The sequence below is a fragment of the Mycobacterium sp. ENV421 genome, from assembly GCF_002887815.1.
GTDB lineage: Bacteria > Actinomycetota > Actinomycetes > Mycobacteriales > Mycobacteriaceae > Mycobacterium.
The window spans coordinates 399754-453716 of sequence record NZ_PDHO01000001.1 but is presented as its reverse complement, the minus strand read 5'-3'; the positions used below and the strand labels follow the sequence as shown (position 1 = coordinate 453716).

Below are 53963 nucleotides of genomic sequence, written 5' to 3'. Positions count from 1 at the left end.
CAGCGGACGGCGCCGGCCGGTCACCATGTCGGCGCCGGCCTCCAGCGCGGCGACCAGCCGCGGCAGATCGGCGGGGTCCAGCGAACCGTCACCGTCGAGCACCGCGACGATGGGCGTGGTGGCCGCCAGCACCCCGGCGTGAACCGCGGATCCGTAGCCCGGCCGGGCCTCGTGGACCACGTCCGCGCCGTGCTGCTCAGCGACCTGCGCCGTGCCGTCGGTGCTGTTGTTGTCCACGACCAGAGCGCGATAACCAGGCGGCATGGCGGCCAGCACGGTGGGCAGTGAATCCGCTTCGTTCAGGCAGGGCAGCACCACCGTGACCGGACAGTCGGGCATAGGAGCCAACCTAGGCGAGCATTGGCGAATCTGCGCGGGAGGGAATGACAAAATCGTGACGTTGGTGCAGGTGAAGGCTGCTGTTGGCTAACCTTTTCCTATGCCCGCACGTGTGCTCATCGCCGACGACGACACCGTCGTCCGTGACGTGGTGCGCCGATACCTCGAGCGCGACGGCCTGGAAGTGGCAGTGGCGGGCGATGGGAGCGAGGCGCTGCGGGTGCTGGGCACGCAGCGAATCGACGTCGCGGTGCTCGACGTGATGATGCCCGGACCCAACGGTCTGTCGCTGTGCCGAACCCTGCGCCAGCACGGCGACTTCAGCGTTCCGGTGATCCTGCTGACCGCGCTCGGCGAGGAAGAAGACCGCATTGCGGGGCTGGAGGCCGGCGCCGACGACTACCTGACCAAGCCGTTCAGCCCGCGCGAGCTCGCGCTGCGGGTGCGTTCGGTGTTGCGGCGGGCCCCGGCCCCCGCGGCCGCTCTCCCGCTGGAGATGACCGTCGGTGACCTGACGGTGTCGACGGCGGCGCGTGCCGTGCAGATCGACGGTAAGCCGGTGGGCTTGACCAACCGCGAATTCGATCTGCTGCTGTTCTTCCTGACGCACACCGACACCGTGTTCTCCCGCGAGGAGTTGCTGCAGCAGGTGTGGCATTGGGACTTCGGTGACCTGTCGACGGTCACCGTGCATGTCAAGCGCTTGCGGTCCAAGCTCGGCGATCATCACCGCGTACAAACGGTCTGGGGCCGTGGGTACCTGTGGCGCGGTGAAGCCGGCGGCGGTGACCGTGCCACCGCATGATCTCGCCCAGATCGCGGTACTTGCGCTGGCCTGCTCGCTGCCGGTAGTCCTGTTGGGCGCGTTGGTGATCCGGCTGGCCCGGTCCTGGTCGATGACGGTCACGATGGTCGCCCTGGTGTTGATCCCGACGCTGGCGACGCTGACCGGCGTGCTGGGCGCCAGCGGATTCATGATCACCAGCACGTTCGCGCCGATCGCCGTCGTGCTACTGATCGTGGCGATCGTGACACTGCCCGCGGCGGTGATGCTGGCCCGCTACCAGGCACGCCGGACGGTGTGGGAGAGAGAGATTCACGACGCCGAGCGGATGGCCGAACAGTCCAGACGCCGCTTGGTGGCGTTCGTCAGCCATGACCTGCGCACCCCGCTGGCCGGCATCCGCGCGCTGGCCGAGGCGATCGCCGACGGGGTGGTCAGCGACGACGAGGTGCGGGTGCAGGCCAAACACATTGAACACGAATCGGTTCGGCTCTCCGAGATGGTCGACGACCTGTTCGAGATGTCGAAGATCAACGCTGGAGCGGTCCACGCGCCATACGAGAAGGTGGCCCTCGACGAGGTCGTCGACGACGTGATCGCGGCCCACAAGATCGCCGCGGAGCGGGCCGGGGTGCACCTGACCGCGTCGGTACCGGCCGACCCGGTCCGGGTGATCGGCAGCGATCGCGCGCTGGTCCGGGTGTTGTCCAATCTGGTGGCGAACGCGATTGCGCACACCCCGTCCGGTGGGGCGGTGACGCTGGCGCTCGGCAGCGATGCCACCGGCGCGTGGGCGCGGGTGGACGACACCGGCGTCGGGATCGACGAGACGGACCTGCCGCGGGTGTTCGACGTGGCCTATCGCGGCTCGAACGGTCGTGTGCCGCGCGAGGATTCGTCGCTGCCCAGCGGCTCCGGCCTGGGGTTGGCGATCGCGGCCGGGCTGGTGCAGGCACACCACGGCACCCTGTCGGCGCACAACACCGCCCACGGGGCCCGGTTCGAGGTCCGGCTGCCGAAGTCGGAGTGAGCAGGTTCGCCGAGATCGACGTTCTGCAGCGATCTACTCGAGCTTCTCCGGCGAAACGTCGGTTTGGGCGTAGTAGCGTGGGCGAGATGTCCGTAGCCCAGCGTGAACGTGCCGCCCTCGTCGCCGCCCTGCGCGACGTCGGACCCGACGCACCGACCTTGTGTGAAGGCTGGACGGCCCGAGACCTGGCAGCACACTTGATGGTTCGCGAGTATCGCGTGGATGCCGCGCCCGGCATCCTCATTCCGCTGTTCGCCGGGCACACCGCCAAGGTGCAGGACGCGGTGGCCGGTCAGACGCAGTGGGACGACCTGCTGGACAAGGTGGCCGCCGGCCCACCGCTCTACTCGCCGCTGAAGCTGGTCGATTCGGTGGCCAACGTCGCCGAGATGTTCATCCACCATGAGGACGTCCGCCGCGCCCAGCCGGACTGGCAGCCGCGGGTGCTCGACGCGGAACTGACCGGAAAGTTGCGGCGCACTCTGGGAATGATGGCCCGGCTGACGCTGGCCAAAATGCCGGCCCGCGTGCAGCTGGTCACCCCCGACGGCAAGACCGTGCTGACCGCGGGCCACGGCCCGGCCGTGACGGTGACCGGCGCTCCCGAGGAGCTGTTGTTGTTCGCGACCGGACGGCCGGCCCACGTCGACTTCGACGGCGACCCCTCCGACGTGCAGGCCGTGAAGGCTGCGCCGAAGGGGCTGTAGGTCAGTCGTCGAGTGACCTACTGAGCCGCTCGGCGGCGGCGAGGTAATCCTCGATGAACTCCAGAACCACCTCGCGGGCCGGCTTGACCTTGTTCATCAGCCCGACGCCCTGGCCGACGAAGTAGGTCGCCAACGCCTGAGCACCGGGATGGCCGCCCTCGGCGAGCTTGTCGATCCGGCGCAACACCGGCTCGGCGATCATGTTCTGCAGCGGCAGGGGCAGCGGTTGGCGACCGCCCTCGTGCGGTGCCCACGCATCGGTCCAATCCGAAACCAGTTGGCGCGACGGCTTTCCCGTGCGGCCGGCCGACCGGACCGTGTCGCGCGACGTCGCGGCCAGGAACTTCTGCACCGTGTACGGTGCCGTCTCGGCCTCCTCGGTGGTCAACCACACCGAACCCGTCCAGGCGCCTGCTGCACCCAGGGCGACGGATGCGGCCATCTGCCGGCCCGTCACGATCCCGCCCGCCGCCAGCACCGGGACCTCGCGAATCGGCTTGATGGCTTCGATGACCTCGGGGATGAGCACCAGAGTGGTCACCTCACCGCAGTGACCGCCGGCCTCGGTGCCCTGCGCGACGATGAGGTCGACGCCGGCGTTGACCTGTTTGATCGCGTGCTCCTTGGCGCCGACGAGCGCCGCGACCGGGATGCCGGTCTGCTTGCCTGCCTCGATCATGTAGTCCGGCGGAACGCCGAGTGCGTTGGCCATCAACTTGATCGGATGACTCAGCGAGACGTCGAGCAGGCTCGCGCCGGTGTCCCCACTCAGCGACGACGCGGCCATCCGCGGCTGATCGCTGACGTCGATGTCGTGGGCGGCAAGGAGTTCGTTGATGAAGCCGCGGAAATCCTCGGGAATGCGGTCGGCGAGCTGACCGAACGAGAGGTTCTCGCCCTTGCCCTCGAATTTGGCGGGCACGATGATGTCCACGCCGTACGGCTTGCCCTTCACCTGCTCGTCGATCCAGGTGAGCTCCTGGTCGAGCTGATCGGGGGTGTAGGCGGTGCCGCCGAGCACGCCGAAGCCGCCCGCGTTGGTCACGGCGGCTACGACGTCGCGGCAGTGGCTGAAGGCGAACAAAGGGAACTCGATGCCGAACTGGTCGCAGATCTCAGTCTTCACCGGCCCAGTATGCGCTCGACCCCCTTCCCGACCAACCACCGGGTTGGGAAGGGGGTCGAGCTGCTGATCGATCAGGCGGGGGTGAGCGCCTGCGCCGTGAGCAGGGCTTGTGCAACCCCGGACACGATCGACGCCAGCCGGATCGCCTCGAAGATCACCGTCCGGGACACCTCGGCCTTACGTAGCTCGTCCTCGTGCGCGGTCAGGCATTGCGCACACCCGTTGATCGCCGACACGGCCAGCGACCACAGCTCGAAGTCCGCCTTGGCCACGCCCGGGTTGGCGATGATGTTCATCCGTAGACCGGCCCGCAGGTCGTCATACCGACCCTCGAGCTGATACTTGGTGCGGTAGAAGACGTTGTTCATCCCCATGATCGCGGCAGCGCCCAACGCGGCGTGATACGCCTCCTCGGACAGCACGTCCAAGGCGTCCTCGGTCACCTCGCGCAGCAGCCGCTCGGACTTGGTCGCCGCGGCGGTCGCCACGAGCGCGCCCCACAACTGCTGTTCGGTCAGCTCGGTCGAGCGGACGATGCTGCCCAGGTTGAGCTTGAGATCCTTGGCGTACTCCGGCAGAGCTTCCTTGACGTTATCGATGCTCATGCTCAGACCGCCTCGGCCAGCAACTCGCCGGCGTCGATGGTCGGGTCGCCCTTCTTCCAGTTGCAGGCACACAGCTCGTCGGACTGCAACGCGTCGAGCACCCGCAGCACCTCGTCGACGTTGCGGCCGACCGATCCCGCGGTCACCGAGACGAATTGGATCTCGTTGTTCGGGTCGACGATGAACGTGGCACGGTCGGCCACGCCGTCGGCGTTGAGCACGCCGGTGGCCAGGGCGAGCTCGCGCTTGAGGTCGGACACCATCGGGAACGGCAGCTTCTTGAGATCCTCGTGCTGCGCGCGCCACTGGAAGTGGACGAACTCGTTGTCCACCGACACCCCGATCACCTGGGCATCGCGGTCTTCGAACTCGTCGTTGAGCTTGCCGAACGCGGCGATCTCAGTGGGGCAGACGAACGTGAAGTCCTTGGGCCAGAAGAAGATAATGCGCCACTTGCCCGGGCTGTCCGAGCTCGTCACCTGAATGAAGTAATCGTCGGGCTGCTGGGCGTTGACCTTCGACAGGTCACCCCCGACAACCGCTTTGAGGTCATAGGCCGGGAACTGATCCCCGATTGTCAACAGAGCCATGATCGTCACCACTCCTTGTATAGCTAAATTGGAACCAATCCAGATTCTGCCATTGCGGTGCGGTTTAGTCAGCGCTCCCCGCGCCGAAGGTGACTATTGTCACCAGTTCCGGGGACCGCGGACATCATCCATGAAATGCCCACGGAGCGAAGGGATTTAAAGATGTGGCGCGGGTCACGCCCGCAAGGGCGCGAAGGCGAAGTCCCGCAGTCCCCGGTCCGGGTCGACCTCGGCCCGAAATCCCAGCCGCTCGGCAGCCAGGGCGGGATCGGCCACGATGTGGCGGACGTCACCGCTGCGGAACTGGCCGGTGACCACCGGCGCCGGGCCACCCCGAGCCTCGCAGATCCGGGTGGCGACCGTCATGATCGAGACCGGCCGCCCCGAGCACACGTTCGCCGCCAGAAATCCACCGGCTTCCGAATGCACGGCCGCGACGTTTGCCGCCGCGACGTCGTCAACGTGCACGAAATCTCGCATCTGGCCGCCGTCTTCGAAAACCCTTGGCGGCTCGCCCTTCTCGAGCGACGACCGGAATATCGCGGCCACTCCCGAGTACGGGGTGTCACGCGGCATGCCGGGGCCGTAGACATTGTGATAGCGCAGCGCGACCACCGACCCGCCGGTCGATTCAGCCCACGCCAGCGCGTAGTGCTCCTGAGCCGCCTTGCTGGCGGCGTACAGGCTGCGGGGGCGCAGCGGCGCGTCCTCACCGACCAGCTGCCACTGCAGTTCCTCACCCCCGAGGGGGCAACGATGTTCGAAGACGCCGGCATCGAGGTCGGCCCGGGTGCGCGGCAATGGTTCGACGGCACCGTGTTCGGGGCAGCGGTATCCGCCCTGGCCGTAGACCACCATCGACGACGCCAACACCAACCGCTGCACGCCGGCGGCGAACATCTGCGCCAGCAGAACTGCGGTCCCATAGTCGTTGTGACTGCCGTAGGACGGCGCGTCGGCGGCGTTGACACCCGCCCCCACCACAGCGGCCTGATGGCACACGGCGTCGACCCCGGACAGCAAGGGCGCCAAGGCATCCGCGTCGCGCACGTCGACCCGGTGGGTGTCGTCGGGCAGTTGGGCCCCGGGACCATGAGCCGCGTCGAGCATGACGTCTGCGGCCACCACCTCGTGCCCGTCAGCCAACAGCGCCGTGCGCACCCGGCTGCCGATGAACCCGGCCGCGCCGGTCAGCAGGATCCTCATGGCAGGTCGAACGGCAACTCGACACCTTCGTGCGCAAGGCAGTGCTCGCACACGCGGTCAGACGCCACCTGGTCGATGGCTTCCAGCACCAACTGCTTGAACGGCCCCATGTTCTTCTCGAACTCCGCGAAGACGTCAACCGCGCGAACACCCGCCCCGACATCCACGCCGGCATCCAGATCGGTCACCAAAGCAATTGCCGCATAACACATTTCCAACTCCCGGGCGAGCACCGCCTCGGGATATCCGGTCATGTTGATCAAGCTGAACCCTTCGCGCGCGAACCACTGACTCTCGGCTCGGGTGGAGAACCGTGGCCCCTGCACCACCACCATGGTGCCGCCGTCGACCACACCGGGCAGCCCCGTCACCGCCGAGCGCAACGTCGGGCAGTACGGATCGGCGAAGCCGACATGGATACCGCCGGAGTCGAAGTACGTGTCCAGCCTGCCCCGGGTCCGGTCGACCAATTGATCGGGGACGACGACGGCACCCGGTCCGAGCTCGGGAGTGAGGCTGCCGACTGCGCACGGCCCGAACACCCGCCGCACGCCGAGTGCACGCAGCGCCCACATGTTGGCCCGGTAGGGCACCTTGTGGGGCGAGAACTCATGGCTCAGGCCGTGCCGGGGCAGAAAGGCGACCTCGTGCTGTCCGACCCGGCCGACCGTGATCGGCGCACTCGGCTCCCCGTAGGGCGTATCCAGGTTGACGCTGCGCGCGTCGGCCCCGAAGAAGGTGTAGAAACCGCTGCCGCCGATGACTCCGAGCATTCGACCATTGTGCAGGCAGTTCCGATCTCGCCGATCACTGGCCGTCGGACGATCCCCCGGCCGAATCCGCTTCCTTCAACCGGGCGCTGATCCGCCGGCAGCCATCGCCGAGCGCGATCATCTGATTCCTGCTCAGCTCATCGAGGAAGTGGGCACGCACCACACCGGCGTAGGTCTCCAACGACGCGGCGGCCACCCGCAGCCCGTGGCGGGTGAGCGTCGCCAGCACTCGGCGGCCGTCATCGCTACTCGCCTCCCGGTCGACCAGTCGCCGCCGCTCGAGGCGCTGGATCTGCTGGGTCAGCGCACTCGGGGTGACCATCAGCATCTCGGCCAGAGCACCCATCGGACTGGGACCATGACTCTTCAGATGGGTCATCAATTGGACGTCGGCGAGACTCAGTTGGTGATGATGCTGCAGGGCGCGATTGACCAGGCCGTGCAGTGCGATGGCGACCGACTCGAACTGCACCCACGCATGGGCCTCGACATCGTCGAGGCCCAGTCTGTGGCGGCGTTGTTGAACCAATCGACGGCCCACGTCGCCCGGTCGACGTGTCGACACGCGTCCTCGCTTGACCTTTCGGAACGAAGGGTGGGCCCCCGGTCACCTGGACCGGGGGCCACCGCTCACTTCATGACGACCAGTGGACGCCGGTTAGTTACCTGCGGCATGCCGGGCGCTGTGACCCTTGGCACCGCTGCTGCCACCCGACTCCTTCTTCGCCCCAGCGGCACCCGCGGGCTTCGAGGAGCCGGCGGCCGCGGCACCACGCGCGCCCGCCGCACCTGAGCCAGTGACCTGGCCCGGCTCGACCTTGTTGCCGTCTTTGACCGTCGAATCAGAACCCGCGGCCGCTTCCGCACCCTCAGCCGCCGAATCGGCGGCCGGGCTGACCGCAGCAGTTGCTGTCTTGGATTGAGCCACACCGGATCCGCTCTCAACGGCAGCCGGCGCATCGGCCACCACGGCCTCAGCGCTGGGGGCGGCCTTCTTCGCCGCGGCGGTAGTAACCGGGGCCGGCGCGCCCAGAGCGACGGCGATCGCATTCGGGATATCGACCAGCAGAGCGTGGACCAAGCCCCCACCCAGAACGCCAGGCTCCGGCGGCAGGGAGAACAGCCCGGGATAGACGCCGTCCTGGTAGCCGTTGAGCACCGCTCCGACGACCGTCGGCAGGGTGTTGACGGCGTTGTTGAAAGCGGTGACATACTCGCCGGCCGCCGCCGCGTCGAGCACACTCTGCGCGCTGTCGCCGAACGCCTGGATCCCACCCTCGATCGGGCCGAGGATACCGAGGACCAGCGGCAGCGCGGTGTTGAGCCCGGCCAGCGTCTTGACCACTGCGCTGAGGTTGTCGGTGATCTTGCCGGGGATGTCCAGCACCGGGAACAGCGGAAGGCCGATCGAGAAGATGGCGCTGCCCAGCGCGTTGTTGATCGTCGATGCCGCCCCGGACAGGTCGCCGTCGGCGATCTGCTGGAGGGCCGTGTTGATCGATTCGGGCACGGTCTGGGTGAAGTAGGTCCAGGTGCCGGTGGCGACACCGCCCAGGGCAGTGCCGACGGTCTCGCCGTAACCGAGCCAGTTGGTGCCGAGCTGGCGTAGCGCGGGCGCCGGGTTGGCCAGCCACTCCTGACCGATCGCTGTCACGTTGCTGGCCGCGGCAGTCAGGACATCAACCCACGGGGTGACGGGGTCGAATCCACCGGCAGCTGTGAGCTGAATGCTCGCGGTCGAGAAGACGGCCGGGGCGTGGATGTTTGAGAGCGAGGAAGCGGCCGGTTGAATCGGAGCCAGCGCAATAGCGCCGGCTCCCAGCAGTGCTACCCCGGTGGCGACAGACGGCCGGACAGCAATGGGCATGGTTACTCCTGTCAGGGGACAAGTGCGGACCGGGCAAAAGTTACCTGAGGGAAACCTGAGAGCTGCCGCATTCCGGAAAGAACTTACTTGTCAGTCAGTTGCAGGCACACGACCGCAATGTCGGTCCACGCGCGGAAGCACTGGTGAACGCCATTCTCCGCTTCTCCAGCGAACAGATCTGACGCGTGAAATATTTTAGGAGGCAACTATCCGCGTCGGCATCGGAACCGCACTGACGGCTAGATCCCTATTAACCGAGAAGCCCTCAGGAGCAGCTGACACAAGTCGTGCGCCCTGGTTTCATTTGCTGGAGGCCGATCCCGTGAACAAACTGAGCCAGGTCGGCCTTGGTTTTACATCGCCTACCCCAGCTACCCCTGCAACCGCGTTTGCGGCAAAGCCGGGCGGCCGACTCGCGACCCTCCTGCGAACACAGATACCCAGATTGCCTCCCCTTGGCTAACTAATTTCAGTGCCGCCGCCCAGCTATTTAGTTAACAAACCTTTACTGGCGGGCGAGCAAACTCGGTGATCGATGGGTGGTCGAGCCAGCAGCGACGATCGCGCCAACATGCGACGATTGCGGGCGTGGCGAGCATCGCGCAGTGGGTCGAAGGGGCCAGACCCAGAACTCTGCCCAACGCGGTGGCGCCGGTGGTCGCGGGTACCGGCGCAGCGGCCTGGCTGGACGCCTTCGTGTGGTGGAAGGCGCTGCTGGCACTTGCCGTCTCACTCGCACTAATCGTCGGGGTCAACTTCGCCAACGACTACTCCGACGGCATCCGCGGAACCGACGACGAACGGGCCGGACCGCTGCGACTGGTCGGCTCGAAGCTGGCGTCACCGCGCGCGGTGCTGAGCGCTGCCGTCATCAGCATCGGTGTGGGCGCGGTCGCCGGGCTGGCGCTGGCCGTCGTCAGCGCGCCCTGGCTGATCGCGGTGGGTGTCGTCTGTATCGCGGGAGCGTGGCTGTACACCGGCGGCTCGCGACCCTACGGCTATGCCGGATTCGGCGAAGTCGCGGTGTTCGTGTTCTTCGGCCTCGTCGCCGTGCTGGGCACGCAGTACACCCAGGCGCTGCGGGTCGACTGGGTCGGCCTGGCGCTGGCCGTCGCGACCGGCGCGCTGTCGTCGGCCGTGCTGGTGGCCAACAACCTGCGTGACATCCCGACCGACCGGGTGGCGGGCAAGGTCACCTTGGCCGTCCGGCTGGGCGATGGCCGCACCCGAATCCTCTACCAGTCCATGCTGGCCGTGGCCGGCGTGCTGACCCTGGTCCTGATGCTCGCCACACCGTGGTGCGCGGTCGGCCTGCTCGCCGCACCGCTGGCCCTGCGTGCGGCCGGCCCGGTGCGCCGCGGCCTCGGTGGTCGCGAGCTCATCCCGGTGCTGCGCGATACCGGCCTGACGATGCTGGTCTGGTCGATCGCGGTGGCACTGGCGCTCGCGCTCGGCTAGTCGGTCGGCTCCTTGCCGCGCAGCCGGGCCTGCAGTTGCTCACGGTCACGGCGACGACGCTCATCGACCGCGGCGATGCTCGCGGTGGCCCGCTTGCGCAGTGGCGCCAACAGCCAGATCCCCAGCGGCAGAGCCAGCACGATCGCGAACAACAACGCCACGATGAGCGGGAACTCGGTGATCCCGATCAGCTTGCCGAGGTAGTAGATCGCCGCCGTCAGAACTACCACCAAGGCGATCCGCGCAAGGGTGTACACGAGGACGTCGAGCGCTAAGCGACCGCCCGCGCCCGGGGTCTTGTTGTCCGAATTGTCCGACACCGCGCCGAGCCTACCGACGCGCGTATATTCGGACAAAGGAGGTTTTCGTGCTGTACCTGCTGTTGATTCTGATCATCGCCGCCGCGGTCTACGTCGGCTGGCGCGCGGTTCGCGCCCAGGCGCAGCGGCCGAAGACCAGGGTCGTCGGCCCCGACGACGACCCCGACTTCCTGTGGCGACTCAGCCACGGCGACAACAACCCCCGCTAGCGCTCGCGCTCGCCGAACCGTTCGTTCGCCTCGACGGCGGGAAAGCCGTCGGCGACCACAGCGGCCAGCTGAACCAGCGCCTCACGAGTCTTCGGCTTCAGCCGCTCGAGATCGATCTCGGCGCCCTCTTCCAGATGCGGGTCGAACGGCACCACGCACACCGCGCGGCACCGCCGCGAGAAGTGGTCCACCACCTTCTGCATGTCGACCTTGCCCGACCGCGGCCGGACGGCGTTGATCACGCATACCGACCGCCGCACCAGGTCCTGATGACCGTGGGCGTCCAGCCAGTCCAGCGTCGCCGAGGCGCTGCGGGCGCCGTCCACCGACCCCGAACTCACCACGACCAGTGCGTCGGCCTGCGACAGCACCGACGACATCGCCGAGTGCAGCAGTCCGGTGCCACAGTCGGTGAGTACCAGGCTGTAGAACCGCTCGAGCACCGCCAGCGCCTTGTCGTAATCCGTTGCGCTGAACGCCTCGGACACCGCGGGGTCGCTTTCTGACGCCAGCACTTCCAGCCGGCTCGGGCCCTGCGAGGTGTAACCGCGGACATCGCTGTAGCGCTCGATCTTCTCGGCGTCGCGCAGCAGATGACGCACGGTGGCCGGGGTTTCCAGCGGCACCTTCTGGCTCAGGGTCCCGCGGTCGGGATTGGCGTCGACCGCGATCACCCGGTCGCCCCGAATCGTGGCGAACGTCCCGCCCAGAGTGGCGGTGATCGTCGTCTTGCCGACCCCACCCTTCAGCGACAGCAGCGCGATCTTGTAGCAGCCCTGCAGCGGACGGTTCACCTGTGCGACCAGGTTGGTGTGGTGCGCGGCGCGCTGGCCCTCGCCGACGTTGATCAGCTTGCCCGACGCCAAATACAGCCAGCGTCGCCAGCCACCGGACGGCGGCGGCTTCACCTGGCGCAGCAGCGCGCTCGTCGACAGGTCCGGATACGGCGTCGGCGGCACCGTCGGGCGGTAGGACGGCACCGGATGCTCGGCGACGTACTGGTTGAACAGCGGCGCGGCCGCGGTCAGCGACTCCATCGGGATGCCGATCGGCGGGGTGGGCGCCAGCCAGTCCGGTTCGGATTCGGGTGCCATGGTCGCCGGATCGGTGAACCGCTGTTCGGTGCGGAATACCGTTGTCGCATCAGTTAATTCATGGCCCTGGCGGGACCCATGAGGAGTGGACACGTGCACTTCCCCCTGACATATCGTTTCGGGTCGAGTGGTGGTTCGTGGGTCCTTTGAACCCTAGCGCACGCTCGTGTCAGCTCACTCCGGCGTAGGAGTGCAGGCCGACCGTCACCAGGTTGATGAAGAACAGATTGAAGACCATCGCGACGAAGCCAATGACGTTGATCCACGCGGCTTTTTTGTCGCGCCATCCCGCCGTCGAGCGGGCGTGCAGGTATGCGGCGTAGACCACCCACGCGATGAACGACACCGTCTCCTTGGGGTCCCAGCCCCAGTACCGGCCCCACGCCTCCTCGGCCCAGATGGCACCGAAGATGACGCCGAAGCCGAAGATCGGGAACGCGAAAATCGTGGTGCGGTAAGCGATTCGGTCGAGAGTCTGAGCATCGGGCAGCCGCTGCACGATCTGCGCCAGCCGTCCATCCCGGCCGGGATCGGCCAGTGAGGACATCTTCAGCAGGAACAGGATGCTGGCCACCCCGGCGACCAGGAAGACACCCGAGCCGAGGCTGACGACCGACACGTGGATCGGCAGCCAGTACGACTGCAGCGCGGGCATCACCGGTGCGGCGTTGGTGTACAGCCAACGGCCCGAGACGGTCAGGAGGATGAGTACAGGAACGAGTACGAAAACCCACAGCGCGCGGTACTGCGGTCTGCGCAGCACGATCGACGCCGCGATCAGCCCGCAGAAACAGGTCAGGTTGATGAACTCGTACATGTTGCCCCACGGCACGCGCGCGGTGGCCAGCCCGCGCAGCACGATGCAGACGAACAGCAAGGCGATGCCGAGGTACACCAGCGACAAGCCGGCGGTGCCGATGCGCTCGTCGGCGGAGCGCCCGGGTCGGTCGACGACGACGCCGGGGCGGTCGCTGTCGGCGGAGACGGCCCCGGCCGACACCAGCTCGCGGGCCTCGACCTTGCGGCCTCGGCTGTAGGCGAGTTCGACGGCCAGCAGCAGCAGCGCCAAGACCAGGACGACGACCGACGAGGTGAAAGCCCAATCGGAGTAGCGGGCCAGCCCGATGTCGATGTGCTCGGTATTCATGCTCAGACCTTCTCTTTCGACGGCTCCGGCGGGTCCGCCAACATCCGTTCGGTGAGCTTCTCGAACTCGTTGCCCCAGCCGGAGTTGTCGGTGCGGGCCAGACCGCCCAGCTCGACATTCACCGTACCGGGCGAACTGCCAGGGCCATCTCCCGAGTCGCTTCGCTCCTGCCCGCCGGTGGAAATCCTCGCCCACACCCGGCGGCGGCGCACGATCAGCGACACCAGCAGACCGCCCATCATCGACATCGCGAACACCAGCACCCACACCTGCCCGGGATCGTGGGAAACCTGCAGGTTGACGAACGGGGTGGCGCCGTCGAACCGGACCACGGTGCCGTCGTCGAGGCGCACCTCCTCGCCAAGGCGCAGGTTGGTGCGCTTGACCTTGGTCAGCCGCTTCTGCTCGATGAGGCGCGGGTCGAGGGTGAACAGTGACTGCGGTCGGCCGGTGTCCAGCCCGGTGTCGCCGCGGTAGATGTCGATGGCCACCGCCGGGTCGTTGGCCGCCGGATACTTCGACGACAGCAGGGTGCCGTCGAGTTCGGCGGTGGGCGCGAACAGCCCCATGATCGCCAGCTGATGCTTACGCCGCTCGGTGGGGTCGGGGTACATGCCGCCGGGCGGGTCGACGCGGATGACGCCCGAGGACAGCAGGGTGTGCTGATCGTCCGGACGCCATTGCAGGGTCTGGGTCCGCTTCTGCCCGTTCGGGAAGGTGACGGTGAACGTCGGCGCGTAGCCGTGGCCCTGCAGGTACACCCGGTCGCCGCCGATGCGCAGCGGATGGTTGACCTCGAGACGGTAGGGCTGCCAGGTGCCGGCGGCCAGATCGTCCCCGGCCTGGTAGTCGATGTTCGACGCGAACGACAGCGCCTGGCCGTTGGGCAGGTAGTGGGCTTGGAAGTCGTTGACTCGCACGCACATCGGGTACAGGGAGGTGCCGTCGACGCTGTTACCGGCCCGGAACGAGTCGAACGCCGCCGGTGAGGCCGAGCAGAAACCGGGGCCGCCGTTGGCGATGACGATGACGTTGCCCTCGTAACCGAACAGCTTGCCGACGGCGATCGCCACCAGCAGGCCGAGCAGCGAGAAGTGGAAAACGATATTTCCGAACTCGCGCAGGTAACCCTTCTCAGCGGAGATTTCGATGCCGTCGTCGGTGTGGCGGGTGACCCGACGCCAGCCCTTGAGCCGCTCGGATATGCCTGCCGCGACGGCCTCCTGCGTCCCGACCACCTCGGCAGTGGCGTACTTGGGCAACCGGGACAGGTTGCGCGGTGCCGGAACCGGCACAGCCCGCATGCTTTTGACGTGTTCGATCATCCGCGGGGTCAGGCAGCCCACCAGCGAGATGAACAGCAGCGCATAGATCGCGGTGAACCAGAAGCTGGAGAACACCTCGAAGAACTGCAGTCGGTTGAGCCAGGGCCCGATGATGTTGTGCTCGGCGATGTACTGCTCGACCTTGGCGTCGTTCAGGCTGCGTTGCGGCAACAGCGCACCGGGCACAGCCGCGAGGGCGAGCAGAAACAGCAGCACCAACGCGGTGCCCATGGAGGTCAGCGCCCGCCACAGAGCGCGGACTGACCTGCCGAGCAGACGCAAAATCGCCCCAAAACCCCCTGTTTTGGGCGATTTTGTGTCTGCTCGCGGCGGGGCGGTCGTCAAATCGGCAGCCTCACGTCGGAGACGAAAGCGTCGCGCACCCAGGAGATGAAGTCGTTCCATGCCCCGGTGACCAGGGCCAGCCCGACGGCGATCAACAGCACACCGCCGACGATCTGAATGGTCCGGGTATGCCTGCGCAGCCAGCCCAATCCGTTGGCCGCCCAACTGGATCCCAGCGCCAGCACCACGAACGGGATGCCCAGGCCCAGGCAGTAGGCGATCACCAGGACGACACCGCGGGCGACGCTGGCACCGTCGGTGGCCGAGGCGACGGTGATCACCCCGGTCAGCGTCGGACCCAGGCACGGTGTCCAGCCCAGCCCGAACACCGCGCCGAGCAGCGGTGCCCCCGCCACACCGGCGAACCGGCGCGGGGTGAACCGAGCCTGGCGCTGTAGGGCCGGGATGAAGCCGATGAACGCCAGACCCATGACGATGGTCAGCACCCCACCGACGCGTTGCAGCACAAGCTGATTGGTGATCAGGGTGGTGGTCATCCCCAGCACCGCCACCGTGCCGAGCACAAAGACCAGGGTGAAGCCGGCGACGAACAGCAGCGCCGACCCGGCCACCCGCAGGCGCTGAGTCCGCACGGCCACCGGGCCTGACGTATCGTCCACACCGACGACCGCCGCGAGGTAGGACAGATAGCCGGGAACCAGCGGAACCACACACGGCGAGGCGAACGACACCAAACCGGCAAGCACGCAGACACCCAGGGCCAGCAGCAGCGGGCCCGCGGCGGCGGTCTGCGCGAAACCGGTCATGGCGTGCCCGGTTTCGGCTCGGCGGCCAGCCGCTGAACCACCGGCAGCAGGTCCTCGGCCAGCAGTTCGCGAAGGAACACCGCGGCGACCCGGTGTTGCCGGTCGAGCACGACCGTCGACGGGATCACCGTGGCGGGGTACTTGCCGCCGAAGGCGATCATCGTGCGCATCGCTGGGTCGTAGATCGACGGGAACGTGACCTTGCGGTCGACGACGAAGTCCTGCGGCGCGCTGATGTCGTTGTCCCGCACATCGATCCCGAGGAACGCCACTCCCAGGTCACGGGTCTGGGCGTAAACCTGCTCCAACTGGGTGATTTCGGACCGGCACGGCCCGCACCATTGACCCCACACGTTGATCACGACGACTTTGCCCTCGAAGTCCTTCAGCGACAGGGTCTTCGAGGTGTCCATCAGCTCTGGACCGGACAGCGGTCCCGGGGTGCCGCGACTGCTCGGCGGGTCGTAGAAGATGTCGGTCTTGCCGCCCGGGGCGACGAACTCGAACGTGCCGCCCTGAGCGACAGCGTCGTCACCGGTGGAGCAGCCGACCAACACCGTCGCCGCCACCAGAAGGACCAACAGCCGCTTCACCGCCCGGCGAGCTCCGAGTATCCCCAGCCGACGTACTCATTCCCATCGAAGTAGAACGACGTCACCGATGCCAGGTTGCACAGCCGCCGGGTCGGAAAGTGGTGCAGCTTACTACCGGTCATGGACCGGCGCAGCGTCTCGACCGGCAGCTGATGGCTGACGCAGACCGCTTCGTGCCCGGCACCCCTGACCCTGGCCCGCTCCACCGCGCGGCGCATCCGCTCGGCGATCTCCCGGTAGGGCTCGCCCCAGGTGGGTGTGCGCGGGTTGCGAAGATGCCACCAGTTGCGCGGGTCGCGCAGCGCCCCGTCGCCCGGCGAGACCTTCTCACCCTGAAACACGTTGTGCGACTCGATGAGTTCGTCATCGGTATCGATGGCCAAGCCGTGGTGCGCAGCGATCGGCGCGGCCGTCTCCTGGGCGCGCTCCAGAGGCGACGCCACCACGTAGACGATGTCGCGGGTGGCCAGCCAGCCGGCCACCGCCTCGGCCTGGGCGCGGCCACGATCGGAGAGGTGGAAATCAGGCAGGCGCCCGTAGAGGATGCCCTCCGGGTTGTGGACTTCGCCGTGGCGCATGACGTGTACGACGGTTCGGCCGCTCACTGCTTGGCTCCTGCGGCAGCGCGAGCCGCCGCCGGCAATGCCCCGGCGATTCGGTCGAAGGCGGCGTCGTCGAGCGCGGCTGAGACGAACCAGGTTTCGAAGGCGCTCGGCGGCGCGTACACCCCGGCGTCGAGCAGGGCGTGGAAGAACGCCGGGAACCGCCACGTCTCGCTGGCCTTCGCCTCGGCGAAGTTGGTGACGGGCGACTCGGTGAAGAACACCGACAGGAAGTTGCCGGCCCGCGGAACCTGATGGGCCACACCGGCGTCGGTGAGCGCATTTGAGAGCAGCCCGGCCAGCCGGTCGGCGTTGGCGTCGAGGGCGGCGTAGACCGCGTCGTCGGCGTTGCGCAGGGTGGCCAGTCCGGCGGCCACCGCCACCGGGTTCCCGGACAGGGTGCCGGCTTGATACACCGGACCCAGCGGGGCCAGGCGTTCCATCACGTCTCTGCGACCGCCGAATGCCGCGGCGGGCAGCCCACCGCTCATCACCTTGCCGAAGGTGAACAGATCGGCATCGACGGGATCGAGCCCATACCAACCACTTCGACTCATCCGGAACCCGGTCATCACCTCGTCGATGATCAGCAGCGCGCCGTGCTCTGCGGTGATGCGTCGCAGCGCGGCGTTGTAGCCGGGCAGCGGCGGCACAGCGCCCATGTTGCCTGGGCACGCCTCGGTGATGACCGCGGCGATGGTGTCACCGAACTTGGCGAAGGACTCCTCCACGGCGGCGACATCGTTGTAGGGCAGCACGATCGTGTCGGCGGCCGTGGCGCCGGTGACTCCTGGCGACGACGGCAGACCCAGGGTCGCGACACCCGAACCGGCGTCGGCGAGCAGCGCGTCGACGTGGCCGTGATAGCAACCGGAGAACTTGATGACCTTGGAGCGGCCGGTGAAGCCGCGGGCCAGGCGCACCGCACTCATGGTGGCCTCGGTGCCGGAGTTGACCAGGCGCACCCGCTCGACCGGTTTCACCCGGGCGATGATCTCGGCGGCCAGTTCGGTTTCCCCGGGCGTCGGCGCCCCGAACGACAGGCCGTCGGCGGCGGCGCGCTGCACAGCCTCGACGACGGCCGGGTGCGCGTGCCCCAGGATCATCGGGCCCCACGAGCACACCAGGTCGATATAGCGGTTGTTGTCGGCGTCGGTCAGCCAGTAGCCCTTGGCGGAGGTGATGTAGCGAGGCGTGCCGCCGACGGAGTTGAAGGCCCGGACCGGCGAGTTCACTCCACCGGGGATGACTGCGCAGGCGTCGGCGAACAGCCCGGCCGATGCCGCCGTGGAGGCGGCCTGATCCGTACTGCTCATGGCCACCAGTGTCCCAGACCGAGAGCATGCTCAACTACAGGGTGTAGGAGTGGGTTCGTTCGTCCGCCTCGGAGCGACAAATGGCAGGCAGAAGCGGTCACAAGTCCGCCGAGATTGAACTCACGCCGCACGAGTGCGAGTGACCTGGTGCGTGGCTGCAATCTCACGCTGGAGCGCGTCGTCCGGCCACCACGTGGCCTTGAGGTACGCCCCGGTTAGGAGTTGGATCGGGTGATGCAACTGCCGCAATGGCTGGCCAGGTTCAACCGGTATGTCACCAATCCGGTGCAGCGGTTGTGGGCCGGCTTCGTTCCGACGATGGGGATCCTCGACCACGTCGGCCGCCGCTCCGGGCGGCCATACCGCACCCCGTTGATGGTGTTCACCACCGACGATGGCATCGCCATCCTGCTCACCTACGGGCCCAACCGGGATTGGCTCAAGAACATCACCGCGGCCGGCGGCGGGCAGCTCACCCGCTACGGACGAACCTTCACCGTCAGCAATCCGCGCGTGATGCCCAAAACCGAAGCTGTCCATCATATTTCGGCAGGTTGGCGTCCGCTGGTCAGGATGCTGCCGTTCGAGTCCGCAGTACTGCTGACCCGCTCCTGACTAACGACCAGGCGCACAGCCCCACGGTGACGGTCTCGGCCAGCACGCTGATCACCGCGTGCGGTGCCGGCTGCCAGCCATGTTCGACGAACCCCTGCAACCCGACCGTGCGCGACATCGCGAACGCACCCAACGAACCGAGCGCGGCCACCAACGCCACGGCACGCAACCACGCCGGCCCGCCGACCGCGATCAGGATGGCCAGCGCGAGGAACACGCTCGTCAGCACGAGGAACCCCCGACCGACGACCGGGACGGCGGAGTACCCGTGCAGATAGAGATAGCCGTGGCTGGCCGCGCTGACCAGCAGGCTCGCGGCGATGCCGAGGTTCACCAGACGGCTCATCGCAGGGTCTGCTCTTTCAGGGCGAGCACGTTCTGGCCGCGGGTGTAGCTGACCTCGCGGATGCCGAGGGCATCATGCAGCTGACCGGCGGGCAGCGTCAGCGGCTTGGGAGCGGGCCCGTCACCGGGATGGGGCAGCGGGTAGGCCGTGGTGGTGGCGCTGTAGAACGTGACGTTGCCCTCGGTCTTCGAAAACAGCTGGTGGACATGACCGTTGAGGCACGTCACCGACGAGAACCGGCGCAGGTAACTGAGCGCCTGGGTGGCGTCGTCGGTGCCCCAGCCCCAGTCGGGGTACATCGCGAACAGCGGGATGTGGCTGAACACGATGATGGGGGTGTCCGACGACAGCGACGCCACGTCCTTCTCGACGAACTCCAGCTGGTCCGCCCCGAGATGCCCCAGTTTCTTCAGGTTCAACGTGTTGACCAACCCGATGACGTGCACGCCCGCGATGTCGAAGCTGTACCAGCCGTCACCTCGGGTGTCTGCGCCGAACACCGACCGGTACTTCTGCCCGGCGTCGTCCACCGAGTCGTGCTCGCCCGGCACGGTGAAGACGTGCGGGGTGTTCAGGGCGCCCAGCATCTGGCTGACCTGGTCGAACTGGGCGGGGGTGGCCAGATGGGTGAGGTCACCGGTGTGGATGACGAAATCGGGCGTGTACCCGAGACTGTTGACCTGCCGGATGGCCCGCCCGAAGGATCCCGTGACGTCGGCATTGGCGGCGCCGGTGAACCCGATGTGGCTGTCGCTGATCTGAGCGAACCGCAGCGTGGGCCGGGCGTCGGTTGCGGCCGGGGCGCTCGCCACGTGGGACAGCACCTCGCCGCCGACGACAGCCAGCCCGACGGCCGCGCCGAACCAGGCGCCGTGCCGGATCAGCTGGCGCCTGCTCATCTGGTGCGGGTCGCCGGTCACGCGCTCACCACCACGGTGCCGTGCATGAACGGGTGGATGCTGCAGATGTAGTCGACACTGCCCGCCTTGGTGAACGTGAAGCTGTACGTGGCGTTGGCATCCAGGCCCGGCGAGTGGAACGAGCCGTCGTTTGCGACGACGGTGTGCGGCTCCTCGTCCTTGTTCGTCCAAGTGACGGTGTCGCCGACCTTGACGGTCAGGGTGGCCGGTGTGAACGCGAAATTGGTGATGTTGACCGCTGTTCCGGCGATGGGCGGGGCGGACACGGCTGTCGTGGCCTGTGGCATCGGCATACCGGGCATGTTCGACATCCCCGGCATGCCAACCGATGTGCCGCCGTTTGGCGCGAAATCGACGGTCGGCGGTGGGGCCTTCGCCGGTGTGGAGCACGCAGCGGCGCCGACGACGACCGCCAGGCATGCCAGCGCGGTACGGGTGTGATGCATGGAAGCTGCCTCCTCGGCTGAACCAAGTCCGCGGCGCGGACCGTCTCATCAAGAGGTAGGGCGGCGGTTACACGCCGACGGTCGGGTAACCCCGCCGCCTATCTCCTATCGATGAGTGGAAGGCAACCGATGATGGCGGCGGACGACGATCCACGCCCACGACCCGAGCTACGTCTGGTCGCCGACGCGCGCTATCCCGATTGGGAAGCCGTGTACGACGACAACGTCACGTGGGTCTACCGGCTGATCTTCGGCCGGGTGGGAAACCGCGCCGACGCCGAGGACCTGACCTCGGAGGTCTTCCTGGCCGCGATGCGGCCGCTGCGTCTGACCGCCAGCATCGCCGAAGTGCGTGCCTACCTGCGGGCCACCGCCCGCACCGTGCTGGCCGCGCACTGGCGGGCCACCCTGGGCGCCGAGATCACCGCCATCGAGGACGTGCCGGCCACCGTATTCGGTCCCGCCGCGCCGAGCACCGCCCCGCAGCGCGTCGCCACGCTTCTCGGCGCCCTGCCCGACAACTATCGCCGGATACTGGAACTGCGGTTCCTCCAAGGCTGTTCGGTGCGGGACGCGGCCGCTACGCTCGACATCAGCGTCGCGAACGCGAAAGTGTTGCAGCATAGAGCGTTGCGGCTGGCCGCACAGATCAGCGAGGGGGCCCTGCCATGACCCGCCGCGATCTTCGCCACTACATCGACGACATGCTCGCCGGCCGCCAGCCGAAAGGCTTCACCCCCGACGAGTTCGAGGCGACCCAGCTGCGCACCGCGATCGACCTCGCCGCCACCCGCGAGGACGCCGGCGAACCCCGACCGGAATTCGTCGACGGGCTCAAAGCCCGGCTGGCCGCCGACATGTCGTCGGATCCGACATCTTCGACGAGCACACCACCCGCCAAGCAAGCCATGTCAGCCACCCGCCGACAGGTGATCGTCGGCACCTCCGCGGCGGCAACGGCTGCGGTCGCCGGGGTTGCGGTCGACCGGATGGTGGTGCGCCCGCACACCGGCGACCAACCCGTCGCCGACGCGGAGTTGGTGCCCACCGACGGGGCGTGGCAGACCGTGTCGTCCAGCGCCGACCTCTCCGAAGGGGCAGTGCGCGCATTCGATCTGGGCTCGGTCAACGGATTCGTCCGCCGGGTCAACGGCCGGGTCGACGCCGTGTCCGGCGTGTGCACCCACCAGGGCTGCAAGCTGTGGTTCGACCAGGGCGATGACCGGCTGCGCTGCCCGTGCCATTCGACATCGTTCTCACCGGCCGGCGCCGTCGTCACGCATGCCCTGCCGATCACCCCGAAACCGTTGCCGCACTTCGAAGTCCGCGAGCGCAACGGCGTGGTGGAGGTGCTGGCTCCACCACCGCGGACGACCTGAGAGCTGTAACCTGCGCGCCTATCTACAAATATGTACAGCAACCTCATTGCAGCAGCACTCGTCGGCATCGCCCACGTCGTGTCCTCCGGAACCGGATCGGCACCCGATATCGTCAGCGAACTTCAGGCCCAGGGTTATCAGGTGCAATTCAACGGTCAGCCGAGCGATGGGCTGTCCCAGTGCACCGTCACCGGTGTCCACCAGGCAGCGCCGGTGGCGTATGTGGACTTGGACTGCCCGGCCGGTACTTAAACCGGTACCACGCGCAGCACTTCGGGCAGGCTGGGCAGGAAGTGCTTGGTGGCGAAAGCCCGTATATCTTCCGCGGTTTCGAGCGGTACCGGGCTGGGCAACAGCATCGCCATCAACGCGTAGCGCCAGATGTTGTCGGCCAGTTCATGGACGGCCTGAGGCCCGATCCGGTCGGCGAACCCGGGCGGGAAGATCACCTGCAGCGCCGCCTCGATTCGCTGGACCGCGGCGCCGTAATGCAACCGGGCCAGCTCCAACGTCAGCGCCGGCTCGTCGACGACCATGCGGTTGAGCACCCGGTGCCGTCGGGATCGCAGGATCGCCTGAGTGAACGCTTCGACGTAGTAATTCGACTGCGGGCGAGCGGTTTTCAGGTCTTCGGCGATGTCGTGGAACAACCGTAGGTTTTCCCGGTCCATCACCGCGGCCACCAGGTCGTCCTTGTTGGCGAAGCGCCGGTAGATCGTCGTCCGGCTCACCCCGGCCCGGCGGGCGACGTCATCGAGGGCGACCCGGCGAATGCCATGCTGATCGAACTCGACGAGCGCGGCGTCGAGTATCGCTTCGGTCGACTGGTCAGCCATGCCCTGCCTGCGCGAAACCCTTTGCGGCGTAGCGGTTATAGCGGACATTCATGGGAAGATGATCCCACAGCCAGTTCACCGGACGCGAGCGCCAGAACGCCGCGAAGCGCTGATAATTGCGCTCCTTGCGATCACTCCACGGCAGGCCGAGAATCTCGCGGGTGCGCGGCGGCATCCCGCCGGTGGTCAGAAACGCCGCGACGGGGTTGAAGACCGGTGCCACCAACCGCCAGACGATCGGGTTCACGGCTTTGGGTCGCGGGAATCCCTTGGTCACGTAGCCGACACCGTAGACGGCGGTCCGGTGCGCCACCAGCACCTCGTTGATCATCCGGTCCCAGTAGCGCTCGAACTCGGCGTAGTCGGCAGGCATCGGGCGATCACTGACGCCGTAGCGGCGATACCAGGTCTTGGACTCCAGATACATCTGCTCCTTCTCCTCGCGCGAAAGCCGCTTGACGAAGGTGTCGGCGAAGTACAGCGCCTGATCGAAGAAGGTGGCGTGCGCCCAGTAGTAGGTGTCCGGATCCAACGCGTGGTAGCGGCCGGCCTTTCCGGGCGGGCCAGGCATGTCGCCCTTGATGTTGTGGTGAAAGTCGCGGACGCTGGCGCCGGCGTTGTCGTCCTCGCTGCCGTAGACGGTCATGAAGATCGGCGGCAACGACCGTTTGATCCGGGCCGCGGTGTCGGCGAACCACACCGAATGGTCGAGCACACCCTGTCCGAGTTCGGCAAGCATGTTCTGCAGCACTGCCGGACGCGGGCCGATGAGGAACATCCGGTTGTCGCCGAAGTAGCGCCACACCAGTGACTGCGGGCCCAGCGGGAGGGCGTCGGTTGCGGAGTCAGATTCGGCGAGGTCCGTCATGTGCAACAGTGTTACAGATTTCGCACTTTGTACCAACCGCTTCGTGACGAGCGTCACCCCACCGCCGAGATCGACGAAATGCGGGGATCTACTCGCACTTTCCCGGCCAATCGTCGGTTTGGGCGGAGTCAGGAGAAGCGCTTGAGCCGCAGGCTGTTGGTCACCACCAGCACCGAGGAGAACGCCATGGCCGCGCCGGCGATCATCGGGTTCAGCAGGCCCAGCGCCGCAAGCGGGATGGCCGCGACGTTGTAGCCGAACGCCCAGAACAGGTTCTGTTTGATGATCCGCAGGGTGCGCGACGACAGCCGCAGTGCGGTCGGGACGGTGCGCAGGTCCCCGCGGACCAGCGTGATGTCCCCGGCCTCGATCGCGGCATCGGTCCCGGTGCCCATCGCCATACCTACGTCAGCGGTGGCCAATGCCACCGAATCGTTGACCCCGTCCCCGACCATCGCGACCTTGCGTCCCTGTGCCTGCAATCGGCTGATGGCGTCGGCCTTCTCCGAGGGCAGCACGCCCGCGATGACGTTCTCGGCCGCGATACCGACCTCGGCGGCCACCCGCGCGGCAACGGCGGTGTTGTCGCCGGTCAGCAAGATCGGCGTGATGCCCATCGCCTTCAACTCGGCGATGGCCTCCGCGCTGGTCGGCTTGACCGCGTCGACCAACCGGATCACCCCGCGGTGGTTGCCGTCGGCGCGCACCTCGACGCTGGTGCGCCCGTCGTCGTCCGATGCGCGGGACACCTGCACCCGCACCCCGTCGACGACGCCGCTGACGCCGGTCCCGGGGTCGTTGGCGAAGTCGCGCACCGCGGGCACGGTCAGGCCCCGCTCCCGGGCGGCCGCCACGATCGCGGCGGCCACCGGGTGCTCGGACGCCGATTCGACCGCGGCCGCCTGAGCTAGCACCGCGTCGGCGTCGTCGCCGGTTTCGGTCTCGACGGCAGCCACGGCCATCGAGCCGGTGGTCACCGTGCCGGTCTTGTCGAGGACGACGGCGTCGATGCCGGTGACGGTCTCGAGAACCTGCGGCTCCTTGATCAGCACCCCGAGCTGAGCGCCGCGGCCGGTGCCGACCAGGATCGCCGTCGGTGTCGCCAGGCCGAGTGCGCACGGGCAGGCGATGATCAGCACGGCGACCGCCGCGGTGAACGCCGCCGTGGCCGAGCCGCCGGCCACCAGCCAGGCAATCAGAGTGACCGCCGCGATGCCCAACACCACCGGCACGAAGATCGCCGACACCCGATCGGCCAGCCGCTGGATGGATGCCTTCCCGCTTTGTGCGTCGGAAACCATCCGGGCCATCCGGGCGAGCTGGGTGTCACCGCCGACGCGCTTGGCGCTCACCAGAATCCGGCCGTAGGTGTTGACTGCTCCGCCGAGTACCTCGTCACCCGGGCCGACGTCGGCGGGCACCGACTCCCCGGTCATCGCCGAGGTGTCCAGCGCCGACGCGCCGTCGACGATCACGCCGTCGGTGGCCACCCGCTCTCCGGGCCGCACGACGATGACATCGCCAACGTTCAAGTCCTGCACCGGAATTCGAACCTCTGCGTCGTCGCGCAGCACGGTCGCCTCCTTTGCACCCAGCGACAGCAGCGCCCGCAGCGCCGCTCCCGCCGACCGCTTGGCTTTGGACTCGGCGTACCGGCCGGCCAGGAGGAACACCGTCACGGCGGCCGCGACTTCGAAGTAGACGTGGCCGTGCCCGTGCTCGGCGGCGCCGGTCAGCACCGCGTACAGCGACCACAGGTAGGCGGCCAGTGTGCCGATCGACACCAGGGTGTCCATCGTCGAGGATCCGTGGCGCGCACTGTTCAACGCGGCCTTGTGGAACGGATAGCCGCCCCAGAACACGATCGGGGTCGTCAGCGCCAGCACCACCCACAGCCATCCCGGAAACTGCCACGGCATCACCATCGACAGCGCCACCACCGGGACCGCCAGCACCGCCGAGCCGATCAGCCGGGGACGCAGCTCTTCACTCGGGACGTCGTGGTTCATGTGGTCGCCGCCGTGGCCCGAGTGGTCCACCACCGACGCGTGATAGCCGGTGGATTCCACGGCGTGGATCAGATCACCCTCGGACACCTGCGGGCCGTGCTCGACGTGTGCGCGCTCGACGGCGAAGTTCACCGTGGCTTGCACACCGTCCAGGTCGTTGAGGCCGCGTTCGATGCGAGCCGCGCACGACGCGCAGCTCATGCCGGTCAACTGAAGGTCGGTTGTCGCCATAACCCGATGATACCCCTAGGGGGTATCGTGTCCAGTGCCTACTGCATCACCACAACAACACGCCGGCCTCGTCCTCGGGCGGTTCGGGATCCTCCTGGTCCGGCGGGTCGGGATCGTCGTCCGAGCTGTCCGGCGGGGGCACCGACCACAGGTGCCGAGGCCGTCCGGCCGTCACGATGACCCGCCCATCAACCCCGGACAGCGGCCCCCGCGACGCTCGTGGATCGCGTCGATCAACCCCGAGACAGGCACCAAACAGCCAACCGCCAACCCGTCAAGACCACCCCGGCCACGCACCTCGGCGGAGAACTCGCCCATCACGGGCAGTTCGGCCATCACCGCGAGCAAGCCGCACGCGACCGGCCGGGGCTCCGCCGGAAGGCCCGCAACCGCGTCCCGCAGCGCGCGGCGCGCCGCGTCGGCCAAGGCGCGGACCCGGCACTGGTCGAACGGCTCGAGGCCCGCGTCGGACACCGCGAGACCGGGCTGCCGCCGTCGAGTGCGCAGCCAGCCCTGGTTGACCAGCTGTTCCCGCACCGCGGTGATCGCTTCGTGCTGGTCACCGGCGATCAACTGCGCCCACGTCGCCCGATTGTGAACGCCCACCTGGGCGAATTCGGCACGCAGAATCGGATCGTCGGGACTGGCCGCCCGGGCCGGGACCGGCCTGCCGGCACGCTCCACCAGGAAACCCCGCAGATACAGATCCGTCAGCATCGCGGCCCGCAACGCATAGCCGAAGAGCTGAGGATCGTAACCGTCGAACCGACCGCTCCGAGGATCGAACGCGAGCAGGAACAGCTGCCCGTGCAGGGTCGAGGGCACGGCGGAGAACTCAGACGTCGGATCGCCGATGCGCCCCATACCGCCTCCTCGCTCCCCGTCTCCAACTCTGGGTACCCGACCGCGCGAGGACATCCGTAGCCGACTACTCAATTTTTGGCCCGCTGTGGATAGCCCAGAGTGAGAGAATGGGCACACCGACGACGAAGAGATGACCCGGATGACACTGACCCACATCGAGGCGCGGTCAGCACCGACCGAACACATCCCCGTACGGTGCGTGGATTCCGACGTCCACCCGGTACCGCGCCGCGGAGTGCTGATCGACTACATCCCCGAGCCCTGGCGCACCAACTACTTCCTCTCGCACCCCATCGGGGAGCAGATCTACTACGACGCCCCCGACTATGCGCACGCCTATGCGATGCGCACCGATACCTTCCCGCCCGACGGTGAGTTCGCCGGCACCGACCCTGATCTGGCGTTTCGCCAACTCGTCATGGATGCCGGTGCCGACATCTGCATCCTGGAACCGCTGGCTCCCGGGGCGCGGCTGGCCGACGCGGCGCAGGCGTCGGCCATCGCGACCAACCGCTGGCTCGACGAGCACTGGCTGGACAGCCGCAACAACTGGCACCAGCGCTGGCGCGGCTCGATCAGCGTGGCGATCGAAGATCCGGCCGGGGCGGCCCGCGAGATCGAGCAGTGGGCCGGCCACCCGTACATGTCGCAGATCCTGATCAAGGCCGAACCCCGGCCGTCATGGGGTGACCCCAAATACGACCCGATCTGGGCGGCCGCCACCAAACACGACATCACGGTCAGCTGCCACCTCGGCCGGGGGAAGTTCGAGACCCTGCCGATCCCGCCGGTCGGGTTCCCCAGCTACAACCACGACTTCATGGTCAGCTACTCACTGCTGGCCGCCAATCAGGTGATGAGCCTGATCTTCGACGGCGTCTTCGACCGGTACCCCACGTTGCGGATCGTGTTCGTGGAGCACGCATTCAACTGGATCCTGCCGCTGATGTGGCGGATGGACGCCATCTACGACGCGCGTAAATCGTGGGTCGACATCACGCGCAAGCCGAGCGAGTACGTCAAGGACCACATCAAGTTCACCACCCAGCCGCTGGACTATCCCGAGGACAAGACCGAACTGTTGCGGGCCTTCGAATGGATGGAATGCGAGAAGATCCTGCTGTTCTCCTCGGACTACCCGCACTGGACATTCGACGACCCGCGCTGGCTGGTCAAGCACCTGCCCGACCATGCCCGTGACGCTGTGATGTGGCGCAACGGCGTCGAGACTTACAAGCTGCCTACGACGGTTCCAGTGCTGGAGGGGCAGACTCGGGTGTTCTGAGCTGTACGGCGGTGCGGGCCCGCCTGGCCCGGATCAGACCGGCCACACCCAGCACCGCGAGCACCCCGGCCAGGGTGAGCAGCAACCAGGTCAGCATCATCAGCGGCGGGTTGAAGACCGCCGAGGTCGTCGAGGGCTGACCGTCGGTGACAGGCGCCACGACCGCCACGCTGCGCGCGGCCAAACCGGTCATTACGGCGCCGGCCAGCGCCAGGGCCGCCAGGACCAACTGGACGATGTGCCTCACGAGGCGTCCACCGTCTCGCCCTCGACCAGTGCGGTCAGCGCGGCACGCAGAGCGCGATGGTTGCGCGCCCAGGCTTGCGCGGTGCGCTTGCCGGTGAGCTCGACGCCGATGCCGGTCCGGCCGCGGGGCACCCCGGACAACTCTCCCAGCGCCCGCGAAGTCTGCCACTTCTCCAGCGGCTCCCGCGATTTCACCGAATGCTCAGCCGGCGGGAACACCCGCATGATGTGGGTCAGCTTGGTGACCTCGGTGCCCTGGCGCAGGGCGTCGCGGGTCAGTTCCACGCTGGTGTGAATACGGGCCGCCTTGACCTGGATGTAGAGGAAGCCGGTGACGAGCACCAGGAAGATCAGCGGCACGACCGGCTGGAATCCCACCCCACCCTTGATCTGGATCAGCAGCATCGCGATCGCCGACGCCGGCCCGGCGACCAGCCAGTACCAGCTGGCGCCGGTTTCGAAGAACAGCCGCTCCGGCTGCTCGGTCAGCTGATCGTCAGACATCGGACTCCGGGGTGTACCACTCCTGGGCCGCGGGTCGCATGATCAACACCGCGGGAACGAGCACCAGCACCAGGGCGAACAGCCACACCAGGCCGCCGGTCATCACCGAGAACAGCGCCAGCAGTATCGCCAGCGCGACCGAGAGCGCCACCGCGGCTCGCCGGAAGCGGGTGTCACCGCCACGGGTCCGGCCTGCGATGTAGCTCAACAGCGCGCCGGCCACGATCCACAGCACGCCGGCGCCCCGGAAGAACACCGGAACCGGGCCGGTGGAGAACACCAGCAGTAGTCCGCCCAACATCAGCACGATGGAGCCGGCCAGCCAGCACCAGAACGCGATCGAGACAAGGCGCGGCCGGGGTTGGGTTGCGGTCATGGTCGGGCCAGCCTATCGGGTCACTTGCTGAAGAACCCGTGCGCGTCCGGCCGGTGCAGCAGGTAGGCGCCGCCCATGATCAGAACCGAACCGATGATGCCGGTGACCGCGAAGACGACCGCTTGCACGGTCTCCCGATCGGTGCTGAACAGGCTGGCCGCGGTGTAGATGACGCTGGCCACGCCGCCACCGGTCAGCACCGTTCGGGTCCAGCGATAGCCGGACCGCATCAAGAACAGGAACGTGACGACCACCGCCGACACCGTCACCGCGAACAACACGGTGATCCCGATGACGAAGAACGACGAGTGCTTACTCGCGGTGAAGTACGCGTCGACGAGGTAGCCGATGACCATCAGCGGTAGGGCGATGAGCCACAGCCAGAAGCCGGTATCGACATCGGCGGGACGCGTGGGAGCCGCGGGCGGCTGCTGATGTGTCACGCCAGCCAGCCCGCGACGTCAGCGGCCCAGTAGGTCAGCACGATGTCGGCGCCCGCGCGCCGGATGCTGGTCAACGACTCCAGCGCGGCAGCACGCCCGTCAATCCATCCGTTGGCCGCGGCCGCGCTGATCATCGCGTACTCCCCCGATACCTGATAGGCGGCAACCGGAACCGGCGAGACGTCGGCGGCCGCTCGCACCACGTCCAGATAGGCCATCGCCGGCTTGACCATGATGATGTCGGCCCCCTCGTCGAGGTCGAGAACGATCTCGCGCAACGCTTCCCGCGCGTTGCCGCTGTCCTGCTGATAGGTACGCCGGTCCCCCTGCAGGCTGGACGCCACCGCATCGCGGAACGGTCCGTAGAACGCCGAGGCGAACTTCGCGGCGTAGGCCAGGATCAGCACGTCGGTGAACCCGGCCGAATCGAGACCGTCGCGGATGGCCGCCACCTGACCGTCCATCATGCCGCTGGGCCCCACCACGTGGGCTCCCGATTCTGCCTGTGCCACAGCAAGTTTGACGTACTGGGAGTTGGTGGCGTCGTTATCGACCCGGCCCCGGGCGTCCAGCACACCGCAATGCCCGTGGTCGGTGAACTCATCGAGGCAGGTGTCGGCCATCAGCACGGTGTCGGTGCCGAGGTCCTTGGCAAGGTCGCGCAGCGCCACGTTGAGGATGCCGTCGGGGTCCACCCCACACGAACCGAGAGCGTCCTTGTCCGTTTCGCGAGGAACACCGAACAGCATCACGCCGCCGACGCCGGCAGCCACCGCCTGTTCGGCGGCGCGGCGCAGCGAATCGCGGGTGTGTTGATAGACCCCCGGCATCGAGGCAATCTCCCGAGGCTCGTCGATCCCGTCGGCGACGAACATCGGGAGCACCAAATGCCTTGGCTCCACCGTGGTTTCGGCGACCAACCGGCGAACCGCCGGGGTTGAGCGCAATCGGCGCGGGCGCTGCCTCGGGAACGACATGTAACGGCTTCCGGTTAGCGGCGTCGGCTCTTCTTGCGCGGCGGCGGCAACGCTCCCTCGGCACGCAGCCGGGCGGCATGCTCGGCCAGCGCGTCGACCAGCGGACCGACCGCAGCGGTCTCCGGCTGGACGTCGACCCGCAGCCCGAACTCCGCGGCCGTCTCCGCCGTCTTCGGCCCGATGCACGCCACGATGGTGCGGGCGTGCGGCTTTCCGGCGATGCCGACCAGGTTGCGCACCGTCGAGCTCGAGGTGAAGCACACCGCGTCGAACCCGCCGGTCTTGATCATCTCGCGGGTCTCGGCCGGCGGCGGTGCCGCACGCACGGTGCGGTAGGCGGTGACGTCTTCGATCTCCCAGCCGCGGTCGCGCAGGCCCTCGGCCAGGGTCTCGGTGGCGATGTCGGCGCGCGGCAGCAGCACCCGGTTCACCGGATCGAAAATGCTGTCGTACTCCGGGAATTCGTCGAGCAGACCGAGCGAGGACTGCTCACCGGCGGGCACCAGCTCAGGGCTGACGCCGAAGGCACGGACCCGGTCGGCGGTCGCTTCGCCCACGCAGGCGATCTTCACGCCGGAGAAAGCCCGCGCGTCCAGACCGAACTCGCCGAACTTCTCCCAGACCGCACGCACCGCGTTGGTGGAGGTGAACACCACCCACTGGTAGCGCCCGTCCACCAAACCCTTGACGGCCCTTTCCATTTGGGCCGGGCTGCGCGGCGGCTCGACGGCGATCGTGGGCACCTCGATGGGCAGTGCCCCATGGCCGACCAGCCGGTCGCTCATCTCGCCGGCCTGATCCTTGGTGCGCGGCACCAGCACGGTCCAGCCGTACAGGGCCCGGCTCTCCCACCAGTTCAACTTCGCGCGGTGCGCCACCGTCTTGCCGATGGTGACCACCAGCGTGCCGGTCAGCGGACCTGCCGGATCGCTGTTGCAGGCCAGGGTGGCGCGGTCGGTCAGGCCGTGCAGGGTGGTCTCGACCGAACGCTGGCCACAGGTGGTGCCGTTGGAGGTCACCACACACGGCGTGGCCTCGGCCAGGCCGTACTCGATGAGGGTGCGCGCGGCCTCGGGAAGGTGCGAGGCGCTCGCGGTGAGGATCAGCGGGCCGGGTGCGGCGGCCAGGGCCGCCCAGTCGACCTCGCCGCGCACGTCGGCCACGGTGTGCGCCGATCCCAGCGGCAGACCCGCGTAGGTCGGGACCGCGCTGGTGGCGGGCAGGCCGGGAACGATCTCGAACTCGGCGTGAGCCCGCGCGACGGCGTTGACCTCGGTGATGACCGAGTCGATCGACAGCGGATCCCCGGCGACCAGGCGCACCACGTCGAAGCCGGCCTTGGCCTCCTGGACCAGCGTCTTGGCCACCTCGGCCGGGTCACCGAGCGCGGGCCGGATGTCCGGGCCGACGGAGACAACCGGCGGCGCGGTCTCGTCATGACCGTCAGCAGGGGGACCGTCCGGCGCCGGCGCGGGGCCGGACGCCGGTGGCAGGTCGGTGCCGACCGTGCTCAGGACGGCCGGTGGCACGTCGGGATCGGTGAACACCAGCGCGGCGTTGGCCAACACGGTGCGGGCTCGCGTCGTCAACAGGTTGGGGTCACCCGGACCCGAGCCGACGAACGTGATGTGTCCCGGCTTCGCCTTGCGTCCCCGACCGCTCACATGACCAGTCATCGCTTCACTCCCGCCTACCGCTCTACGTGCGGAGTCTGTACCGACATGACCTCACGCGCACCGAGCTCGAACAACTCCGCGGCGACCGAGAGCCCTAGCTCTGCGGACCGGCCGGGGGTGCCGATACCGGACGCACGAATCACGTCGGATCCGTCTGCTGCCGCCACGCATGCGCGCAGTGACAGCTCGTCGAAGACGCGGCCGTCGTCATCGATGGACTCGACCACTTCGGCGATCGCGCCCACCGGTGCGGAACAACCCGCCTCCAGTTCGGCCAGCAGGGTTCGCTCCGCGGTGACCGCGACGCGGGTGTCGGGATCATCGAGTGATCCCAACAGCGCCACCAGCTCGGTGTCGCCTGCGCGGCACTCGACCGCAAGCGCACCTTGGGCCGGCGCTGGCAACATCTGCACCGGCTCCAGCGTCTCGGTGACATCGCCGAGTCGTCCAAGACGGGCCAGGCCCGCCCGGGCAACCACGATGGCGTCGAGATCACCACTGCTTACCCTGTTCAACCTGGTATCTAGGTTGCCTCGTAGGGGGCGGATTTCCAAACCGAGACCCAGTGCTCTAAGCTGCGCGGCCCGTCGCACCGAGCTCGTGCCGATCACCGAACCCGCAGGCAACTCCCCCAAAACCATGCCGTCGCGGGCCACCAAGGCGTCGCGGGCGTCCTCCCGGGGCGGGATCGCGGCGATGGTGAACCGCTCGTCGGATGCTGTCGGCAAATCCTTGTACGAGTGCACCGCCATGTCGACGCGGCCGTCGGCGATGGCTTCCCGCAAGGCGGCGGTGAACACCCCGACCCCGATTTCGGCGATCGGCTTGTCGGAGCGGTCGCCGGCGGTGCTGATGATGATCAGCTCGGCGCGGTGTCCGCGCTCGATCAGTTGGTCTCTGATGGTCCCCGCCTGCGTGGTCGCCAGCAGGCTGCCCCGGGTACCTATCCGGATCACCGCGTCGTTACTGCCGGCCAACCGCGCTACCCGGTGCCGTCGGTTCGGCCCTGATCGAATTCCGGTGCCAGCAGGGGCAATTCACCTGCGGCCACGGCATCGACGGCCTGCGGATCGAGTTCGAAGAGTTCGCGCAACGCCTCGGCGTAGCTGTCGCCGCCGGGCGCGCTGGCCAGCTGCTTGACGCGCACTGTCGGGGCGTGGAGCAGCTTGTCGACCACCCGCCGCACGGTGCGGGCGACCTCGTCGCGCTGGGCGTCATCCAGGCCCGGCAACCGGTTGTCCAGGCGCAGCAGTTCGGATTCGACGACGTCGGCGGCGCGCTGGCGCAGTGCGGTGACGGTGGGCGTGACCTCCGACATCCGCTGGCCGGCCAGGTAGCTGGCAACCTCGGCGGCGACAATCTGCCGGGCCGCTTCGGCGTCGGTGGCCGCGGCCCTGGCCGACGGCTCACGCTGCACGCGGTCCATGTCGATGACCGCCACCCCGGGCAGACCCGCCACCGCGGGGTCGACGTCGCGGGGCATGCCCAGGTCGCAGAGCACCAGCGGAGCTGCGGTCTCGTCGCGACGGACGCTGGCCAGCGCGTGGTGCACATCGGCCAGCGAGACCACCGGACGGACCGCGCCGGTGCAGCTGACCACGACGTCGGCGGCGGCCAGTGCGGCAGGCAGCTCCTCAAGGCTCAGCGCCTGCGCTGTGGCGCCCTGCTGGCGGATGCTTTCGGCGAGCCGCTCGGCGCGGGGCAGCGACCGGTTGAGGACGTCGATATGAGTGATGCCGGCGCGCAGCAGGTGAGCGACCGACAGCCCGCCCATCGATCCGGCGCCGACGACGGCGGCGGTGCGTCCGGCCAAGCCATCCGTTCGGCCGGCGGCGATGTCCAGTGCGACCGACACCACACTGGCGCCCGCGGTGTCGATCGCGGTTTCGGAGTGCACCCGCTTGCCCACCGACAGCGCGCGCTGGGACAGGTCGTGCAGGATCCGCCCGACGGTCTTGTTGGCTTCCGCGGTGGCGTAGGCACGTCGGACCTGGCCGAGCACCTGTTGCTCGCCGATCACCGCGCTGTCCAGGCCGCTGGCGACCGCGAACAGATGCTCGACGGCGGCTTCGGCGTAGCGGACGTAGGCGTACTTGGTCAGATCGCCCATCGGCATGCCGGAGTGCTCGGCGAGCACCTGGCCGATCGCCGACAGACCGCCGTGGAAGGCGTCGACCACCGCGTAGACCTCGACGCGGTTGCAGGTGGACAGCACCATCGCCTCGGTCACCAGCGGTGACTGCAGAAGCTGATCGACGATTTTGAGCTGGTCCGACTCGTCGGTGGACAGTTGCTCGAGAACGGAAACCGGAGCGCTGCGATGCGAAACTCCGAACAGCAGGACGCTCACGGCACGATCACCTGGCCCGCTCCCTCGCTGTGACGGAATGCTCCGTTAGTGAAACTTAGTTCCACGGTAAACGCTGCGCAGGCGGCTGGCCAAATTCCGCCGGTGTTCACCGCTGAGACAGGTCGGCGCGAAGCCTGTCGACATCGACATCCCAGTAGCTGTGCTCGCGCCCGTCGAGCAACACGACGGGCAGCCGGTCGCCGAACTCGGCACGTAAGGCGTTGTCCCCCGCGGCCGCAGCGGCGTCGACGTCGGTGGCCGACAGCTCGAAATCGAGTTCGGCGGCCAGTTCGGTGAGGCGCCCGTAGACCTGCCGGCAGAGGGTGCACCCGGCCCGGGTCAACAGCTCGACGTGTGCGCGGCTCATCTGAGCCAGTGTCGCAGTTAGGGTTGACCCATGGGTTCCGGGGACCACGACGAGGAGCTTGCCGGTGATGCCAGCGCGGAGCTGGCCGTCGACGAACTGGTCGCCGAGCAAGCCAGTGCGGTGGCCCGCGACGCGAGCATCGCCGCGGTTCGCGAGCCGGGGCCGGCGGCCGCCGAGCCTGCCGTGCCGCCACCTGCCGACCTCACCGCGGCCGCGTTCTTCGACGTGGACAACACGCTGGTGCAGGGCTCGTCGCTGGTGCACTTCGGCCGCGGACTGGCCGCACGCAAGTACTTCACCTACGGCGACATGGCCAAATTCATCTACGCGCAGGCCAAGTTTCAGCTCACCGGCCGGGAGAACAGCGACGACGTCGCCGAGGGCCGGCGCAAGGCGCTGGCGTTCATCGAAGGACGGTCGACGGCCGAACTGATCGCTGTCGGCGAGGAGATCTACGACGAGATCATCGCCGACAAGATCTGGCCGGGCACCCGGGCATTGGCGCAGATGCACCTCGACGCCGGCCAGCAGGTGTGGCTGGTCACCGCGACGCCGTACGAGCTGGCCGACACGATTGCCCGCCGGCTCGGCTTCACCGGCGCGCTGGGGACCGTCGCCGAGTCGGAGAACGGGGTCTTCACCGGCCGGCTGGTGGGCGACATCCTGCACGGGGTCGGCAAGGCACACGCGGTGCGGCAGCTGGCCATTCGCGAAGGGCTGAACCTCCGACGCTGCACGGCGTACTCCGACAGCTACAACGACGTGCCGATGCTGTCGCTGGTGGGCACCGCGGTCGCGATCAACCCCGACGCCGATCTGCGCGAGCTGGCCCGCGAGCGGGGCTGGGAGATCCGCGATTTCCGCACCGCACGCAAAGCGGCGCGCATCGGGGTGCCGTCGGCGCTGGCACTCGGCGCGGTCGGCGGTGCGCTCGCGGCAGCGGTCTCGCGCCGGCGCTGATTCACAGCGTCCGCCATACCCGCTGATAGGCTCCCCGGGTGTCAATCGCCAGCGACATCATCGGAACCCACTACCGCTACCCGGACTACTACCTCGTCGGTCGCGAGAAAATCCGCGAGTACGCCAAGGCGATCCAGTCCGACGATCCGCTGCACTTCAGCGAGGAGGCGGCCAAGGCCGCCGGTTACCCCGACGTGGTGGCGCCACTGACGTTCATCGCGATCCCGGGCCGCCAGGTGCAGCTCGACATCTTCCGCAACTTCGATGTCGGCATCAATATCGCCCGCGTCATTCACCGCGACCAGAAGATCAAATTCCACCGCCGGATTGTGGCGGGCGACAAATTGTTCTTCGATTCGTGGCTGGACTCGGTTGTCGAATCGCACGGCACGGTGATCAGCGAATTGCGCAGCGAAGTCACCGACGAAGAGGGCAAGCCGGTGATGACGACCGTCGTGACAATGATCGGCGAAGCCGGGGGCGACGAGGAAACCAATGCTCAGGTCGCGGCCATCGCCGCGGCAGCAATGGGCAGGCAACCCTAGCGCGCAGCGACCGCGCTCAGCCGAAGAACATGTTGCGACGCTTGGTCAGCAACTGATACAGCGTCTGCTGGATGGTCTCGCGCACCTGATCGGTGAGGTCGAACGTGATCATCGGATCGTCGGCGGCGGCCTCGTCATAGTCGGCCGTCTCGATGGGCTTGCCGAATGCGATGTGCCACTTCGACGGTAGCGGGATCAGCCCAGCCGGGCCGGCCAGTGGGAACAGCGGCGTGATCGGGAAGTAGGGCAGCCCGAGCACCCGCGCCAGGAGCTTGACGTCGGTGATCATCGGATAGATCTCTTCGGACCCGACGATCGAGCACGGGATGATCGGCGCCTTGGTGCGCAACGCCGCCGAGACGAAGCCGCCCCGGCCGAACCGCTGCAACTTGTAGCGGTCCCGGAACGGCTTGCCCAGACCCTTGTAGCCCTCCGGGAAGACGGCGGTGAGTTCCCCGCCGGCGAGCAGACGATGGGCGTCGGTGGTGCACGCCATGGTGTGCCCGGCCTTGCGGGCGATCGGGCCGAGCATCGGCATATCGAAGACCATGTCGGCCGCCAGCAACCGCACGTCCCGATTCGCCGGGTGATGGTCGTGGACCGCCACCGACAACATCAGCCCGTCCATCGGCAACGTTCCGGCGTGATTGGCGACCACCAGGCCGGCGCCCTTTTTCGGCAGATTCTCGATGCCGCTGACCTCGACCCGGAACCAATTCTGGAAAAGCGGCCGGAGCAAAGGCAATACGATCGCATTGTTGAACATCGGGTCGAACCCGAATTCGTCGACCGAATAGTCGCCGGTGAATCGTTTGGTCACATACTCCGCGACGGCCGAAATGCGTTGCGCCAGTTCATTGGGCGCATCGTCGGCAACCCCGTTTCCCCCGGGCCCGCGCCGCGCGTCGATTTCCCGGACGACGGCGGCGATCTCCTCCGCCGAGGCGCGGGTGCCCGGGTCGGACAGCAGCGAGGGATGACGGCGCGCCGCATCGGCACGCTGCGCAGCACGACGGGCCGCCGCGACTCGACTCGTATTCGAGTGCAGCGGAATCACTTTCGCCTTTGATTCACCCGCCACTTCGGCACCTTCTCCCCACCATTGGCCCCTCAGCCGCCCCACCGCTGCGCAACGGCGACCGCGCGACTCTCCACAGATCGTACCCATTTCGGGTCGATGATCGGCGTCAAACCTCGGCCGCGCACATAGTCGTCGAACGCCTCCATCGTCGTCCATTTCGGCGCGAAGCCCAACTCGGAGCGCATTCTGGTGGTGTCCATGACCCGGCCGTAATTCAGCCAATCCATCTGGTCACGGTTGAGGTCGGAAGCCCGGCCCGCTCTTCGCAACGAATACAGTGCCCAAACCGCGGAATTCGGCAATGGAATCGCAACGCGTCCGGACCGCCGAACCGCTTGCGACATCATGATCACGCCGTCGGCACCGATGTTGAAGGTGCCCGATTTGCCGGCCATCGTCGCCCGCTCCAGCGCCCCGAGTGCGTCCTGCTCGTGCAGCAGCTGCAGCCGCGCATCGTGGCCGAGCATCGTCGTCACCAGCGGGCCGGCCAGATACCGCGACAGCGCGGTGTCCATGCCCGGGCCGATCATGTTGGCCAGCCGCAGAATCGTGACCGCGATGTCGGGCCTGCGCCTGCCGAGTCCGCGGGCATAGCCCTCGATGTCGATGCTGTCGCGGGCGAACCCTTCCGCCGGTGGGCGGCGGCTACTGCTGTCCTCGGTGAACGCCACCGGGTCGTGCGGGTGCGAGCCGTAGACCTCGGAGGTCGACTTGAGGATCACCCGCCGCACCGAGGGCGCCTTCTGGCACGCCGCGAACAGCTGCATGGCGCCCATCACGTTGATCTCCTTCAACGTGGCGCGCCCACCCGATCGCGGGGCGTACGACGCCGCGGCGGCATGCACCACGGTGTCGACTTCGCCGTTGCGAATCACCTTGGCGATGAACGGGTTTCGAATATCGGCGCGCACGAACTCGGCGCGGCCCATCCGGCGCAGCAGATCCTTGCTGGGCGCGACGGCGTCGACAGCGATGACTCTGTTGATCAGCGGGTTCTGCGCCAGACGCGCAGTGAGGTACCCGCCGAGGAAACGGCACGCTCCGGTGACCAGCACGACCTTCGGGTAATGCGGGGCTTCGTTGTCGATACCGCCGGAAGACATCAGGACAGCCTATCGGCCTGCGCGAAACCCGGCACGGCTCGACGAGATGGCCGAGCCAGGCCGGGTGCGACGACTACTTGCCGAGTTTTCTGCGCTGGACCCGGGTACGACGCAGCAGCTTGCGGTGCTTCTTCTTCGACATGCGCTTACGCCGCTTCTTGATGACTGAACCCATGAAAATCCGCTACCTAAATCCTCGCAGTGCCTGCACGAGAGCAGGCTTCTTGTGTCCCGGACACCTTACCTAAGCAGGCATCCGGAACGGAAAACGACCTGGTGTCGACGAGCCGGCAAGCGTGCGATGAACGCCTGCGCGACGAGCTCGCTAGCCCGCGTCGAAGTACGACGTCTCCAGCAGATCGTGAACGGCCTTGGCGTGCACCCGGAACGACCTGCCCACCCGCACCGCGGGCAGCTCGCCGTTGTGCACCAGGCGGTACACCGTCATCTTGCTGACGCGCATCAGCGCGGCGACCTCGGCGACGGTGAGAAATTGAGCTCGAGCGGCGGGCGGGTTGTCGGCGCCGGCATCACGCGCCGATTTTCCAGCCGAATCCCGCGCTGATGGCCCGTTCATAGACGTCATCGCAACCCAATCCGTCAGGCACGGGCAGTTCCAGCGGCTTCCCCACCGCTGGCACCCAGCCGTGCATACACGAGGAGAATAGCGTGGCGGATGGGGTTACTGCGACGGGTGTGGGTCAATCCATCAGAAATTCCTTGAACTACTCTGATGTAATTCCTAGCTGCTCAGAGCGGGTTTTTGCGGCATCGATGGCAGCTGCAAGGGCCGCCCGCAGCCCACCGTTCTCGAGTTCCCGCAGGCCAGCGGCAGTGGTGCCGCCAGGTGATGTGACCATCGCCCGCAGCCGCGCCGGCGACGTGTCCAGGCCGACGTCTTCGCCAGCAGCGCGCTGACTGTCGAGGCGTTCCAGCAGCATCGCCGCGGATCCAGCCATGGTCTGCACGGCGAGGTCCGTCGCGACGGCCCTCCCGAGCCCGTTGGCGACCGCGGCATCGACCAATGCTTCGACGAACAGGAAGAAGTAGGCGGGGCCCGAACCGGAGACGGCCGTGACGGCGTCCAGTTGGCTCTCCGGGACCGTCAACACGTCGCCGACGCAGCGGAACACCGCCGCGACGTCAGCGAGCTGCTCAGCGGTTGCGAACCGCCCCGGCGCCATGGCGCTGACGCCCGCACCGACCAGAGCGGGTGCATTGGGCATCACCCGGACGACCGGTGATCCGGCGGGCAGCCGCGATTCGTAGAAGCCGATCGTCACCCCGGCGGCGACGGTCACGAAGACCTGCTCGACGCTGTCGCCCTCGGCCAGGGCGGCGGCCTCCGCGATCTCGGCGACGACGGACTCGGCATCACCGGGCTTGACCGCCACGATGACGAATGTCGCGGTCTCCACCGCCTCCGACACCGAAGCCAGCTGGATCGAATACTTCTCGCCCAGGTAGTGGGCACGCTCCGGCATGCGTTCGGAGACGACGATGTCCTTCACCTGCCGGCCCGCCCGAAGCAGCCCCGCAAGGATCGCCTCGCCCATACTGCCGCCGCCGATGATCGCGATTCTGGCCATGGGCAGACCCTATCGGCCGTTCGAGGTCCCCACGATTTCGGCGCGCTTCGCTGGCCCGGCGGCGTTGCGCGCCGACGTCACTGAGCGGGCACCAAGGCCAGCTGGCGGGTCTGCACGATGATGCGTCCGGCGCTGTCCACCACGGTGTGGTCCTCGTCGAACCAGTCCTGGCCGATCTGGGTCGTCGTGCACGCCACCCGCAGCCAACCCTGGTCGGGCATGCCGCGCAGGTACGCCGTCATCTGCACCGTCGGCGCCCAGCCGCGGCGGCCCACCGCGTAGCACGCCGGCACCGAGATGTCTCCACACATCAACGCGAACAACACGTCCACCGGCCCGTCCTTGGGCCGCACCCAGATCTTGAACACCGGCGCACCGGACTCGGTGTGGGTCTCGTCCAGCTCGGGGCGGATGTCGCAGCCGCGCGCCAGATTGTTGACCGCCGCCGCCGGATGGCCCGGGCCGATCGGCTCGATGTGCTCCGGCGGCTCGACGCTCATCAGCGGTGTCACCGGATTGGCCGACAGCAGGGGCTCGACGTGATGTTCGGGATCGCCAAGGGTGACGACGCTGCGCACGCAGGTGCGCCCACCCTGGGTGAGGGCGACGTCGACCAAACCGATTCGGCGTCCCCGCTTCTGCACGGTGGTGACCAGGCGAACCGATCCGGGATCCGGCGCCGACAGGAAGTCCGCCGACACCGCGACCGGTTGGAACTGCGGGTCGCCATACGCCGCCCGGGCGGCGTTGGCGCACAGCGCCAGCATCACACCGCCGTGGATCTTGGGCCCAATTGTCCAGTGCTCGTTGAGGTTTGCCTCGAAACCATCCTCGACGGGGTGCAACATCATCGCGTCGGCGAACCGGGGGTGCATCAATGCCTTTCTCACACAACAATTCCGCGCGCCGCGGCACTCACCGCAGCAGGTGGGTGCGCGCAAACTGCAGCGATTCGACCAGCAGCGCCTCGCGCTCGGCCTTGGTGCGCGCACCCGAGGTGGTGACCTCCAGGATCACATGCCCGGTGAAGTCACTCGCGGCCAGCATCTGGCACACCTCGGCGGTCGGCTGGGTTCCCCGGCCGGGCACCAGGTGTTCGTCGGTCGAGGCACCGTTGCCGTCGCACAAGTGCAGGTGCACCAGACCCTCACCCATCCGGTCGGCCATCTCCAGGGCGTCGGTACCCGCCGTCGCGGTATGGGACAGGTCCAACGTGTAGTGCGCATGGTTGCCATCCAGCGGGTCATACGACGGCGCGAACGCCGAAATGCCCACCCCCGGACGGCCGCCGCGCTTGCGCATCCGCTCGATCGACGAGTCACCGGAGCCGAAGAACCTGTCTGCCCGGAACGGGAACATGTTCTCCACCGCCACCAGAACGTCACTGCGGCTTTCCAACTCGGCAACCTGTTCGCTGAACCCGTCGGCGTAGCGGCGCTGCCATCGGAACGGCGGATGCACCACCACGGTCTGCGCGCCGAGCCGCTCGGCGGCCTGCACGCTGCGGGTCAGCTTCGGGATGGGATTGGCACCCCACACCCGCTGGGAGATCAACAGGCACGGCGCGTGCACCGACAACACCGGCATGTTGTACCGCCGGGACAGCTTGGCGATGGCGCCGACGTCCTGGCTCACGGTTTCGGCCCACACCATGAGTTCGACTCCGTCGTAACCCAATTCGGCCGCATACTCGAATGCGGCCTCGGTCCTCAGCGGATAGACCGAGGCAGTCGACAGACCGACCTTGATGGCTGGGCGCACTGAGGGATCAGGTCGATTGCAGCAGCGCCAGCGGTCCGAGGGTCACCAGCGCACCGACCGCCACGGCGATCAGCGTGCTGGCGATGTCCTCGGTCTTACGGACGATTCGGACGGCGATCACCAAACCGAGGATGACCAACACCGAAAGCACCAACGCGACGATGTTGTTCCACCGCCACAGCTGGTCGAACGCGATGAACAGCCCGGCACCGAACGCGACGGCCAGGATCGACTGCCCGGCCACCAGCAGCCCGCGCCAGAGCGCGGTGAGCTTGCCTTCGCGCGGATGGTCCGCCTGGGTGTCGAGGTCTGCCGATGCCGCGTCGTCATCGTGCTCGTCGACCGCCACACCGCGGCGGGCGAGGTCGTCCGCGACGGTCTGGCCGCTGAACAGGGCGCCGGCCGACGACCGCAGGTAGGACTGCAGCTCGGCTGCCTCGTCGACCTGTTCGTCGGCGGTCAGGTCGAGCACCGGCGCCGCCTCGTCGACCGGGTCGAACGCCATCTGCTCGGCGTCGGAGTCCGATTCGTCGACGGGGGTGGGTTCGGGCCGGCGCTGCGGGCGCGGGTCATAGGCGCGCTCCGGGCCCGGCTCGCGTCGCGGTAGCGGGCGCTCCGAGCGCGGCGGCGGTCCGTCGAACGGCCGCTCCGGCGTCTCGTCCTCGTGTTCCCCGTGTTCCGCAGTCTCGTCGTCCTCGACCACCGCCGTCGCGGCGGCCGAGCCGTTGGTGACGGCAGGCGGCTGGGCAGGCGGCGCAGGCTCGACCGGCTCCTCGGCGACGTGGTCCTCGCGGTCCTCACGCACGACGGGCATCTCGCCGGTCCGGAAGATCGGGATCTCACCGGTCAACTCGGCGACAGTCACGGCGTCACTGTTGCCGCGACGACGACGGCGGCGCCCCCCGACCGGCGGTGAGCCGATCGTTCCGTTCTTCGCGAGCAGCTCGGCCACCGAGATGGGCCTGCTGTTCTCGCTGTCATCTGGTGCTGTCATCGTGTGCCTCTCGATCGGGCAGTCGACCGATCAAAATTCTTGCTTCCAGCATCCCCCACGGCGGTTTCCACCAGGGCAGTTCCGTCAGCTTCACTGTCGAGTCGGCGCAGGATGAGACCCTCGCGCAGCGCCCACGGGCAGATGTCCACGGATTCCAATGACAGTGCTCGCATGCTCGCCTCCGCCACCAGAGCACCGGCCACTATCTGTGGCGCCCGCTCGGCACTGACTCCCTCCAACTCGGCACGATCTGTCGTGGTCATCCTAGAGATGAAAGATATGAGCTGCCTCAGGCCGTTGAGGGTCAGCGTTCGTTTGACCCTGGGCCCGGCACCCGACGGGGCGGCGCCGGTGAGCCGCGCCAGCGACCGGAAGGTCTTCGACGTGGCGACCGCAAGGTCCGGGAGGCCGGCATCCAGGACGAAGGAACTGGCCTCGGCCAGCTCGTTGTCCAGCCAGTCGCGCAGCATCGCGACCCGGCGGCGGCCCGGCGGATCGTCCGGGAGCCACTCGCGGGTGAGCCGGCCCGCGCCCAGCGGCAGCGACAGTGCCACCTCGGGCGCTTCGTCGACGCCGTTGGACAGCTCCAACGAGCCGCCGCCGATGTCGAGGTTGATGATGCGACCGGCGCTCCAGCCGTACCACCGGCGCACCGCCAGAAACGTCAGCCGCGACTCGTTCGCACCAGACAGGACCTGCAGGTTCACCCCCGTTTCGGCGAGCACACGCGCAAGGACATCCTCGGAGTTCTTGGCGTCGCGCACCGCGGAGGTGGCGAAGGCCATCAGGTCGGCGCAGCCCGAACTGGCCGCGATCTTGGCGAACTCGTCGATGGTGTCGATCAGCTTGTCGGCACCGCGGCGGGTGAGCTTGCCGGAGTCGTCGATCGCCTCGGCGAGCCGCAGCGCGGCTTTGGTCGAGCTCATCGGAGTCGGATGCCCGCCGCGGTGGGCATCGACCACCAACAGATGAACTGTGTTGCTGCCCACGTCGAGCACGCCTAATCGCACGTGAACAAAACTAGCCTGCGTTCCGTGCGCGGCACCTGCGACATGGGGCAAATGCCAGCGCGAAGGTGGCGCGCAGGTGGACTACGGTTGGGCGCTGTGACAGATGCGCACCCTGGCGAAGTTGACCTGGACTTCCCCCGCGAGTGGGTGGAGTTCTACGACCCGGACAATCCGGAACATCTGATCGCCGCGGATTTGACTTGGCTGCTGTCGAATTGGACGTGCGTGTTCGGTACGCCGGCCTGCAAGGGCACCGTCGAGGGGCGGCCGGATGACGGTTGCTGTTCGCACGGGGCATTCCTGTCCGACGACGACGACCGCGCCAATCTCGACGATGCCGTCAAACACCTGACCGACGAGGATTGGCAGTTCCGGGACAAGGGACTGGGCCGCAAGGGCTACCTCGAGATGGACGAGTTCGACGACAAACCGAGCCTGCGCACCCGCAAATACAAGGGCGCCTGCATCTTCCTCAACCGGCCGGGTTTCCCGACCGGCATCGGCTGCGCGCTGCACACCAAGGCGCTCAAGCTCGGGGTCGAGCCGCTGACCATGAAGCCCGAGGTGTGCTGGCAGCTCCCCATCCGGCGCGTCCAGGAATGGATCACCCGACCGGACGGTTCGGAGATCCTGAAATCAACCATCACCGAATACGACCGGCGCGGCTGGGGCGAAGGCGGGGCCGACCTGCACTGGTACTGCACCGGTGACCCGGCCGCCCACGTCGGCGCCAAGCAGGTGTGGCAGTCCTACGCCCCGGAGCTGACCGAGTTGCTCGGCGAGAAGGCGTACTCGGAGTTGGCGGCGATGTGCCGGCGGCGTGGCGGATTTCCGCTGATCGCCATCCACCCCGCCACTCGCGCCGCGCAGTAGCGCACCTATCACGCCCGGGCTCTCCAGCCCCACCACGCGCTGACCGTAATTTGCTAGTTCTGCATCACTCTGTATAAAACTCGTGATCTTCGTCATCCGCCGCTGAGGTTGCCATGCGACCTAAGTAGGGTTACGGTGCAGTTAATAGCAGTTCGGTGACTACGGGAGCAGATCTTCGCTGTGTTGGCTGAACAGTCTGATAACCGGATCTCAGTCGGTAACAGCCGCCCCAACAATCTTCGCCAAAACTCAACCGAATCGTTATTTGACGAGAACAGCATCCCGCCGCTCTGGCACCAGGCGCAGGCTTCCCGACGCGAGACCCGGCGCTTCCGGCACTCCAGGCGATTGATCTTGACTGATGCCACCGTTATTTGCCTTGCCTCGGCAGCCACGACGATGGCGTTGTTCGCCGGCCACCCCGCTGTCCTGCTGACCTACGCCGTTGGCTCAGCGGCATTGGCCGCCTCGTGGATGGCCGCGCTCGGCCTCACCGGATACCGCGTCCGCCGGGTGGTGGGCCGCGACGTCGGTGAATACATGAGCGTCATCCTCGCCACCCTCCAACTCTTCGGGCTGATCGCGATCGGTGCGCTGCTCCTGCACGTCGACGTGTCGCGAACCTATCTCGCCGTCGTCTTCGCGGTCGGCCTGCTCGGCCTTCTGACCAGCCGACTGTGCTGGCGCCGGGTGGCGGCCGCCGAACTCCGCCGCGACGAACACCAGATCTCGGTGCTCGTCGTGGGCAGCGCCAGGACCGCCGCCGACGTCGCCACCAACTTCGTGCGAGATCCCGGCGCCGGTTACCGCGTCGTGGGGATCTGCACACCCACCGGACCGACCGCACAGCACGACGGCATCGACGTCGACGGACGCCACATCCCGATCGTCGGGATCGACCAGGCGATCGTCGACGCCGTCCGACACACCGACGCCCACACCGTCGCCCTGGCCGCCACCGACCATCTGCATCCCACCGAGATCCGCAGGCTGATCTGGGAACTCGATTCGCTGGGCGTGGACCTGATGATCGCTCCCGGCCTGGTCGACATCGCCGAGGATCGGCTGCACAGCCGACCCGTCGCCGGCATGGCGATGTTCGAGGTGACCAAGCCCCAGTACGACGGCGCCAACTCCGTGGCCAAGCGGGTGTTCGACGTCGTGTTCACCCTCGCCGCGATGACGATCATGGCGCCGGTGTTCTTCCTCGCCGCGCTCGCCGTGCGGCTCTCCGGACCCGGGCCGGTGTTCTACGCCTCCGAACGAATCGGGTTCAAGGGCACGACGTTCACGATGCTCAAGTTCCGCAGCATGGTCGACGGCGCCGACGCCGACGCGCAGGCGATGATCGCCGCCAACGGCAGCGATCCGGTGTTCTGGAAAGACAAGGACGACCCGCGGATCACCCACGTGGGCAAGATCATTCGCAAGTACAGCATCGACGAACTGCCGCAGTTCATCAATGTGCTGCGCGGCGACATGAGCGTGGTGGGGCCGCGCCCGCAGGTGCGCCGCGAGGTGGACTCCTACGACGATCTGGTCCGCAGGCGGCTGACGGTGAAGCCCGGACTGACCGGGCTCTGGCAGGTCAGCGGACGGTCAGACCTGCCCCTCGAGGACGCCGTCCGCCTCGACCTCAGCTACATCGAAAACTGGTCGCCCATCCGCGATCTGGTGATCATCGCCAAGACCATCAGGACGGTCCTGAGCGGCGACGGCGCCTACTAGGCCCCGCCGCCAGGAACCCCCGGGGCGTCTAGCCCTCCAGCTTGTAGCCCAGACCGCGCACCGTGACCAGATGCACCGGGTTGGCCGGATCGGATTCGATCTTCGAGCGCAGACGCTTGACGTGGACGTCGAGGGTCTTGGTATCCCCGACATAGTCCGCACCCCACACCCGATCGATGAGCTGACCGCGGGTGAGTACCCGTCCACTGTTGCGCATCAAGTACTCCAGCAGGTCGAATTCCTTGAGCGGCAAGGTGATCGGCTCGCTGCCAACGGTCACGACGTGCCGTTCGACATCCATCCGCACCGGGCCGGCCTCCAAGATCGCGTCGCCGATGCCGGAGTCCTCGGTATCGCTGCCGCGACGCAGCACGGCGCGGATGCGGGCGATCAGTTCGCGGGCTGAGTACGGCTTGGTCACGTAGTCGTCGGCGCCGAGTTCCAGACCGACGACCTTGTCGATCTCGCTGTCGCGGGCGGTCACCATGATCACCGGCACGCTGGAGCGGGCCCGCAGCTGCTTACACACGTCGGTGCCGGTCATGCCCGGCAGCATCAGGTCGAGCAGCACGATGTCGGCCCCCGACCGGTCGAATTCAGCCAGCGCCGACGGGCCGTCGCCGACCACGGTGGCCTCGAACCCCTCCTTGCGCAGCAGGAACGCCAGCGGGTCGGCCAGCGACTCTTCGTCTTCCACGATCAACACATTGGTCATTGGCGTAGTGCCTCCTCGTCAATGGCCGAAAGGTCGGCCGGTTCGTCATCGTCGGTATGTGGATAGGCGGGAATGGACAGGGTGAACGTCGAGCCGGTGCCCGGCTGGCTCCACAGCCGGATGCTGCCGTTGTGATTGGCCGCCACGTGTTTGACGATGGCCAGCCCCAAGCCGGTGCCGCCGGTGGCCCGCGAGCGCGCCTTGTCGACCCGGAAGAACCGTTCGAACACCCGCTCCTGATCGGCGCGGGCGATCCCGATACCCCGGTCGGTGACGGCGATCTCGATGTTGTCGCCACGACGACGGCGACTGATCGACACCTTCGATCCGTCCGGTGAGTATGCGATCGCGTTGGAGATCAGGTTGGCCAGCGCGGTGACCAACAGCGACTGGTCACCCAACACCCGGAACCCACTCGGCGCGTCGGTGGTCACCGTGATGTCAGCATTGTCGGCAGCCACTTTGTGTCGCGAAATAGCTTCGGTGACAACGGAATCGACGTCGACACTGTCGAGGTCGGGAAGCGGTTCGGCACCCTGCAGGCGGGACAGTTCGATCAGCTCGCGGACCATGTTCGCCAGCCGCTGCGATTCGGTGAGGATCTTCTTGCCGAAGTGGCGCACGGTCTCGGCATCGTCGCCCGACTCCAGCAGCGCCTCGGCCAGCACGCCCATCGCGGCCACCGGGGTCTTGAGTTCGTGGCTGACGTTGGCCACGAAATCGCGCCGGCTGGCCTCCATCCGGGCCTGCTCGGACTGGTCGTCGACGTAGACCACGACGAAACGGGGATCCTGCTTGCTCAGCAGCCGCACGTGCCCACGCACCGACAGCCCCGACCGGCCGGCCGCCGCGCGCTGCGGCTGGGACAGGTCGACCTCGACGCCCTCACCGGTGGCGAGCACGCGTTGGGCGGCCGTCCAGGCCCGCTCGTCGAGCTGGCGGTCCCGCACGATGCCGAGTTCGGTGGCGCGGTCGTTGATGAACACCACGTCGCGATGGGAGTCGACGACCACCATCCCGATCGGCGCCAGCGACACCACATGCTGCAGCATCTGCGACACCGTGATGCCGGCTTCGGTGATCGCGCGGCGCTGCCTGCGTTCCAGGATCCGTGGGGTGAGTGCGGCCCCGATTCCGAGTCCGCAAGCAAGCGCTACCAGCGCTGCGGCGGTGGCCAGTAGTACCACCGAGCCAACACTCACAGGAAAAGGGTACGCATCCGGTGAACGTCATCCCAGCAGCGTGCGGCCAAATCGGTACACGTCACACTCTCAGCGCGCATGTATTCCGCCCCCGTTTACCCCGTGTTTGCCAAATCCGAGGTGAGCGCCGGAATTACTTGGCGCCCTGGCTGGCGACCGCGGCCGCGCCGGCGGCGGCGGCCTCGGGATCCAGGTAGGTGCCGCCCGGCACCCGTGGCTTCAGATCGGCGTCCAGGTCGTAGCGCAGCGGTATGCCGGTCGGGATGTTCAGGCCCACGACGTCGGCATCGGACATGTTGTCCAGATACTTCACCAGGGCTCGCAGCGAGTTGCCGTGCGCGACCATCAGCACCGTCTTGCCCGCCTGCAGGTCCGGGACGATCGTCTCGGTGAAGTACGGGACGAAGCGGGCCACGACGTCGGCAAGGCATTCGGTCAGCGGGCCGCCGTCGATGTCGGCGTAGCGCGGATCGGCGTCCTGGCTGTACTGGCTGCCCTTCTCGATGGGCGGCGGCGGTGTGTCGTAGCTGCGCCGCCACAGCATGAACTGCTCCTCGCCGTACTTTTCCTTGGTCTCGGCCTTGTCGAGGCCCTGCAGGGCGCCGTAGTGCCGCTCGTTGAGCCGCCAGTTGCGCGTCACCGGGATCCACAGCCGGTCGGCGGCGTCCAGCGCCAGGTGGGCGGTGGTGATCGCGCGGCGCAGCAGCGAGGTGTACAGCACGTCGGGCAGCAGTCCCTGCTCGGCCATCAGCTTTCCGCCGCGCACCGCCTCAGCGCGACCCTTGTCGGTGAGGTCGACGTCCACCCAGCCGGTGAACAGGTTCAGCGCGTTCCATTCGCTTTCGCCGTGCCGCAGCAGAATCAGTGTGGAGTCAGCCATGCCGGAATCCTCTCACGACCCCGTTTGGTCGTCCTCGTCTATGAGGTGCTCGAAGGCCGCCAGGTTCTTCAGCGATTCGCCACGCGACACCCGCCACGCCCACTCCTTCTGGATGGACGACTTGAAGCCCAGTTCCAGCAGGGTGTTGAAGTCGGAGTCGACGGCCTCGAGCACCTGGCCGAGGACCCGGTCCAGCTCGTCGGCGGTCACCGCCTCCAGCGCCATCCGCCCGATCAGATAGATGTCGCCGATGTTGTCCAGCGTGTAGGCCACCCCGTACAGCCGGCGGTTGCGCTTGAGCAGGAACCGGTAGACGCCCTGGTGGTTCTCGTCGGGCTGCCGGCAGACGAACGCCTCGACGCGCACCGAATGCTCACCGACGCTCAGCAGGGTGTTGGTCGTCAGCTTGCGCTCCCCCGGCAGCTCGACGATCAGTCCCGGCAACCCGCCGTGGGCGCCTTCGTGGCGGCTGTAGACCAGCCCGTGCTCGTCCAGCGTCTTCTCGATGACCTGATGCACGTCCGCGGCGCCGACGCGCGATCCGCCTTCGGCTTCTCGCTCGCCACTCACAGCCGCACCCCGCGCCGCATCGACCAGCGCCGCCCGTTGCGCTTGGCCAGCGCGTCACCGGCCGCGCGACGGTGCCGGGCACTGGCATAGTCGTCGATCGCGTGGCCGTAGCTGGTCAGCAGTCCGTCGACGGTGTGCGCCCAGGAGAACCCCTGCGCGTGCTCGACGGCCGCTCGGCTGAGCTCGTCGGGGTCGCGGGCCAGCACAGTGGCGATCGCGTCGGCCCATTGGCCGGGCTCGTGGCCGGCGACCAGCGCACCGCTGACTCCGTCGGATACGGCCACCGGCAGCCCGCCGACCGCGGCGGCGACCACGGGCGTCCCGCACGCCTGCGCCTCCACCGCGACCAGACCGAACGACTCCGAATAGCTGGGCACGGCGACCAGATCGGCGGCGCGATAGACGTTGACGAGTTGCTCGCGCGACTGGGGCGGAAGGAATGTCACCCGGTCTGCAATACCCAGTTCGGCGGCGAGGCTCACCAACGCATCGGGCGCGGCCAGGCCGCTGCCCGACGGGCCACCGGCCACCAGCACCCGCACACCGGGCAGCCGGGCGGCGGCGCGCAACAGCACATCGGGTGCTTTGAGCGGCTGGATACGCCCGACGAAGGCGACCACGCGCTCGCCGTCGGGGAGGCCGAGCGCAGCTCGCGCAGTGCGTCGGTCGCCGGGGGTGAACGTCTCCAGATCGACGCCCGGGTACACCACATCGATCCGCCGCGGGTCCGCGTTGTGCAGCGAAATGAGCTGGTGTGCTTCATCTTCGGTGTTGACGACCAGCCGGTCGGCCTCGTCGACCACCTGCTGTTCGCCCACCGCGCGCAGCGGAGGCTCCGGCGAGTCGCCGTCGGCCAGGGCGGCGTTCTTCACCGCGGCCAGCGTGTGGGCGGTGTGCACCAACGGCACTGCCCACCGGTCGCGGGCCAGCCAGCCGACCTGGCCGGAGAGCCAGTAATGCGAATGCACGATGTCGTAGTAGCCGGGCTCGTGGTTGGCCTCGGCGCGCAGCACTCCGGCGGTGAACGCGCACAGCTGGGTGGGTAGGTCGTATTTGTCGAGTCCCTCGAACGGCCCCGCCACGACATTGCGCACCAGCACCCCGGGGGCCACCCGGACCAGCGGCTGATCCGACGACGACGTCGCCCGGGTGAAGATCTCCACCTCCACCCCGCGCCGGGCCAGGTGCAACGCGGTCTGCAGTACGTAGACGTTCATTCCGCCGGCGTCACCGGTCCCGGGCTGAGCCAGCGGGGAGGTGTGCACCGACAACACCGCGACGCGCCGCGGCATCGCATCGGCCGAGCTGTCGCTCAGTTCCCGGGCGTGCCGCACGCCTCCATCTTTACACCCGTCGCGTTCAGGGCTTCGCGACGGTTCTGTGCCCGTCTCAGCGCGCCGATCGGATCGGCGTACAGGCCGCCCAGTGAGACGATCCCGGCGCCGGCCTCCTGCACCCGGTTGCCGAACGCGGTCATCCGGATATCGCGGTGGGGCAGCACCGACCGCTCGGCGAACGCGGCCTCGACCAACTGCATGCCCTCGGGGTATTCGGTGAAGGCCTGGCCGCCGACCACCAGGTCGTCGGGGTTGAGCATGTCGCGCAGCAGGGCCACCGCGCCGCCCAGGACGCGGGCCCGCTCGGCAAGCAATTCCCGGGCGCGCGCCGCGGTCGGGGTATCGCCCTGGCGGGCGGTGCGCAGCAGCGTAGTCATCGACGCGCCGGGGCCGGAGCCGGGCACGATGCCACGCTCGCGGGCCGCGGCCAGCACCGCCTCGTCGCTGACTGTCGACTCCAGTTGCCCACTGCCGCCGAGTAATTCGGAGGTCACCGGCAGCGCGGCGATGGTGCCGGGGCCGCTGATCGGGCTGTGCACCCGGCCGCCGATCACCAGCGCGAAGCCGACGGTCTCACGGGCGTAGACGTACAGGCTGCTCGACGCCTGGGCCTGCGGACGACGCAGCCCGAGCAGCAGTTCGGCGCCGGCCATCGCGTCCACGTGGGATGCCACTGACACCGGCAGACCCAACGCCTCGGCCAGCACCGGGCCCACGGGGGCCTGTGTCCACCCCAACCGGCTGTGGTCGACGTGGCCCGTGCCGCTGTCGACCACACCACCGATCGCCACGCCGATCCATAACGGACGGCGACGATGCCAGCGGCTCAGGTAGCGACGGGCACTGCCGGCCAACGACGCCAGTGCGGCAGCCTGACCACCGCGCGGCGTCGGGGTCTCGACCGCGTCCAGGGTGCGGCCGAGCAGGTCGGTCGCAACGATGTTCGTGGTGCGCGCGCCGATGTGGATGCCGAGAGTCAGGAACGGTTCGTGACGAACCTCGACCGGGACGCGCGGACGGCCGATCGCGCCCGACACGGCCAGATCGGCCCGCTCACGCAGGATCCCGGCATCCAGCAATGCGGCGACCTGCCGGTTCACCGTGGCGATCGACAGGTTGGTGACCTGGGCGATCACATCGCGGCCGATGGCGCCACGCTGGCGGACGGCCGCGAAGACCGATGCGGCAGCCCCATCGGGAACCCGCAGTGACGGGGCCACGACGTGGCGGCGGGTCCGCAGGGGATGCGGGCGGGCCGCGTCATGAACGGCGATGCGGGCCGCGTCATTGGCGGGGATGCGGGCCGCGTCATTGGCGGGGATGCGGGCCGCGTCATTGGCGGAAGTACGGAGCGGATCGCGGGACGAAAGAGCGACGGTACGCATGGGGTGTCCTTCTCGAGTCTTCAGGTGGGAGCAGATGCCACACCTGGCGACGTGAGCGGACGAGAGGAGAAAGTCCGGTCGGGTCAGGCGCAGCGAGTCGCGTGACAACAACACGCGGTGTGCGCGACCAGACAACTGGTCAGACCGATTCGGATCACGTTGGCGAACTTAGCACAGTTACTAGAGTTGGTTCGATGATCACTCCAGACGCCCATTCCCGTGTAGCGGTAGTGACCGGGGCGAGCTCCGGCATCGGCGAGGCGACCTCGAGAGCTCTTGCCGCCCTTGGCTTTCACGTGGTCGCGGTGGCGCGCAGGGCCGATCGCATCGAACGGCTGGCCGACGAGATCAGCGGCACCGCCATTGTGGCCGACGTCACCGACGATGCCGCCGTCGCCGCGCTGGCCCAGAGCGTGCCGCGGGTGGATGTCCTGGTCAACAACGCCGGCGGTGCCAAAGGCCTGGAATCGATCGCCGAGGCGAACATGGACAACTGGCGCTGGATGTGGGAGACCAACGTCCTCGGGACACTGCGGGTGACGCGCGCATTGCTGCCCAAGCTCATCGAATCCGGTGACGGGCTGATCGTCACGGTCACCTCGATCGCCGCGCTCGAGGTCTATGACAACGGGGGCGGGTATACCGCCGCCAAGCACGCCCAGGGCGCTCTGCACCGGACGCTGCGCGGCGAACTCCTCGGAAAACCGGTGCGGCTCACCGAGATTGCGCCCGGGGCGGTGGAGACGGAATTCTCGCTGGTTCGTTTCGGCGGCGACGAACAGCGCGCCGACGCGGTCTACTCGGGAATCACCCCGCTGGTCGCCGCCGACGTCGCCGAGGTGATCGGCTTCGTGGCGTCACGGCCGTCGCACGTCAACCTGGACCAGATCGTGCTGCGGCCCCGCGATCAGGCCAGCGCCAGCCGGTTCAACCGCCGCTCGTAGCCGAATCGGTCGTCGTCGGGGTCGCCGTAGAGGTGGTCGCCGTAGAGGTGGTGGTGGAACTCGTCGTGGACGTCGCCGACGACGAACTCGTCGTTGTCGGGGTCGTCGTCGTGGGTGTGCCAGACAGGGTCGGCGCGTCGCTCGGGGTGGCCGGTGCGCTGCTCGGGATGCTGGTCTCGGGCTGGGTGTCGGACAGCGCCGACATGGCCTTCCATTCGTTCCAGTCCACCGCCCAGTCCCAGATGTCGCCGTCGGCGTAGGACAGCTGGATCGACGTGCCGGTCACCTCGACCGGGTCGCCGTACACGGCGGTGCCGAAGTACTGCTCGGCATCGCCGGTGGACA

General features: G+C 67.8%; 64 protein-coding genes (2 of these 64 only partly in view). 15 read left to right on the top strand and 49 right to left on the bottom strand.

Going from position 1 to position 53963, the window contains the following annotated elements:
- Positions 1–339, bottom strand: the 5' portion of a protein-coding gene (locus CRM90_RS02155) for a glycosyltransferase family 2 protein (RefSeq protein ID WP_102805337.1). 318 nt of this gene lie to the left of the window's left edge; the window shows 339 of its 657 coding nt (coding positions 1–339); its start codon is at positions 337–339; its stop codon lies off the left edge, out of view.
- 100 nt (positions 340–439) lie between these two features.
- Here CRM90_RS02155 and CRM90_RS02150 point away from each other — a divergent pair, with 100 nt between their 5' ends.
- The 3 genes from CRM90_RS02150 (at position 440) to CRM90_RS02140 (ending at position 2860) form a co-directional block, all read left to right on the top strand.
- Positions 440–1144 carry a response regulator transcription factor gene (locus tag CRM90_RS02150; protein ID WP_102805336.1) on the top strand — a complete coding sequence of 235 codons (705 nt, stop codon included), beginning with the start codon at positions 440–442 and terminating at the stop codon, positions 1142–1144.
- Positions 1131–2153 carry a sensor histidine kinase gene (locus CRM90_RS02145; protein WP_102805405.1) on the top strand — a complete coding sequence of 341 codons (1023 nt, stop codon included), beginning with the start codon at positions 1131–1133 and terminating at the stop codon, positions 2151–2153. Before CRM90_RS02150 ends, CRM90_RS02145 begins: the two co-directional genes overlap by 14 nt.
- An 86-nt stretch (positions 2154–2239) precedes the next feature.
- On the top strand, positions 2240–2860 hold the full coding sequence (locus CRM90_RS02140) for a TIGR03085 family metal-binding protein (protein WP_102805404.1): 621 nt from the start codon (positions 2240–2242) through the stop codon (positions 2858–2860).
- 1 nt (position 2861) lies between these two features.
- Here the strand turns inward: CRM90_RS02140 and CRM90_RS02135 are convergent, their stop codons facing one another.
- The 7 genes from CRM90_RS02135 to CRM90_RS02105 all read right to left on the bottom strand — a co-directional run bounded on the left by CRM90_RS02135 (position 2862) and on the right by CRM90_RS02105 (position 9027).
- Positions 2862–3986, bottom strand: a complete 1125-nt coding sequence (locus tag CRM90_RS02135) for an NAD(P)H-dependent flavin oxidoreductase (protein ID WP_102805335.1) — start codon at positions 3984–3986, stop codon at positions 2862–2864.
- Positions 3987–4057: 71 nt separating this feature from the next.
- The gene (gene ahpD, locus CRM90_RS02130; RefSeq protein WP_102805334.1) at positions 4058–4591 is read right to left on the bottom strand and encodes an alkyl hydroperoxide reductase AhpD; all 534 of its coding nucleotides are present in this window, start codon (positions 4589–4591) and stop codon (positions 4058–4060) included.
- Positions 4592–4593: 2 nt separating this feature from the next.
- On the bottom strand, positions 4594–5181 hold the full coding sequence (locus CRM90_RS02125; protein ID WP_083118388.1) for a peroxiredoxin: 588 nt from the start codon (positions 5179–5181) through the stop codon (positions 4594–4596).
- A 174-nt stretch (positions 5182–5355) separates the two neighbouring features.
- Positions 5356–6387: an NAD-dependent epimerase/dehydratase family protein gene (locus CRM90_RS02120; RefSeq protein ID WP_102805333.1), complete on the bottom strand. Its 1032-nt coding sequence runs from the start codon at positions 6385–6387 to the stop codon at positions 5356–5358.
- Positions 6384–7160 (bottom strand): S-methyl-5'-thioadenosine phosphorylase, encoded by a 777-nt coding sequence (locus CRM90_RS02115; RefSeq protein ID WP_102805332.1) that lies wholly within the window; start codon positions 7158–7160, stop codon positions 6384–6386. The genes CRM90_RS02120 and CRM90_RS02115 overlap by 4 nt, the downstream gene beginning before the upstream one ends.
- A 34-nt stretch (positions 7161–7194) precedes the next feature.
- Positions 7195–7725: a MarR family winged helix-turn-helix transcriptional regulator gene (locus CRM90_RS30865; RefSeq protein ID WP_233209117.1), complete on the bottom strand. Its 531-nt coding sequence runs from the start codon at positions 7723–7725 to the stop codon at positions 7195–7197.
- Between the two features lie 93 nt (positions 7726–7818).
- Positions 7819–9027, bottom strand: coding sequence for a hypothetical protein (locus CRM90_RS02105; protein WP_102805331.1), 1209 nt, complete (start codon positions 9025–9027; stop codon positions 7819–7821).
- Positions 9028–9615: 588 nt separating this feature from the next.
- On the opposite strand from CRM90_RS02105, the gene CRM90_RS02100 reads away from it, so the two are divergent.
- Positions 9616–10485 (top strand): 1,4-dihydroxy-2-naphthoate polyprenyltransferase, encoded by an 870-nt coding sequence (locus tag CRM90_RS02100; protein WP_102805330.1) that lies wholly within the window; start codon positions 9616–9618, stop codon positions 10483–10485.
- Here CRM90_RS02100 and CRM90_RS02095 read toward each other — a convergent pair.
- Positions 10482–10805 (bottom strand): DUF4229 domain-containing protein, encoded by a 324-nt coding sequence (locus tag CRM90_RS02095; protein ID WP_102805329.1) that lies wholly within the window; start codon positions 10803–10805, stop codon positions 10482–10484. The two genes, CRM90_RS02100 and CRM90_RS02095, sit on opposite strands and share 4 nt — an antisense overlap.
- Positions 10806–10852: 47 nt before the next feature.
- Between CRM90_RS02095 and CRM90_RS30650 the strand changes: the two genes are divergently transcribed.
- The gene (locus tag CRM90_RS30650) at positions 10853–11014 is read left to right on the top strand and encodes a hypothetical protein (RefSeq protein ID WP_199189737.1); all 162 of its coding nucleotides are present in this window, start codon (positions 10853–10855) and stop codon (positions 11012–11014) included.
- Here CRM90_RS30650 and CRM90_RS02090 read toward each other — a convergent pair.
- From CRM90_RS02090 to hemL, 7 genes are all read right to left on the bottom strand, one after another.
- Positions 11011–12108 (bottom strand): MinD/ParA family ATP-binding protein, encoded by a 1098-nt coding sequence (locus tag CRM90_RS02090; RefSeq protein ID WP_102805328.1) that lies wholly within the window; start codon positions 12106–12108, stop codon positions 11011–11013. The genes CRM90_RS30650 and CRM90_RS02090 overlap by 4 nt on opposite strands.
- A gap of 169 nt (positions 12109–12277) precedes the next feature.
- Complete coding sequence (ccsB, locus tag CRM90_RS02085; RefSeq protein WP_102805327.1) at positions 12278–13255, bottom strand: c-type cytochrome biogenesis protein CcsB; 978 nt, start codon at positions 13253–13255, stop codon at positions 12278–12280.
- 2 nt (positions 13256–13257) lie between these two features.
- Entirely contained in the window at positions 13258–14832 is a 1575-nt protein-coding gene (gene resB, locus CRM90_RS02080; protein WP_199189747.1) for a cytochrome c biogenesis protein ResB, read from the bottom strand.
- 89 nt (positions 14833–14921) lie between these two features.
- Positions 14922–15692, bottom strand: coding sequence for a cytochrome c biogenesis CcdA family protein (locus CRM90_RS02075; protein ID WP_102805325.1), 771 nt, complete (start codon positions 15690–15692; stop codon positions 14922–14924).
- Positions 15689–16285, bottom strand: a complete 597-nt coding sequence (locus CRM90_RS02070) for a TlpA disulfide reductase family protein (RefSeq protein ID WP_102805324.1) — start codon at positions 16283–16285, stop codon at positions 15689–15691. The genes CRM90_RS02075 and CRM90_RS02070 overlap by 4 nt, the downstream gene beginning before the upstream one ends.
- A complete protein-coding gene (locus tag CRM90_RS02065) occupies positions 16282–16863 on the bottom strand; it encodes a histidine phosphatase family protein (RefSeq protein ID WP_102805402.1) in 582 nt (193 codons plus the stop codon). The genes CRM90_RS02070 and CRM90_RS02065 overlap by 4 nt, the downstream gene beginning before the upstream one ends.
- A 23-nt stretch (positions 16864–16886) precedes the next feature.
- Entirely contained in the window at positions 16887–18203 is a 1317-nt protein-coding gene (gene hemL, locus CRM90_RS02060; RefSeq protein WP_102805323.1) for a glutamate-1-semialdehyde 2,1-aminomutase, read from the bottom strand.
- A 234-nt stretch (positions 18204–18437) separates the two neighbouring features.
- On the opposite strand from hemL, the gene CRM90_RS02055 reads away from it, so the two are divergent.
- Positions 18438–18818: a nitroreductase family deazaflavin-dependent oxidoreductase gene (locus tag CRM90_RS02055; protein WP_102805401.1), complete on the top strand. Its 381-nt coding sequence runs from the start codon at positions 18438–18440 to the stop codon at positions 18816–18818.
- On the opposite strand, the gene CRM90_RS02050 is transcribed toward CRM90_RS02055, so the two are convergent.
- From CRM90_RS02050 to CRM90_RS02040, 3 genes are read right to left on the bottom strand one after another with little or no spacing between them, the layout of a single operon-like run.
- Complete coding sequence (locus tag CRM90_RS02050) at positions 18772–19164, bottom strand: hypothetical protein (RefSeq protein WP_102805322.1); 393 nt, start codon at positions 19162–19164, stop codon at positions 18772–18774. The genes CRM90_RS02055 and CRM90_RS02050 overlap by 47 nt on opposite strands.
- Positions 19161–20084 (bottom strand): metallophosphoesterase family protein, encoded by a 924-nt coding sequence (locus tag CRM90_RS02045; RefSeq protein WP_102805321.1) that lies wholly within the window; start codon positions 20082–20084, stop codon positions 19161–19163. Before CRM90_RS02045 ends, CRM90_RS02050 begins: the two co-directional genes overlap by 4 nt.
- On the bottom strand, positions 20081–20530 hold the full coding sequence (locus CRM90_RS02040; RefSeq protein WP_102805320.1) for a cupredoxin domain-containing protein: 450 nt from the start codon (positions 20528–20530) through the stop codon (positions 20081–20083). The genes CRM90_RS02045 and CRM90_RS02040 overlap by 4 nt, the downstream gene beginning before the upstream one ends.
- Positions 20531–20662: 132 nt before the next feature.
- Between CRM90_RS02040 and CRM90_RS02035 the strand changes: the two genes are divergently transcribed.
- The 3 genes from CRM90_RS02035 to CRM90_RS02025 are packed head-to-tail and all read left to right on the top strand — an operon-like array spanning position 20663 to position 22161.
- The gene (locus tag CRM90_RS02035; RefSeq protein ID WP_102805400.1) at positions 20663–21202 is read left to right on the top strand and encodes an RNA polymerase sigma factor; all 540 of its coding nucleotides are present in this window, start codon (positions 20663–20665) and stop codon (positions 21200–21202) included.
- Positions 21199–21909, top strand: a complete 711-nt coding sequence (locus tag CRM90_RS02030) for a Rieske (2Fe-2S) protein (RefSeq protein WP_102805319.1) — start codon at positions 21199–21201, stop codon at positions 21907–21909. Before CRM90_RS02035 ends, CRM90_RS02030 begins: the two co-directional genes overlap by 4 nt.
- 30 nt (positions 21910–21939) lie before the next feature.
- Positions 21940–22161: a hypothetical protein gene (locus CRM90_RS02025; RefSeq protein WP_102805318.1), complete on the top strand. Its 222-nt coding sequence runs from the start codon at positions 21940–21942 to the stop codon at positions 22159–22161.
- On the opposite strand, the gene CRM90_RS02020 is transcribed toward CRM90_RS02025, so the two are convergent.
- The 5 genes from CRM90_RS02020 to CRM90_RS02005 all read right to left on the bottom strand — a co-directional run bounded on the left by CRM90_RS02020 (position 22158) and on the right by CRM90_RS02005 (position 26717).
- On the bottom strand, positions 22158–22745 hold the full coding sequence (locus tag CRM90_RS02020; RefSeq protein WP_102805317.1) for a TetR/AcrR family transcriptional regulator: 588 nt from the start codon (positions 22743–22745) through the stop codon (positions 22158–22160). The two genes, CRM90_RS02025 and CRM90_RS02020, sit on opposite strands and share 4 nt — an antisense overlap.
- Positions 22738–23613: an oxygenase MpaB family protein gene (locus CRM90_RS02015; protein ID WP_102805316.1), complete on the bottom strand. Its 876-nt coding sequence runs from the start codon at positions 23611–23613 to the stop codon at positions 22738–22740. Before CRM90_RS02015 ends, CRM90_RS02020 begins: the two co-directional genes overlap by 8 nt.
- A gap of 128 nt (positions 23614–23741) precedes the next feature.
- Positions 23742–25853, bottom strand: a complete 2112-nt coding sequence (locus CRM90_RS02010) for a heavy metal translocating P-type ATPase (protein WP_102805315.1) — start codon at positions 25851–25853, stop codon at positions 23742–23744.
- A gap of 46 nt (positions 25854–25899) precedes the next feature.
- Entirely contained in the window at positions 25900–26028 is a 129-nt protein-coding gene (locus CRM90_RS31285) for a hypothetical protein (protein WP_286145607.1), read from the bottom strand.
- Positions 26025–26717 (bottom strand): GOLPH3/VPS74 family protein, encoded by a 693-nt coding sequence (locus CRM90_RS02005; protein ID WP_158248975.1) that lies wholly within the window; start codon positions 26715–26717, stop codon positions 26025–26027. The genes CRM90_RS31285 and CRM90_RS02005 overlap by 4 nt, the downstream gene beginning before the upstream one ends.
- Positions 26718–26856: 139 nt before the next feature.
- Between CRM90_RS02005 and CRM90_RS02000 the strand changes: the two genes are divergently transcribed.
- Positions 26857–28002 carry an amidohydrolase family protein gene (locus CRM90_RS02000; protein WP_102805398.1) on the top strand — a complete coding sequence of 382 codons (1146 nt, stop codon included), beginning with the start codon at positions 26857–26859 and terminating at the stop codon, positions 28000–28002.
- On the opposite strand, the gene CRM90_RS01995 is transcribed toward CRM90_RS02000, so the two are convergent.
- The 9 genes from CRM90_RS01995 to CRM90_RS01955 form a co-directional block, all read right to left on the bottom strand.
- Positions 27959–28249 carry a hypothetical protein gene (locus CRM90_RS01995; RefSeq protein WP_102805314.1) on the bottom strand — a complete coding sequence of 97 codons (291 nt, stop codon included), beginning with the start codon at positions 28247–28249 and terminating at the stop codon, positions 27959–27961. The genes CRM90_RS02000 and CRM90_RS01995 overlap by 44 nt on opposite strands.
- The gene (mce1N, locus tag CRM90_RS01990) at positions 28246–28752 is read right to left on the bottom strand and encodes a transport-regulating membrane protein Mce1N (protein WP_102805313.1); all 507 of its coding nucleotides are present in this window, start codon (positions 28750–28752) and stop codon (positions 28246–28248) included. Before mce1N ends, CRM90_RS01995 begins: the two co-directional genes overlap by 4 nt.
- Complete coding sequence (locus CRM90_RS01985; protein ID WP_102805312.1) at positions 28745–29128, bottom strand: hypothetical protein; 384 nt, start codon at positions 29126–29128, stop codon at positions 28745–28747. The genes mce1N and CRM90_RS01985 overlap by 8 nt, the downstream gene beginning before the upstream one ends.
- A gap of 20 nt (positions 29129–29148) precedes the next feature.
- Positions 29149–29571 carry a hypothetical protein gene (locus CRM90_RS01980; protein WP_102805311.1) on the bottom strand — a complete coding sequence of 141 codons (423 nt, stop codon included), beginning with the start codon at positions 29569–29571 and terminating at the stop codon, positions 29149–29151.
- Positions 29568–30548 (bottom strand): porphobilinogen synthase, encoded by a 981-nt coding sequence (gene hemB / locus CRM90_RS01975; protein WP_102805310.1) that lies wholly within the window; start codon positions 30546–30548, stop codon positions 29568–29570. The genes CRM90_RS01980 and hemB overlap by 4 nt, the downstream gene beginning before the upstream one ends.
- Before the next feature lie 14 nt (positions 30549–30562).
- Positions 30563–32224 (bottom strand): bifunctional uroporphyrinogen-III C-methyltransferase/uroporphyrinogen-III synthase, encoded by a 1662-nt coding sequence (locus CRM90_RS01970; RefSeq protein WP_199189736.1) that lies wholly within the window; start codon positions 32222–32224, stop codon positions 30563–30565.
- 14 nt (positions 32225–32238) lie between these two features.
- Positions 32239–33180 (bottom strand): hydroxymethylbilane synthase, encoded by a 942-nt coding sequence (hemC, locus tag CRM90_RS01965; RefSeq protein ID WP_199189746.1) that lies wholly within the window; start codon positions 33178–33180, stop codon positions 32239–32241.
- Between the two features lie 26 nt (positions 33181–33206).
- Positions 33207–34574 carry a glutamyl-tRNA reductase gene (locus CRM90_RS01960; RefSeq protein ID WP_102805307.1) on the bottom strand — a complete coding sequence of 456 codons (1368 nt, stop codon included), beginning with the start codon at positions 34572–34574 and terminating at the stop codon, positions 33207–33209.
- Positions 34575–34680: 106 nt separating this feature from the next.
- Complete coding sequence (locus tag CRM90_RS01955) at positions 34681–34941, bottom strand: glutaredoxin family protein (protein WP_102805306.1); 261 nt, start codon at positions 34939–34941, stop codon at positions 34681–34683.
- A 30-nt stretch (positions 34942–34971) separates the two neighbouring features.
- Between CRM90_RS01955 and CRM90_RS01950 the strand changes: the two genes are divergently transcribed.
- Together CRM90_RS01950 and CRM90_RS01945 are read left to right on the top strand one after the other, a co-directional pair.
- Positions 34972–35901: an HAD family hydrolase gene (locus CRM90_RS01950; protein WP_102805305.1), complete on the top strand. Its 930-nt coding sequence runs from the start codon at positions 34972–34974 to the stop codon at positions 35899–35901.
- 38 nt (positions 35902–35939) lie between these two features.
- Positions 35940–36446 carry an FAS1-like dehydratase domain-containing protein gene (locus CRM90_RS01945; RefSeq protein WP_102805304.1) on the top strand — a complete coding sequence of 169 codons (507 nt, stop codon included), beginning with the start codon at positions 35940–35942 and terminating at the stop codon, positions 36444–36446.
- 16 nt (positions 36447–36462) lie between these two features.
- Here the strand turns inward: CRM90_RS01945 and CRM90_RS01940 are convergent, their stop codons facing one another.
- The 9 genes from CRM90_RS01940 to CRM90_RS01900 form a co-directional block, all read right to left on the bottom strand.
- Positions 36463–37560, bottom strand: a complete 1098-nt coding sequence (locus tag CRM90_RS01940; protein WP_502693216.1) for a lysophospholipid acyltransferase family protein — start codon at positions 37558–37560, stop codon at positions 36463–36465.
- Complete coding sequence (locus CRM90_RS01935; RefSeq protein ID WP_102805302.1) at positions 37557–38630, bottom strand: SDR family oxidoreductase; 1074 nt, start codon at positions 38628–38630, stop codon at positions 37557–37559. The genes CRM90_RS01940 and CRM90_RS01935 overlap by 4 nt, the downstream gene beginning before the upstream one ends.
- A 73-nt stretch (positions 38631–38703) precedes the next feature.
- A complete protein-coding gene (locus CRM90_RS01930; RefSeq protein ID WP_003402602.1) occupies positions 38704–38805 on the bottom strand; it encodes a 30S ribosomal protein bS22 in 102 nt (33 codons plus the stop codon).
- Positions 38806–38955: 150 nt separating this feature from the next.
- Complete coding sequence (locus CRM90_RS01925) at positions 38956–39216, bottom strand: helix-turn-helix domain-containing protein (protein ID WP_036343205.1); 261 nt, start codon at positions 39214–39216, stop codon at positions 38956–38958.
- A 139-nt stretch (positions 39217–39355) separates the two neighbouring features.
- Positions 39356–40219: a pyrroline-5-carboxylate reductase gene (gene proC, locus CRM90_RS01920; RefSeq protein ID WP_102805301.1), complete on the bottom strand. Its 864-nt coding sequence runs from the start codon at positions 40217–40219 to the stop codon at positions 39356–39358.
- A 77-nt stretch (positions 40220–40296) separates the two neighbouring features.
- Positions 40297–41094, bottom strand: a complete 798-nt coding sequence (locus CRM90_RS01915; protein WP_102805300.1) for a thioesterase family protein — start codon at positions 41092–41094, stop codon at positions 40297–40299.
- A 40-nt stretch (positions 41095–41134) separates the two neighbouring features.
- Positions 41135–41980 (bottom strand): sugar phosphate isomerase/epimerase family protein, encoded by an 846-nt coding sequence (locus tag CRM90_RS01910; protein WP_102805299.1) that lies wholly within the window; start codon positions 41978–41980, stop codon positions 41135–41137.
- Between the two features lie 7 nt (positions 41981–41987).
- On the bottom strand, positions 41988–42974 hold the full coding sequence (locus CRM90_RS01905; protein WP_102805298.1) for an Rv0497 family membrane protein: 987 nt from the start codon (positions 42972–42974) through the stop codon (positions 41988–41990).
- Entirely contained in the window at positions 42971–43984 is a 1014-nt protein-coding gene (locus tag CRM90_RS01900) for a Ppx/GppA family phosphatase (protein ID WP_102805297.1), read from the bottom strand. Before CRM90_RS01900 ends, CRM90_RS01905 begins: the two co-directional genes overlap by 4 nt.
- A gap of 51 nt (positions 43985–44035) precedes the next feature.
- On the opposite strand from CRM90_RS01900, the gene CRM90_RS01895 reads away from it, so the two are divergent.
- Together CRM90_RS01895 and CRM90_RS01890 are read left to right on the top strand one after the other, a co-directional pair.
- Entirely contained in the window at positions 44036–44857 is an 822-nt protein-coding gene (locus CRM90_RS01895) for a DUF3109 family protein (protein ID WP_199189734.1), read from the top strand.
- A gap of 354 nt (positions 44858–45211) precedes the next feature.
- Positions 45212–46585 (top strand): sugar transferase, encoded by a 1374-nt coding sequence (locus CRM90_RS01890; RefSeq protein WP_233209115.1) that lies wholly within the window; start codon positions 45212–45214, stop codon positions 46583–46585.
- 28 nt (positions 46586–46613) lie between these two features.
- Here CRM90_RS01890 and CRM90_RS01885 read toward each other — a convergent pair whose 3' ends face one another.
- The 6 genes from CRM90_RS01885 to CRM90_RS01860 form a co-directional block, all read right to left on the bottom strand.
- Entirely contained in the window at positions 46614–47300 is a 687-nt protein-coding gene (locus CRM90_RS01885) for a winged helix-turn-helix domain-containing protein (RefSeq protein ID WP_036343195.1), read from the bottom strand.
- Positions 47297–48502: a sensor histidine kinase gene (locus tag CRM90_RS01880; RefSeq protein ID WP_102805294.1), complete on the bottom strand. Its 1206-nt coding sequence runs from the start codon at positions 48500–48502 to the stop codon at positions 47297–47299. The genes CRM90_RS01885 and CRM90_RS01880 overlap by 4 nt, the downstream gene beginning before the upstream one ends.
- Before the next feature lie 133 nt (positions 48503–48635).
- A complete protein-coding gene (locus CRM90_RS01875; protein ID WP_102805293.1) occupies positions 48636–49382 on the bottom strand; it encodes a phosphoglyceromutase in 747 nt (248 codons plus the stop codon).
- A gap of 12 nt (positions 49383–49394) precedes the next feature.
- The gene (locus CRM90_RS01870; protein WP_102805397.1) at positions 49395–49901 is read right to left on the bottom strand and encodes a type III secretion system chaperone family protein; all 507 of its coding nucleotides are present in this window, start codon (positions 49899–49901) and stop codon (positions 49395–49397) included.
- Between the two features lie 47 nt (positions 49902–49948).
- On the bottom strand, positions 49949–51244 hold the full coding sequence (mshA, locus tag CRM90_RS01865) for a D-inositol-3-phosphate glycosyltransferase (RefSeq protein ID WP_102805396.1): 1296 nt from the start codon (positions 51242–51244) through the stop codon (positions 49949–49951).
- 20 nt (positions 51245–51264) lie between these two features.
- Positions 51265–52674, bottom strand: a complete 1410-nt coding sequence (locus CRM90_RS01860) for an ROK family protein (protein ID WP_233209114.1) — start codon at positions 52672–52674, stop codon at positions 51265–51267.
- A 194-nt stretch (positions 52675–52868) separates the two neighbouring features.
- Here CRM90_RS01860 and CRM90_RS01855 point away from each other — a divergent pair, with 194 nt between their 5' ends.
- Positions 52869–53618 carry an SDR family NAD(P)-dependent oxidoreductase gene (locus CRM90_RS01855; protein ID WP_102805292.1) on the top strand — a complete coding sequence of 250 codons (750 nt, stop codon included), beginning with the start codon at positions 52869–52871 and terminating at the stop codon, positions 53616–53618.
- Here CRM90_RS01855 and CRM90_RS01850 read toward each other — a convergent pair.
- Positions 53602–53963: the 3' end of a L,D-transpeptidase gene (locus CRM90_RS01850; RefSeq protein WP_102805291.1), read on the bottom strand. Its footprint extends 1042 nt past the window's final position; 362 of the gene's 1404 nt are visible here — the last part of the coding sequence; its start codon lies beyond the right edge, outside the window; it ends in the stop codon at positions 53602–53604. The two genes, CRM90_RS01855 and CRM90_RS01850, sit on opposite strands and share 17 nt — an antisense overlap.

Excerpts from the sequence above, each read along its gene's own strand:
- CRM90_RS02150 (WP_102805336.1), top strand. The coding sequence starts at position 440 with ATGCCCGCACGTGTGCTCATCGCCGACGACGACACCGTCGTCCGTGAC.
- CRM90_RS02140 (WP_102805404.1), top strand. The coding sequence starts at position 2,240 with ATGTCCGTAGCCCAGCGTGAACGTGCCGCCCTCGTCGCCGCCCTGCGC.
- ahpD (WP_102805334.1), bottom strand. The coding sequence starts at position 4,591 with ATGAGCATCGATAACGTCAAGGAAGCTCTGCCGGAGTACGCCAAGGAT.
- CRM90_RS02125 (WP_083118388.1), bottom strand. The coding sequence starts at position 5,181 with ATGGCTCTGTTGACAATCGGGGATCAGTTCCCGGCCTATGACCTCAAA.
- CRM90_RS02120 (WP_102805333.1), bottom strand. The coding sequence starts at position 6,387 with ATGAGGATCCTGCTGACCGGCGCGGCCGGGTTCATCGGCAGCCGGGTG.
- CRM90_RS02115 (WP_102805332.1), bottom strand. The coding sequence starts at position 7,160 with ATGCTCGGAGTCATCGGCGGCAGCGGTTTCTACACCTTCTTCGGGGCC.
- CRM90_RS02105 (WP_102805331.1), bottom strand. The coding sequence starts at position 9,027 with ATGCCCATTGCTGTCCGGCCGTCTGTCGCCACCGGGGTAGCACTGCTG.
- CRM90_RS02090 (WP_102805328.1), bottom strand. The coding sequence starts at position 12,108 with ATGGCACCCGAATCCGAACCGGACTGGCTGGCGCCCACCCCGCCGATC.
- ccsB (WP_102805327.1), bottom strand. The coding sequence starts at position 13,255 with ATGAATACCGAGCACATCGACATCGGGCTGGCCCGCTACTCCGATTGG.
- CRM90_RS02075 (WP_102805325.1), bottom strand. The coding sequence starts at position 15,692 with ATGACCGGTTTCGCGCAGACCGCCGCCGCGGGCCCGCTGCTGCTGGCC.
- CRM90_RS02065 (WP_102805402.1), bottom strand. The coding sequence starts at position 16,863 with ATGCGCCACGGCGAAGTCCACAACCCGGAGGGCATCCTCTACGGGCGC.
- hemL (WP_102805323.1), bottom strand. The coding sequence starts at position 18,203 with ATGAGCAGTACGGATCAGGCCGCCTCCACGGCGGCATCGGCCGGGCTG.
- CRM90_RS02055 (WP_102805401.1), top strand. The coding sequence starts at position 18,438 with ATGCAACTGCCGCAATGGCTGGCCAGGTTCAACCGGTATGTCACCAAT.
- CRM90_RS02050 (WP_102805322.1), bottom strand. The coding sequence starts at position 19,164 with ATGAGCCGTCTGGTGAACCTCGGCATCGCCGCGAGCCTGCTGGTCAGC.
- CRM90_RS02040 (WP_102805320.1), bottom strand. The coding sequence starts at position 20,530 with ATGCATCACACCCGTACCGCGCTGGCATGCCTGGCGGTCGTCGTCGGC.
- CRM90_RS02035 (WP_102805400.1), top strand. The coding sequence starts at position 20,663 with ATGGCGGCGGACGACGATCCACGCCCACGACCCGAGCTACGTCTGGTC.
- CRM90_RS02030 (WP_102805319.1), top strand. The coding sequence starts at position 21,199 with ATGACCCGCCGCGATCTTCGCCACTACATCGACGACATGCTCGCCGGC.
- CRM90_RS02025 (WP_102805318.1), top strand. The coding sequence starts at position 21,940 with ATGTACAGCAACCTCATTGCAGCAGCACTCGTCGGCATCGCCCACGTC.
- CRM90_RS02020 (WP_102805317.1), bottom strand. The coding sequence starts at position 22,745 with ATGGCTGACCAGTCGACCGAAGCGATACTCGACGCCGCGCTCGTCGAG.
- CRM90_RS02015 (WP_102805316.1), bottom strand. The coding sequence starts at position 23,613 with ATGACGGACCTCGCCGAATCTGACTCCGCAACCGACGCCCTCCCGCTG.
- CRM90_RS02010 (WP_102805315.1), bottom strand. The coding sequence starts at position 25,853 with ATGGCGACAACCGACCTTCAGTTGACCGGCATGAGCTGCGCGTCGTGC.
- CRM90_RS02005 (WP_158248975.1), bottom strand. The coding sequence starts at position 26,717 with ATGGGGCGCATCGGCGATCCGACGTCTGAGTTCTCCGCCGTGCCCTCG.
- CRM90_RS02000 (WP_102805398.1), top strand. The coding sequence starts at position 26,857 with ATGACACTGACCCACATCGAGGCGCGGTCAGCACCGACCGAACACATC.
- mce1N (WP_102805313.1), bottom strand. The coding sequence starts at position 28,752 with ATGTCTGACGATCAGCTGACCGAGCAGCCGGAGCGGCTGTTCTTCGAA.
- CRM90_RS01985 (WP_102805312.1), bottom strand. The coding sequence starts at position 29,128 with ATGACCGCAACCCAACCCCGGCCGCGCCTTGTCTCGATCGCGTTCTGG.
- hemB (WP_102805310.1), bottom strand. The coding sequence starts at position 30,548 with ATGTCGTTCCCGAGGCAGCGCCCGCGCCGATTGCGCTCAACCCCGGCG.
- CRM90_RS01970 (WP_199189736.1), bottom strand. The coding sequence starts at position 32,224 with ATGACTGGTCATGTGAGCGGTCGGGGACGCAAGGCGAAGCCGGGACAC.
- CRM90_RS01955 (WP_102805306.1), bottom strand. The coding sequence starts at position 34,941 with ATGAGCCGCGCACACGTCGAGCTGTTGACCCGGGCCGGGTGCACCCTC.
- CRM90_RS01950 (WP_102805305.1), top strand. The coding sequence starts at position 34,972 with ATGGGTTCCGGGGACCACGACGAGGAGCTTGCCGGTGATGCCAGCGCG.
- CRM90_RS01935 (WP_102805302.1), bottom strand. The coding sequence starts at position 38,630 with ATGTCTTCCGGCGGTATCGACAACGAAGCCCCGCATTACCCGAAGGTC.
- CRM90_RS01930 (WP_003402602.1), bottom strand. The coding sequence starts at position 38,805 with ATGGGTTCAGTCATCAAGAAGCGGCGTAAGCGCATGTCGAAGAAGAAG.
- CRM90_RS01925 (WP_036343205.1), bottom strand. The coding sequence starts at position 39,216 with ATGACGTCTATGAACGGGCCATCAGCGCGGGATTCGGCTGGAAAATCG.
- proC (WP_102805301.1), bottom strand. The coding sequence starts at position 40,219 with ATGGCCAGAATCGCGATCATCGGCGGCGGCAGTATGGGCGAGGCGATC.
- CRM90_RS01915 (WP_102805300.1), bottom strand. The coding sequence starts at position 41,094 with ATGCACCCCCGGTTCGCCGACGCGATGATGTTGCACCCCGTCGAGGAT.
- CRM90_RS01905 (WP_102805298.1), bottom strand. The coding sequence starts at position 42,974 with ATGACAGCACCAGATGACAGCGAGAACAGCAGGCCCATCTCGGTGGCC.
- CRM90_RS01895 (WP_199189734.1), top strand. The coding sequence starts at position 44,036 with ATGCCAGCGCGAAGGTGGCGCGCAGGTGGACTACGGTTGGGCGCTGTG.
- CRM90_RS01885 (WP_036343195.1), bottom strand. The coding sequence starts at position 47,300 with ATGACCAATGTGTTGATCGTGGAAGACGAAGAGTCGCTGGCCGACCCG.
- CRM90_RS01875 (WP_102805293.1), bottom strand. The coding sequence starts at position 49,382 with ATGGCTGACTCCACACTGATTCTGCTGCGGCACGGCGAAAGCGAATGG.
- mshA (WP_102805396.1), bottom strand. The coding sequence starts at position 51,244 with ATGCCGCGGCGCGTCGCGGTGTTGTCGGTGCACACCTCCCCGCTGGCT.
- CRM90_RS01860 (WP_233209114.1), bottom strand. The coding sequence starts at position 52,674 with ATGCGTACCGTCGCTCTTTCGTCCCGCGATCCGCTCCGTACTTCCGCC.
- CRM90_RS01855 (WP_102805292.1), top strand. The coding sequence starts at position 52,869 with ATGATCACTCCAGACGCCCATTCCCGTGTAGCGGTAGTGACCGGGGCG.